63 protein-coding genes (2 of these 63 running past the window's edge) are annotated in these 55922 nt (G+C 69.1%); 32 read left to right on the top strand and 31 right to left on the bottom strand.

Features of this window, described 5'->3' with window-relative positions; genetic code table 11:
- On the top strand, window positions 1–453 hold the 3' portion of the coding sequence (locus T333_RS24125; RefSeq protein WP_496425927.1) for a heme o synthase. It extends 540 nt beyond the left edge of the window; 453 of the gene's 993 nt are visible here — the last part of the coding sequence; the start codon falls outside the window, past its left edge; it ends in the stop codon at window positions 451–453.
- A gap of 57 nt (window positions 454–510) precedes the next feature.
- On the opposite strand, the gene T333_RS24120 is transcribed toward T333_RS24125, so the two are convergent.
- Window positions 511–1935: an FAD-dependent monooxygenase gene (locus T333_RS24120; RefSeq protein ID WP_496425926.1), complete on the bottom strand. Its 1425-nt coding sequence runs from the start codon at window positions 1933–1935 to the stop codon at window positions 511–513.
- Window positions 1936–2019: 84 nt separating this feature from the next.
- Between T333_RS24120 and T333_RS24115 the strand changes: the two genes are divergently transcribed.
- Window positions 2020–2622, top strand: coding sequence for a TetR/AcrR family transcriptional regulator (locus T333_RS24115; RefSeq protein WP_496425925.1), 603 nt, complete (start codon window positions 2020–2022; stop codon window positions 2620–2622).
- 66 nt (window positions 2623–2688) lie between these two features.
- On the opposite strand, the gene T333_RS24110 is transcribed toward T333_RS24115, so the two are convergent.
- Entirely contained in the window at window positions 2689–3654 is a 966-nt protein-coding gene (locus T333_RS24110; protein WP_357248441.1) for a quinone oxidoreductase family protein, read from the bottom strand.
- Between the two features lie 62 nt (window positions 3655–3716).
- On the opposite strand from T333_RS24110, the gene T333_RS24105 reads away from it, so the two are divergent.
- Entirely contained in the window at window positions 3717–4067 is a 351-nt protein-coding gene (locus T333_RS24105; RefSeq protein ID WP_141809968.1) for a hypothetical protein, read from the top strand.
- Window positions 4068–4101: 34 nt separating this feature from the next.
- Here T333_RS24105 and T333_RS24100 read toward each other — a convergent pair whose 3' ends face one another.
- Window positions 4102–4989: a universal stress protein gene (locus T333_RS24100; RefSeq protein WP_355002278.1), complete on the bottom strand. Its 888-nt coding sequence runs from the start codon at window positions 4987–4989 to the stop codon at window positions 4102–4104.
- A gap of 186 nt (window positions 4990–5175) precedes the next feature.
- Here T333_RS24100 and T333_RS24095 point away from each other — a divergent pair, with 186 nt between their 5' ends.
- Window positions 5176–5925 (top strand): hypothetical protein, encoded by a 750-nt coding sequence (locus tag T333_RS24095; RefSeq protein ID WP_496425924.1) that lies wholly within the window; start codon window positions 5176–5178, stop codon window positions 5923–5925.
- A gap of 42 nt (window positions 5926–5967) precedes the next feature.
- Here the strand turns inward: T333_RS24095 and T333_RS24090 are convergent, their stop codons facing one another.
- The 4 genes from T333_RS24090 to mptB all read right to left on the bottom strand — a co-directional run bounded on the left by T333_RS24090 (window position 5968) and on the right by mptB (window position 10407).
- Complete coding sequence (locus T333_RS24090) at window positions 5968–6942, bottom strand: COX15/CtaA family protein (RefSeq protein WP_496425923.1); 975 nt, start codon at window positions 6940–6942, stop codon at window positions 5968–5970.
- Between the two features lie 71 nt (window positions 6943–7013).
- On the bottom strand, window positions 7014–7799 hold the full coding sequence (locus T333_RS24085) for an ABC transporter permease (protein ID WP_496425922.1): 786 nt from the start codon (window positions 7797–7799) through the stop codon (window positions 7014–7016).
- Entirely contained in the window at window positions 7796–8728 is a 933-nt protein-coding gene (locus tag T333_RS24080; protein ID WP_355002282.1) for an ABC transporter ATP-binding protein, read from the bottom strand. Before T333_RS24080 ends, T333_RS24085 begins: the two co-directional genes overlap by 4 nt.
- Window positions 8725–10407, bottom strand: a complete 1683-nt coding sequence (gene mptB / locus T333_RS24075) for a polyprenol phosphomannose-dependent alpha 1,6 mannosyltransferase MptB (protein WP_496425921.1) — start codon at window positions 10405–10407, stop codon at window positions 8725–8727. Before mptB ends, T333_RS24080 begins: the two co-directional genes overlap by 4 nt.
- A gap of 432 nt (window positions 10408–10839) precedes the next feature.
- On the opposite strand from mptB, the gene T333_RS24070 reads away from it, so the two are divergent.
- From T333_RS24070 to T333_RS24020, 11 genes are all read left to right on the top strand, one after another.
- Complete coding sequence (locus T333_RS24070; RefSeq protein ID WP_496425920.1) at window positions 10840–11652, top strand: helix-turn-helix transcriptional regulator; 813 nt, start codon at window positions 10840–10842, stop codon at window positions 11650–11652.
- Window positions 11649–13085 (top strand): Fe-S cluster assembly protein SufB, encoded by a 1437-nt coding sequence (sufB, locus tag T333_RS24065; protein ID WP_357248455.1) that lies wholly within the window; start codon window positions 11649–11651, stop codon window positions 13083–13085. The genes T333_RS24070 and sufB overlap by 4 nt, the downstream gene beginning before the upstream one ends.
- Window positions 13085–14296, top strand: a complete 1212-nt coding sequence (sufD, locus tag T333_RS24060) for a Fe-S cluster assembly protein SufD (protein ID WP_357248458.1) — start codon at window positions 13085–13087, stop codon at window positions 14294–14296. Before sufB ends, sufD begins: the two co-directional genes overlap by 1 nt.
- Window positions 14297–14328: 32 nt before the next feature.
- The gene (sufC, locus tag T333_RS24055) at window positions 14329–15105 is read left to right on the top strand and encodes a Fe-S cluster assembly ATPase SufC (protein ID WP_355002287.1); all 777 of its coding nucleotides are present in this window, start codon (window positions 14329–14331) and stop codon (window positions 15103–15105) included.
- A 1-nt stretch (window position 15106) separates the two neighbouring features.
- Window positions 15107–16360: a cysteine desulfurase gene (locus tag T333_RS24050; protein ID WP_355002288.1), complete on the top strand. Its 1254-nt coding sequence runs from the start codon at window positions 15107–15109 to the stop codon at window positions 16358–16360.
- Between the two features lie 3 nt (window positions 16361–16363).
- Window positions 16364–16861: a Fe-S cluster assembly sulfur transfer protein SufU gene (sufU, locus tag T333_RS24045; RefSeq protein WP_357248463.1), complete on the top strand. Its 498-nt coding sequence runs from the start codon at window positions 16364–16366 to the stop codon at window positions 16859–16861.
- On the top strand, window positions 16854–17225 hold the full coding sequence (locus T333_RS24040) for a metal-sulfur cluster assembly factor (protein ID WP_355002290.1): 372 nt from the start codon (window positions 16854–16856) through the stop codon (window positions 17223–17225). The genes sufU and T333_RS24040 overlap by 8 nt, the downstream gene beginning before the upstream one ends.
- A gap of 147 nt (window positions 17226–17372) precedes the next feature.
- Complete coding sequence (locus T333_RS24035; RefSeq protein WP_357248466.1) at window positions 17373–17798, top strand: DUF4189 domain-containing protein; 426 nt, start codon at window positions 17373–17375, stop codon at window positions 17796–17798.
- A 138-nt stretch (window positions 17799–17936) separates the two neighbouring features.
- Window positions 17937–18356 carry a DUF4189 domain-containing protein gene (locus tag T333_RS24030; RefSeq protein ID WP_496426123.1) on the top strand — a complete coding sequence of 140 codons (420 nt, stop codon included), beginning with the start codon at window positions 17937–17939 and terminating at the stop codon, window positions 18354–18356.
- A gap of 175 nt (window positions 18357–18531) precedes the next feature.
- Window positions 18532–18975 carry a DUF4189 domain-containing protein gene (locus T333_RS24025; protein ID WP_355002292.1) on the top strand — a complete coding sequence of 148 codons (444 nt, stop codon included), beginning with the start codon at window positions 18532–18534 and terminating at the stop codon, window positions 18973–18975.
- Between the two features lie 74 nt (window positions 18976–19049).
- Entirely contained in the window at window positions 19050–19559 is a 510-nt protein-coding gene (locus T333_RS24020; RefSeq protein WP_355002293.1) for a GNAT family N-acetyltransferase, read from the top strand.
- A 4-nt stretch (window positions 19560–19563) separates the two neighbouring features.
- On the opposite strand, the gene T333_RS24015 is transcribed toward T333_RS24020, so the two are convergent.
- The 3 genes from T333_RS24015 to T333_RS24005 are packed head-to-tail and all read right to left on the bottom strand — an operon-like array spanning window position 19564 to window position 22128.
- Window positions 19564–20226 (bottom strand): methionine ABC transporter permease, encoded by a 663-nt coding sequence (locus T333_RS24015; protein WP_496425919.1) that lies wholly within the window; start codon window positions 20224–20226, stop codon window positions 19564–19566.
- 7 nt (window positions 20227–20233) lie between these two features.
- On the bottom strand, window positions 20234–21259 hold the full coding sequence (locus tag T333_RS24010; RefSeq protein WP_496425918.1) for a methionine ABC transporter ATP-binding protein: 1026 nt from the start codon (window positions 21257–21259) through the stop codon (window positions 20234–20236).
- The gene (locus tag T333_RS24005) at window positions 21256–22128 is read right to left on the bottom strand and encodes a MetQ/NlpA family ABC transporter substrate-binding protein (protein ID WP_496425917.1); all 873 of its coding nucleotides are present in this window, start codon (window positions 22126–22128) and stop codon (window positions 21256–21258) included. Before T333_RS24005 ends, T333_RS24010 begins: the two co-directional genes overlap by 4 nt.
- A gap of 340 nt (window positions 22129–22468) precedes the next feature.
- Here T333_RS24005 and T333_RS24000 point away from each other — a divergent pair, with 340 nt between their 5' ends.
- The 3 genes from T333_RS24000 (at window position 22469) to T333_RS23990 (ending at window position 25044) form a co-directional block, all read left to right on the top strand.
- Window positions 22469–22978: a hypothetical protein gene (locus T333_RS24000; RefSeq protein ID WP_496425916.1), complete on the top strand. Its 510-nt coding sequence runs from the start codon at window positions 22469–22471 to the stop codon at window positions 22976–22978.
- Between the two features lie 13 nt (window positions 22979–22991).
- On the top strand, window positions 22992–24161 hold the full coding sequence (locus T333_RS23995; RefSeq protein WP_355002297.1) for a zinc-dependent alcohol dehydrogenase: 1170 nt from the start codon (window positions 22992–22994) through the stop codon (window positions 24159–24161).
- Between the two features lie 193 nt (window positions 24162–24354).
- Window positions 24355–25044, top strand: coding sequence for an FHA domain-containing protein (locus T333_RS23990; RefSeq protein ID WP_496425915.1), 690 nt, complete (start codon window positions 24355–24357; stop codon window positions 25042–25044).
- Window positions 25045–25101: 57 nt separating this feature from the next.
- Here the strand turns inward: T333_RS23990 and T333_RS23985 are convergent, their stop codons facing one another.
- From T333_RS23985 to T333_RS23975, 3 genes are all read right to left on the bottom strand, one after another.
- Complete coding sequence (locus tag T333_RS23985; protein ID WP_496425914.1) at window positions 25102–25764, bottom strand: S1 family peptidase; 663 nt, start codon at window positions 25762–25764, stop codon at window positions 25102–25104.
- Window positions 25765–25906: 142 nt separating this feature from the next.
- Window positions 25907–26152: a hypothetical protein gene (locus T333_RS23980; protein WP_355002300.1), complete on the bottom strand. Its 246-nt coding sequence runs from the start codon at window positions 26150–26152 to the stop codon at window positions 25907–25909.
- Between the two features lie 155 nt (window positions 26153–26307).
- Entirely contained in the window at window positions 26308–27432 is a 1125-nt protein-coding gene (locus T333_RS23975) for an NAD-dependent epimerase/dehydratase family protein (protein WP_496425913.1), read from the bottom strand.
- 172 nt (window positions 27433–27604) lie between these two features.
- On the opposite strand from T333_RS23975, the gene T333_RS23970 reads away from it, so the two are divergent.
- Window positions 27605–27958 carry a hypothetical protein gene (locus T333_RS23970; protein WP_496425912.1) on the top strand — a complete coding sequence of 118 codons (354 nt, stop codon included), beginning with the start codon at window positions 27605–27607 and terminating at the stop codon, window positions 27956–27958.
- A gap of 8 nt (window positions 27959–27966) precedes the next feature.
- On the opposite strand, the gene T333_RS23965 is transcribed toward T333_RS23970, so the two are convergent.
- Window positions 27967–28119 carry a hypothetical protein gene (locus T333_RS23965; RefSeq protein WP_496425911.1) on the bottom strand — a complete coding sequence of 51 codons (153 nt, stop codon included), beginning with the start codon at window positions 28117–28119 and terminating at the stop codon, window positions 27967–27969.
- A 269-nt stretch (window positions 28120–28388) separates the two neighbouring features.
- Between T333_RS23965 and T333_RS23960 the strand changes: the two genes are divergently transcribed.
- From T333_RS23960 to T333_RS23925, 8 genes are all read left to right on the top strand, one after another.
- The gene (locus T333_RS23960; RefSeq protein WP_496425910.1) at window positions 28389–28934 is read left to right on the top strand and encodes a hypothetical protein; all 546 of its coding nucleotides are present in this window, start codon (window positions 28389–28391) and stop codon (window positions 28932–28934) included.
- Window positions 28935–29039: 105 nt separating this feature from the next.
- Window positions 29040–29363: a hypothetical protein gene (locus T333_RS23955; RefSeq protein ID WP_496425909.1), complete on the top strand. Its 324-nt coding sequence runs from the start codon at window positions 29040–29042 to the stop codon at window positions 29361–29363.
- Between the two features lie 229 nt (window positions 29364–29592).
- Entirely contained in the window at window positions 29593–30207 is a 615-nt protein-coding gene (locus T333_RS23950) for a TetR/AcrR family transcriptional regulator (protein WP_355002306.1), read from the top strand.
- Window positions 30208–30599: 392 nt separating this feature from the next.
- Window positions 30600–31022: a hypothetical protein gene (locus T333_RS23945; protein WP_355002307.1), complete on the top strand. Its 423-nt coding sequence runs from the start codon at window positions 30600–30602 to the stop codon at window positions 31020–31022.
- A 223-nt stretch (window positions 31023–31245) separates the two neighbouring features.
- A complete protein-coding gene (locus T333_RS23940; RefSeq protein ID WP_357248493.1) occupies window positions 31246–31716 on the top strand; it encodes a DUF1360 domain-containing protein in 471 nt (156 codons plus the stop codon).
- 160 nt (window positions 31717–31876) lie between these two features.
- The gene (locus T333_RS23935; RefSeq protein ID WP_496425908.1) at window positions 31877–32599 is read left to right on the top strand and encodes an esterase/lipase family protein; all 723 of its coding nucleotides are present in this window, start codon (window positions 31877–31879) and stop codon (window positions 32597–32599) included.
- A gap of 40 nt (window positions 32600–32639) precedes the next feature.
- Window positions 32640–33206, top strand: a complete 567-nt coding sequence (locus T333_RS23930) for a hypothetical protein (RefSeq protein ID WP_496425907.1) — start codon at window positions 32640–32642, stop codon at window positions 33204–33206.
- A gap of 160 nt (window positions 33207–33366) precedes the next feature.
- Complete coding sequence (locus tag T333_RS23925) at window positions 33367–34215, top strand: LLM class flavin-dependent oxidoreductase (RefSeq protein ID WP_496425906.1); 849 nt, start codon at window positions 33367–33369, stop codon at window positions 34213–34215.
- Between the two features lie 83 nt (window positions 34216–34298).
- On the opposite strand, the gene T333_RS23920 is transcribed toward T333_RS23925, so the two are convergent.
- The 8 genes from T333_RS23920 to T333_RS23885 all read right to left on the bottom strand — a co-directional run bounded on the left by T333_RS23920 (window position 34299) and on the right by T333_RS23885 (window position 42210).
- Window positions 34299–35072 (bottom strand): SDR family NAD(P)-dependent oxidoreductase, encoded by a 774-nt coding sequence (locus T333_RS23920; protein ID WP_496425905.1) that lies wholly within the window; start codon window positions 35070–35072, stop codon window positions 34299–34301.
- 99 nt (window positions 35073–35171) lie between these two features.
- Complete coding sequence (locus T333_RS23915; protein WP_496425904.1) at window positions 35172–36113, bottom strand: alpha/beta hydrolase; 942 nt, start codon at window positions 36111–36113, stop codon at window positions 35172–35174.
- 132 nt (window positions 36114–36245) lie between these two features.
- A complete protein-coding gene (locus tag T333_RS23910) occupies window positions 36246–36878 on the bottom strand; it encodes a TetR/AcrR family transcriptional regulator (RefSeq protein WP_496425903.1) in 633 nt (210 codons plus the stop codon).
- Window positions 36879–36888: 10 nt separating this feature from the next.
- Complete coding sequence (locus tag T333_RS23905) at window positions 36889–38382, bottom strand: flavin-containing monooxygenase (RefSeq protein WP_496425902.1); 1494 nt, start codon at window positions 38380–38382, stop codon at window positions 36889–36891.
- Complete coding sequence (locus T333_RS23900) at window positions 38379–39236, bottom strand: SDR family NAD(P)-dependent oxidoreductase (RefSeq protein WP_355002316.1); 858 nt, start codon at window positions 39234–39236, stop codon at window positions 38379–38381. Before T333_RS23900 ends, T333_RS23905 begins: the two co-directional genes overlap by 4 nt.
- On the bottom strand, window positions 39220–40128 hold the full coding sequence (locus tag T333_RS23895; protein WP_496425901.1) for an alpha/beta fold hydrolase: 909 nt from the start codon (window positions 40126–40128) through the stop codon (window positions 39220–39222). The genes T333_RS23900 and T333_RS23895 overlap by 17 nt, the downstream gene beginning before the upstream one ends.
- Window positions 40125–41471: a cytochrome P450 gene (locus T333_RS23890; protein WP_496425900.1), complete on the bottom strand. Its 1347-nt coding sequence runs from the start codon at window positions 41469–41471 to the stop codon at window positions 40125–40127. Before T333_RS23890 ends, T333_RS23895 begins: the two co-directional genes overlap by 4 nt.
- Before the next feature lie 127 nt (window positions 41472–41598).
- Window positions 41599–42210, bottom strand: a complete 612-nt coding sequence (locus T333_RS23885) for a PepSY domain-containing protein (protein ID WP_357248527.1) — start codon at window positions 42208–42210, stop codon at window positions 41599–41601.
- 161 nt (window positions 42211–42371) lie between these two features.
- Here T333_RS23885 and T333_RS23880 point away from each other — a divergent pair, with 161 nt between their 5' ends.
- Window positions 42372–42722: a hypothetical protein gene (locus T333_RS23880; RefSeq protein ID WP_357248530.1), complete on the top strand. Its 351-nt coding sequence runs from the start codon at window positions 42372–42374 to the stop codon at window positions 42720–42722.
- 8 nt (window positions 42723–42730) lie between these two features.
- Here the strand turns inward: T333_RS23880 and T333_RS23875 are convergent, their stop codons facing one another.
- The gene (locus tag T333_RS23875) at window positions 42731–43930 is read right to left on the bottom strand and encodes a serpin family protein (protein WP_496425899.1); all 1200 of its coding nucleotides are present in this window, start codon (window positions 43928–43930) and stop codon (window positions 42731–42733) included.
- A 256-nt stretch (window positions 43931–44186) separates the two neighbouring features.
- Between T333_RS23875 and T333_RS23870 the strand changes: the two genes are divergently transcribed.
- Together T333_RS23870 and T333_RS23865 are read left to right on the top strand one after the other, a co-directional pair.
- The gene (locus T333_RS23870) at window positions 44187–44606 is read left to right on the top strand and encodes a YciI family protein (RefSeq protein WP_355002322.1); all 420 of its coding nucleotides are present in this window, start codon (window positions 44187–44189) and stop codon (window positions 44604–44606) included.
- 15 nt (window positions 44607–44621) lie between these two features.
- Window positions 44622–45899, top strand: coding sequence for an RNA polymerase sigma factor (locus T333_RS23865; protein WP_496425898.1), 1278 nt, complete (start codon window positions 44622–44624; stop codon window positions 45897–45899).
- A gap of 27 nt (window positions 45900–45926) precedes the next feature.
- On the opposite strand, the gene T333_RS23860 is transcribed toward T333_RS23865, so the two are convergent.
- Complete coding sequence (locus tag T333_RS23860; RefSeq protein ID WP_496425897.1) at window positions 45927–47219, bottom strand: NtaA/DmoA family FMN-dependent monooxygenase; 1293 nt, start codon at window positions 47217–47219, stop codon at window positions 45927–45929.
- A gap of 83 nt (window positions 47220–47302) precedes the next feature.
- The gene (locus T333_RS23855; RefSeq protein WP_496425896.1) at window positions 47303–48106 is read right to left on the bottom strand and encodes an LLM class flavin-dependent oxidoreductase; all 804 of its coding nucleotides are present in this window, start codon (window positions 48104–48106) and stop codon (window positions 47303–47305) included.
- A 160-nt stretch (window positions 48107–48266) separates the two neighbouring features.
- Here T333_RS23855 and T333_RS23850 point away from each other — a divergent pair, with 160 nt between their 5' ends.
- Both T333_RS23850 and T333_RS23845 read left to right on the top strand, forming a co-directional pair.
- Window positions 48267–49418: an AI-2E family transporter gene (locus T333_RS23850; protein WP_496425895.1), complete on the top strand. Its 1152-nt coding sequence runs from the start codon at window positions 48267–48269 to the stop codon at window positions 49416–49418.
- 61 nt (window positions 49419–49479) lie between these two features.
- Complete coding sequence (locus T333_RS23845) at window positions 49480–49677, top strand: hypothetical protein (protein ID WP_496425894.1); 198 nt, start codon at window positions 49480–49482, stop codon at window positions 49675–49677.
- A 94-nt stretch (window positions 49678–49771) separates the two neighbouring features.
- Here the strand turns inward: T333_RS23845 and T333_RS23840 are convergent, their stop codons facing one another.
- From T333_RS23840 to T333_RS23815, 6 genes are all read right to left on the bottom strand, one after another.
- Window positions 49772–50710: a formylglycine-generating enzyme family protein gene (locus T333_RS23840; protein WP_496425893.1), complete on the bottom strand. Its 939-nt coding sequence runs from the start codon at window positions 50708–50710 to the stop codon at window positions 49772–49774.
- A gap of 326 nt (window positions 50711–51036) precedes the next feature.
- Entirely contained in the window at window positions 51037–52341 is a 1305-nt protein-coding gene (locus T333_RS23835; protein ID WP_496425892.1) for a bifunctional o-acetylhomoserine/o-acetylserine sulfhydrylase, read from the bottom strand.
- A 41-nt stretch (window positions 52342–52382) separates the two neighbouring features.
- The gene (locus tag T333_RS23830; RefSeq protein WP_496425891.1) at window positions 52383–52661 is read right to left on the bottom strand and encodes a hypothetical protein; all 279 of its coding nucleotides are present in this window, start codon (window positions 52659–52661) and stop codon (window positions 52383–52385) included.
- A gap of 138 nt (window positions 52662–52799) precedes the next feature.
- Window positions 52800–53960 carry a hypothetical protein gene (locus T333_RS23825; protein ID WP_496425890.1) on the bottom strand — a complete coding sequence of 387 codons (1161 nt, stop codon included), beginning with the start codon at window positions 53958–53960 and terminating at the stop codon, window positions 52800–52802.
- 238 nt (window positions 53961–54198) lie between these two features.
- Entirely contained in the window at window positions 54199–55842 is a 1644-nt protein-coding gene (locus T333_RS23820) for an MDR family MFS transporter (protein ID WP_496425889.1), read from the bottom strand.
- Window positions 55835–55922 carry the final stretch of a MarR family winged helix-turn-helix transcriptional regulator gene (locus T333_RS23815; RefSeq protein ID WP_496425888.1) on the bottom strand. Its footprint extends 410 nt past the window's final position, so the window shows 88 of its 498 coding nt (coding positions 411–498); the start codon falls outside the window, past its right edge; it ends in the stop codon at window positions 55835–55837. Before T333_RS23815 ends, T333_RS23820 begins: the two co-directional genes overlap by 8 nt.

The following is a 55922-nucleotide window of genomic DNA, read 5'->3' as shown; positions in this document are numbered from 1 at the left end:
CCAGCGCTGGTCGGCTGGTCGGCGGTCACCGGCGGCATCGGCTGGCCCGCGATCGCGCTGTTCGGCGTCATCTTCTTCTGGACGCCGCCGCACACCTGGGCGCTGGCCATGCGCTACAAGGAGGACTACCGCGCGGCGGGCGTGCCGATGCTGCCGGTGGTCGCCACCGAGCGCACGGTGACCAAGCAGATCGTCATCTACACCTGGCTCACCGTGCTCACCACGCTGGCGCTGGTGCCGGCCACCGGCGTGCTCTACGCCGCGGTGGCGCTGGTGGCGGGCGCGTGGTTCCTGCTCATGGCGCACCAGCTGTACGCGGGCGTGCGGCGCGGGGAGTCGGTCAAGCCGCTGCGGCTGTTCCTCCAGTCGAACAACTACCTGGCCGTGGTGTTCTGCGGTCTGGCGGTGGACTCGGTGCTCGGCTGGGAGACCATCGGAAGCTTTTTCGGGTAGTCGCCCGGATTCGAGAAAGGCCGACGCATCGCGCGTCGGCCTTTTTCGTCGGTGCGATCAGTCGCGGCGGCCGAGGTGTCCGTCGGGACGCACTAGGACTCGTTCGCCATCGACGGCGGCGTACGCCGAGAACGCGTGCCCGTCGACATCGACAACGTACGGTTCGGCGGTCGTCACGCCGGGGCGCAGCACGGCGTAACTCCGCGCGCCCGGCTCGGCGGGCAGCGGACCCGTCGCGCCGAAGCAGAGCAGCGTCGCGTGCGGTCCGCGGAACAGGTCGAACAGCCGCACCTGGCGTCCGTCGGCGTCCTTCACCGGCGCGTCGGGCGCGCGGTCGCCCACCGCCAATGCCCGGTGATCGCCGGGCGCCCGGTAGCTGATGTCCAGCTGGCGGGTCTCCTCGCCGCGTTCGAGCGCGTCCTCGTCGCCCTGGGTCAGCTTGTCCAGCAGCGCGGTGCTGAGGCCGAGCACTCGCGCCGCCACCGCCCGTCGCTCGGATTCATAGCTGTCGAGCGCGGATTCGTCGCCCTGGAGCGCGGCGGCGAGCTTCCAGCCGAGGTTGTAGGCGTCCTGAATGCCGGTGTTCATGCCCTGGCCGCCGGTGGGCGGGTGCGTGTGCGCGGCGTCCCCGGCGAGGAACACCCGGCCGTCCCGAAAGCGCTGGGCCAGCCGGATGTTCGGCCGCCAGACGGTGGCCCAGGCCAGATCGGTGAGCACGATGTCGGAGCGGCCGCTGTGGTGGTCGACGTAGCGCTGCAGCAGCGTGAGCGTCGGCTCGGCGTTCTCGGTCAGCGGCGCGGCGACCTGGAAGTGCGCGCCGCCGGGCAGCGGCGCCAGCACGATGCCGTCCATCGGACGTCCGGCGTCGGCGGCGAACCAGTAGCCGTACTCGTGGTCGAGGGCGTCGGCGCGCACGTCGCCGAGCAGCATGCGGAGGGAGTCGTCCGTGCTGCCTTCGAACGGGATGCCCACGCCCTTGCGCACCGTGCTGCGACCGCCGTCCGCGCCGACCAGGTACGCCGCCCGCACGGTCTCCCGCGCGCCGTCGCGGTCCAGGATCGCGGTGACGCCGTCGTCGTCCTGTTCGAACGACACCAGGGCGGTTCCGGTCTGCACGCGTACGCCGAACTCGGCGAGCCGGTCGCGCAGGATCGCCTCGGTGCGTGACTGCCCGAGCGTCCACCCATTGGGGTAGGGGACCGCGGGCGTCGGCGCGACGGGTTCGGCCATCCGGCGTTCCCCGACGAACTCGCCGCCGAGGTAGGCGCGTAGCACCGGGATGGGCGCGCCCGCCGCGAGCACCGCGTCGAGCACACCGAGATCGTCGAACACCTCGAGCGTGCGCGGCTGGATGCCGTCGCCGCGTGACCCCGCGAAGAATTCGGCGGCCTGGTCGACGATGCGCACCGGCACGCCGCGGCGGGCCAGATCGATGGCGAGGGTGAGGCCGGTCGGTCCGGCTCCCGCGATGAGTACTTGCACGATGACTCCTTGACTGAATTCTAATTCACTGAATCTGAATTCAGTATTGGAGTTGGTACCTTGTCCTGTCAAGGAGGTGGCGCGGTGGCGACGAGCCGCAAGGAGAGATCGGTCGAGACGGAGCAGGCGCTCAAGGCGGCCGCACTGCGGGTCTTCGCCGAACGCGGGTATCTGAACACCAAGATCACCGACATCACCGCGGCCGCCGGACGGGCGGCGGGCTCCTTCTACAACCACTTCGCGAGCAAGGAGGCCCTGCTCACGGCGCTGTTGCGCGATATGGCCGACGCGGGTGACGTACGCGCCGAAGCGGAGGACCACGACCCGGATTTCAGCCGTCCCGAGGCGGTCCGGTACCACATCGAGGGCTACTGGCGTTTCGCGCGCGAGCACGTCGCGGTGCTGCGCGCGGTCGAGCAGGCGGCCTTGGTCGACGCCGAATTCGGCCGCAGCGCAGGACAATTCGCCAAGGATCAGCGCGCCGACATCGCCGATCACCTGGCCGGTTTCGCCGCCGCCGGTTTACGGTTGCCGAGCACGCCGGACGCGAGCCTCGCCATGATGTTCCTGCTCACGCAGGGGCTGCTGGGTGCGGTGGCGGACGGCAACGTCGAGCTGGACGACGACGAAGCCGTGGAAGGGCTGACCCGCTTCGTCTATCGCGGGTTGACCGGCCGGGACTACTGAACCGGAGTCGTTGCGGGCGGACGGGCCGGAAATGCTGAACCGGCCACGCCACCAACGATCGACGACTCAGGGCAGCAGCACGATCGACCCCGTGGTCTTCCGGCCTTCCAGATCACGGTGCGCCCGTTCGGCTTCCGCGAGCGGATAGGTCGCACCGACCCGGACGCGCAGCGTGCCCTTCGCCAGCGCCGCGAGGATATCGCCAGCGCGCCAGAGCAATTCGGCCCGATCGCGGGTGTAGTGCGCCAGCGACGGACGGGTCAGGAACAGCGAGCCACCGGCGTTCAACCGCTGCGGGTCGAACGGCGGGACCGGGCCGCTCGCCGCGCCGAACAGGGCCACCGTGCCGCGCACGCGCACCGAGGCGAGGCTCGCGTCGAAGGTGGACTTGCCGACGCCGTCGTAGACCGCCGCCACACCGACCCCATCGGTCAGCTTGCGGACCTGGTCGGCGAGGTCGTCGCCGTAGCGAAGCACCTCCGCCGCGCCCGCCTCGCGGGAGAGCGTCTCCTTCTCGTCGGAGGACACGGTTGTGATGACCCGCGCGCCCCGCGCCGCGGCCAGCTGCGTCAGGATCAGGCCGACACCGCCCGCGCCCGCGTGCACCAGCACCGTCTCGCCGGGTTCCGGCGTGTAGATCGACTCGATCAGATAGTGCGCCGTCATGCCCTGGAGCAGCGCCGATGCGGCGACCGGGGGATCGACGCCGTCCGGCACCGGGATCGCGACGGCGGCGGGGACCACGACCCGCTCGGCGTAGCTGCCCGGCGCGGCCGCCCACGCGACCCGATCGCCCACCGCGAACTCGGTGACGCCGGAGCCGACCGCGGACACCACGCCGGTGCCCTCGGAGCCGGGCACGTAGGGGACCGGCTGCGGGTAGGTCCCCGTGCGGATGTAGGTATCGATGTAATTGACGCCGATCGCCTCGGTGGTCACCAGCAGCTGGTCCGGCCCGATGCTCGGCTCCTCGACCTCCGTGTACCGCAGGACCTCGGGACCACCGTGTTCGGAAACCTGAATGGCGCGCATGAGATTCAGTTCTACACCCGCCGGGTCTGGACCACCTCCTACCGGTCGGTAAACTCGCCAGCATGAGCGTTGAGACCGCCCCGGCCCCGGTGAAGGTGTCGAGTTCCCTCGTCGACTCGGTGAAGGGATTCCTCGCCGATCACGGTGGTTCGGCCACGGCCGTCCTGCAGCCGATCGGCCGCATCGGCGTGCGTGTCACCCTGGTCGGCGCCGACGGCATCCTCGGCGACCGCGTCGTCGCCGATCTGCCCACCGCCAAGCGGCTGGTCGAGGTCGTCGACGGTCTGACCGAGGCCGATGAGTGGGACCGTGAGCTCACCTCCGTCGTCACCCCGCGCAAGAGCCACTGGGCGCAGATGGCGGGCTGGGTAGCTCGGCAGACCCGCTTCCCCAAGGCGCGCAACGAGAAGTGATGCGGCGGCCCGGCCGGTCTCAGGCCCTGCCCGTCTAGGATTCGGCGCGGGCCACCAGCACCGGGCATGGCGCGTGGTGCAGCAGGTTCTGGCTCGTCGAGCCGAGCAGCAAGCCGGTGAACCGGTTGCGTCCGTGGCTGCCCGTGACGATCATCTGAGCGTCCGCTCCGTGGTCGAGTAGCGCGCGCGTCGCCGGGCTCTGCAGTACCAGCTTCTCGACCTGCAGGTCCGGGTATTGGCTCGACCATCCGGCGAGCCGCTCGCTCAACAACTCTCGCTCCTGCTGCGCCAAGATCTCCCACGCATCGGGTACCGGCGTCCATTGCAGCAGGTCGGGATCGTTCCATGCGTGTAGCGCGATGACGCGCACGCCGAGCCGTGCGGCCATTTCCAATGCGTGGCCGACCGCGGCGTTGCTGGCGGGACTACCGTCGACGCCGACCAGGATCGGGCGCTCGTCGGGCAGCGGATTGTCCACATCGCCGCGCCACACCACCACGGGACAGTGCGCTTTGTTCGCGACCCGCAGCGCGGTCGAACCGAGCAGCAGGGTGGTGATCCGGTCGTCGGTGGTGGCGGCCACCACCAGCAGCAGCGCCGTCTCGCTCGCCTCGACGAGTTCGTCGCCAGGAACGCCCTCCACCACCGTTTGGGTGATCTCCAGGTCGGGCTGGTCGGCGCGCACCGCGTCGACCGCGGCCGCGACGTGTTTCTTGGCCACGAAGCGCAGCGTCGGAAGGATGTCGGCGTCGGCGACGATGGCGGCGGTGATCCGGTAGTCGATGGTCGGCACGATGCTGAGGACGACCAGCCGCACCCCTTCGCGCGCGGCGACGGCGCCCGCCCAGCGCGCGGCAGCCAGCGCGGAGCGGCTGCCGTCGACGCCGACGACGATGGACTGCTGGTTGGCGAACCTGGTCATCTCGCTATCCTCCGGTGGTCTCGACGCTGTGTCATTCCTCGGAGCGGAGTCTTCGCTCGGCGCGGCCGTTGTCTCGGCTCGGTCTCCGTTTCTCTCTTACCCATCGTGGCAGTCGCCACCGGATCGCCGATCGAGGCACGCGGCGCGGTTTTGCCGCGCGTCTCGGTCCGTGGGTAGCGTCGCGGCGTGACTGAAATGGACGAACTGGACATCCATGAGCGGTACGAGGCCCAGATGTGGGCGCTGCACGACGATGTCTGGAACGCGTGGGGGCGACTCGATCAGGAAGTGTCGGCCCCGCGCTACCAATCGAGATTCCTTCCGACCGAACTCTGGGCCAACATGGGCATCGACGAGCCGGAGCCGCCCAGCATCGACCACCCGAGCTACCGGGTGGTGCGTCGCCAGTACGGGCTGGTGGTGACCAGCCTCGGCCTGTCGTTCCCCACCGTCTGGTCGGACGCCGAGCCGACCAACGGCATCGAGGTCGAGGTCTACGCGGCCGCCACCGACATTCCGGCGGACGCGCCGTTCGCGGACGTGATGGGTTCCTGGCTGGGGCAGGTGGTGATGTCGGTCGCGCAGACCGCCTCGCAGCACGGATTCCGTTTCACCAGGAATCTGGAACACTATGGGACGCTGTCGATCTCGCTCCCGGGGTTGGACTTTCCCCCGGAGGCGGCGGGTAGCTATGTCGACGAGGACGGGCTCGTCACCGTGCTGCTGGGCATGAACGGCGAAGGTTTCCCCGAGGCGGTCACCGGTCCGCTGTCGGAGATTCGCATGGTCAACATCAAGCTGCTCACCGTCGCCGAGACCGCGTTCTGTGTCTCGGGTACCAGCGGCGTCACCGACGCGCGCGCCGAGCTCGCGAACAGGCTTGCCGCCCAGGGTGAGCCGCTCTGGTCGAGCCTGACGCGGCCGTCGGTGGTCTGACGCACGCCCATTCCGCGCGGTTCCGCCGCGAACCGCGCGGGATCAGGCCGACTGAATCGCCGGGTCGGGCGCCGCGGCGGGCACCGGTTCGCGGGTGCGCAGCGCGGCCCACAGGGCGGCGGTCGCCGCGGTGCACGCGGCGGCCCCGGCCACGTGGGTGACGACCAGCGCGGCGGGAACATCGGTGAAGTACTGGACGACGCCGACCAGCGCCTGCGCGCAGACCACGCCGAGCAGCACGAACAGGCGGGTGCGCACCGTGCGGGAGATGCCGACGGCGAACAGTCCGAAGCCGAGGCCGACCAGTAGCGCCAGGTAGCCGACCAGCAGCTGTGAGTGCAGGTGCACCAGCGTGACGATCTCGATCTGCAACCGCTCGACCGGCCGTTCGATGCTCTTGTCGCCCGCGTGCGGTCCGGCGGCGGTGACCAGGGTGCCCGCGATCAGGACGCCGGCCAGCGCGACACCGCTCAACGCGGTCAGCCAGCGCAGCGGCGCGGGCGCCTGGACGGTCTGGACGCCGTCGTCCGGCTCGCAGATTCGCGCGTAGAGCACCGTGGCCAGCCACACCATCAGCATCGACGCCAGCAGGTGCACCGCGACTGTCCACCACAGCAGACCGGTGCGGACGGTGATGCCGCCGATGATCGCCTGCACCACGGTGCCGCCCGGCATCAGCCAGGCGTAGAGGAGCACTTCGTTCCTGCGCCGCGCGCGCGTCACCGCGAGCACGATCAGCCCGGCGAACAGGGAGACCACGAAGGTCAGCAGCCGGTTGCCGAATTCGACGGCCTGGTGCACGACCGCCACCTCGGACACGCCGATCGGGGTGAAGCTGCCGGGGAAGCACTGCGGCCAGGTCGGGCAGCCGAGACCGGAGGCGGTGACCCGGACGACCGAGCCGGTCACCGCGATGCCCGCCTGGGTCAGCACGACCGCGAGCGCGATCAGCCGCTGCGTCCGCAGCGAGGGGAGCGGGAGCTTGTCGACGAGTCGCAGGAATGCGCGATACAGCACGCAACGATGGTAGCGACCGGCGATCGGGCCGCCGCACCCGGACTACTACATACCGTCGTTTGTACCGACGCTCACTCGAAACGGAACCAGCGCGCGGCCAGTGCGCCGCAGGCCACGCCCCACACCCCGAGCACCGCAAGGCCGAACCAGTCGACGCTGCTGCGCAGCGCGTGCTCCAGGGTGACCGCCAGCGCGCCGGAGGGCACCAGCCTGGCGAGCACATCGACGGCGGTCGGCAGCTCGTCGGAGGCGAACACCACGCTGGCGATGCCGAGCATGACGAACCAGAGGATGTTCGCCAGCGCCAGCACGATCTCCGCCTTCAGCGTGCCGCCGAGCAGCAGGCCCATCGCGGCGAACGTGGCGGTGCCGAGTGCGATCACCACCGCGCCGAGCAGCAGCCCGGCCGGACCCGGCCGCCAGCCGAGCGCGAAACCGATAACGCCCAACAGGATCGCCTGCAGGACCACGACGATCAGCACCGCGGCGCTCTTGCCCGCGATGATGCCCCAGCGCGGCAGCGCGGTGGCCCCGAGGCGTTTGAGCGCGCCGTAGCGGCGGTCGAAACCGACGGCGATGGCCTGCCCGGTGAAGGCGGTGGACATGACCGCCACCATCATCACCGCGGGCACGATCTTGTCCACCCGGTCCTGGCCGAGACCGCCGAACGGCAGCAGCGTCAAGCCGACCAGCAGCGTGATCGGGATGAACATGGTCAGCAGCAGCTGTTCGCCGTTGCGCAGCAACAGGATCAGCTCGAGCCGGGTCTGCGCGGCGAGCATGGCGGCGCGGGTGGTGGGACGCGGATCGGGAGCGAAGGTGCCCGGCGCGAAGCGGTTGGGTTCTGGCTGAGTCATCCGCGTAGGTCCCGTCCGGTCAGCTCCAGGAAGACGTCCTCGAGGCGGCGCTGGTCGATCCGGATGTCGGTGGCCAGCACGTTCAGCCGCGCGCACCACGCGGTCACGGTGGCCAGCACCTGCGGGTCGATCTCGCCCTCCACCAGGTACGAGCCCGGCGACGTCTCCCGCGGCGAGAAGCCCTCGGGGAGCGCGGTTTTCAACAGTTTCAGGTCCAGCTTGGGCGGTGCGGTGAAGCGCAGCTGCCCGGCGGCGCCGTGCGCGGTCACCTCGGCGGGCGTGCCGGAGGCGACGATGCGTCCGTGATCGATGATGACGAGCTGATCCGCGAGTTGCTCGGCCTCGTCCATCATGTGCGTGGTCAGCACCACCGTGACGCCGTCGCGGCGCAGCGCGTCGATCAGCTCCCACACGATCAGCCGGGCCTGCGCGTCGAGGCCCGCGGTGGGTTCGTCGAGGAACACGATCTCCGGTCGTCCGACCAGCGCGCAGGCCAGCGCCAAGCGCTGCTGCTGGCCGCCGGAGAGCCGCCGGTACGGTGTGCGGCGATTGTCCTGGAGCCCGAGGGTGCGCAGCAGCCACTGCGGGTCGAGCGGATCGGCGGAGTACGCGGCCACCAGGTCGAGCATCTCGCCCGCCCGCGCGCCGGGATAGGAGCCGCCGCCCTGCAACATGACGCCGATGCGGGAACGCAGGCGGTCCGAATCGGCGATCGGATCGAGTCCGAGCACCCGCACCGAACCCGCGTCGGGACGGACGAAGCCCTCGCACATCTCGACGGTCGTCGTCTTCCCCGCGCCGTTGGGCCCGAGCAGCGCGAGCACCTGCGCCCGTTCGACATCGAAGGTCAGGCCGTCGACCGCGGTGGTCTCGCCATAACGCTTGACGACGCCGTCGACGCTAACGGCGGGTCCGGAGGCAGCGGTCACGAAGAGACACCGTAAGACGTCGGCTGCTGTGACGGAGCCGACACCCCCGCCTGAGCGCGCCACGGCAGGGAGTTACGCGTGATCACGATGAACAGCACGCCGACGATGACGGTGGCGATGGCGGCGCCGACGATCTGGAACACCTCGAGATCGGCGCCGCGCGGCATCTGTAGAACACTCACCACCGCGGAGAACGCGACCGCGGGGACACGGAACACGGGCCGGGTCGCCCACGCCGCGAGCGGAACGATCGCCCACAGCAGATACCACGGTTGCACCACCGGGAACAGCAGCACGATGGCGCCCAGGGTGACGCCGAGCGCGCCCACCGGGTGCAGGCGACCGGTGCCGGTGGCGACGAGCATGCGCACCGTCACGAACGCGGCGACCGTCGCGGCGATCGGACGGGTGATGCTGAGCAGAGCGGTGGTGTGATCGCCGAGGCCGAGTAGTACGCCGCCGAAACCGGTGATGATGCCGAGCGCGGTGGGCAACGACATCCAGCTGCGCACGGCGCTCGCGGTATTGAGCGTGTGGATCCACCCGAAGCCGAGACCGCTCGCCGAACTGATCACGAGCGTGGTGCCGAGGGCTATCGCGCCGAGCATCGCGGCCGCCGTCACCACGGGCCGCCAGCCGCCGCCCCAGCGTCGGGCGAGCGCCATCCACACGAAGCCCATCGCGATGATGGAGGTGATCTTGATCGTCGAGGACAACGCGATGATCAGCGCACCGGCGATCAGCAGCGTGTAGGCCCGTCCGTCGAACGGGTGGGTGTCCTCGATCGCCCGCAGCGCGAACTCGAGTCCGGCCAGCATCAGACCGATCATCAGCGCGTCGTTGTGCACGCCGCCCACCAAATGGAACAGCACCAGCGGATTCGCCGCGCCGAGCCACAGCGCGCTCACCCCGGCGACACCGCAGCGGACGGACAACCGCGGCAGCGCCCAGACGATCAAGGCCACACCCGCCAGCGCGAGCACCCGGTGCACCCAGACGCCGAGAATGATGTTGTCCCCGGTCAATTCGGCGATGCCACGGCCCATCCACAGGAACAGCGGCCCGTACGGGGCGGGCGTATCCCGCCAGATGGTCGGGACGTTGTTGGTGAGGACGTTGTCGATCCCGAGACCGGCGACCGGGCCTTCTTTGTAGGGATCGATGCCGCGCGCCGCGATCTCGCTCTGCGCCAGGTACGAGTACACGTCGTTGCTGAACAGCGGCGGGGCCACGCTGAGCGGGATGATCCACAGCAGCAGGGTGCGGTCGAGCTGCGAGCGGGTCAGCCGGTGCCGCGGGGAGCCGCCGAGGCCGCCGACCGCGAAACGGCCGAGCAGCAGCCAGGCGAGCACCACGACGACGGCGCCGATCATGCACATCGCCAGCGAGCCGGTGTGCGCCCTGGCGAAAATGCCGAGCACGCGCAGACCGGACGTCGGGTTCTGCTGCACCGGCTGCGCGCCGATGCCCAGCGCGCTGATCGCCATCAGCACCGTGCCGGTCGCGCCCATGAGCCGGATGCGGTCGAGCTGGACCAGCTCTCTGCGGTCGAGTTCGGGCACCTCGGATTCGTCGCGGTGCAACACCGCGATGGTGTGATCGGCCGCGGGCACGTCGAGACCGAGCGCCCGGCGCCCGAATACCACTGCCTTGCGCCGCGCGCCCTCCAGTACCGCCACGAGACGCAGCCTAGTGGGCGCTGCCGGACAGAGTCCGTCGACAGCCCGCGCCCGGCCGGGCGTCGGTCTCGTACCGCACCGAGTGGCCGACGGGATCGAGCATCGCGACTCGTTCACCCGAGTCTCTCGAGCGAGTGTGGCCAATGTCGCAGCAGGTCCGGATCTCGCATCGCCCGGGTGTGCCAGCGGCACGAAAAGGTGCGGGACTCGGCCCGGGACGGAAGGGGGCGGACGCGGGTCGCAGCGGAAAGCTCCAGGTTGGAGCCGCGCGAACCGTGTGGAGGCGGAGGGGCGGTTGTCCGGTTTGCTGAATCGCGCCCTTGTTGCCCGAAGGAACGGGCGCTGCCACCGCCCCGGTCACGCAGGTCGAGCCCTGTTCTACTCAGGGCACCCTTATTAGATTTCGGGAACGAATTCCGCCACACTGATGTTGTGAAAACCGTGGGTTTGCGGAAGAACGACGAGAGGTCCGGTCGCAAGACCGGTGCCGCGCCGTCCGCTGCCGTCGCCACGGTCGGGGCCGAGGGGCATCACACCCGTGCCGCCATCGTCCAGCTGCTGCTGGAGGAGGGGCCGATCACCGCGACGGCGATCGGCAACCGGCTGGGGCTCGCCCCGGCGGGCGTGCGCCGCCACCTGGACGCCCTCATCGATTCGGGGCAGGCCAGGGCCAGCCGGTCCACGCCGTGGCAGCAGAAGGGGCGCGGCCGTCCGGCCAAGCAGTATCAGCTGACCGCTGCGGGTCGCGGCAAGCTCGGGCACGCCTACGACGACCTCGCGGGCGCGGCGATCCGCCAGCTCGGCGAGATCGGCGGCGACCAGGCCATCACCGAGTTCGCGCGTAAACGGGCACGCACTATCGTGGCCGGGATCGAACCCGTCGGGGAGCACACCCCGGAGACCACCGAGGCCAAGGCCGAGGAGATCGCCGAGGCGTTCACCGACGCCGGGTTCGCCGCGTCCACCCGCAAAGTGGGCGCGGGCGTGCAGATCTGCCAGCATCACTGCCCGGTCGCGCACGTCGCCGAGGAATTCCCGCAACTGTGCGAGGCCGAACTCGAGGCGTTCCGCGATCTGCTCGGCACCCATGTGCAACGGCTCGCGACGATCGCCAACGGCGACTGCGCGTGCACCACGCACGTTCCGCTGCTCGTATTACCGATTACCAATTCCCAAGACGCACAACCAGCCGCCGCACAGCCCGCGACGGTACGAACGAACGACTCCGGAAGGAGTGCCGAATGACGACGACCACCGACCAGGTGCAACCGCTCACTCAGGAAGAGACCATCGCTTCGCTGGGCAAATACGGTTACGGCTGGGCCGATTCGGATGTGGCCGGTGCCAGCGCGCAACGAGGCCTGTCCGAGGCTGTCGTCCGCGACATCTCGGCCAAGAAGAACGAAGAGCCGTGGATGCTCGAGCAGCGGCTCAAGGCGCTGCGTATCTTCGACCGCAAGCCCATGCCGAACTGGGGCTCCAACCTCGACGGCATCGACTTCGACAACATCAAGTACTTCGTGCGCTCGACCGAGAAGCAGGCCGAGAGCTGGGAAGACCTGCCCGAGGACATCAAGAACACCTACGACAAGCTCGGCATCCCGGAGGCGGAGAAGCAGCGGCTGGTCGCCGGTGTCGCCGCGCAGTACGAGTCCGAGGTCGTCTACCACCAGATCCGCGAGGACCTGGAGGCCCAGGGCGTGATCTTCCTGGACACCGACACCGGTCTGCGCGAGCACCCGGAGATCTTCCAGGAGTACTTCGGCTCGGTGATCCCCGCCGGTGACAACAAGTTCTCCGCGCTGAACACCGCCGTGTGGTCGGGTGGCTCGTTCATCTACGTGCCGCCGGGCGTGCACGTCGACATCCCGCTGCAGGCCTACTTCCGCATCAACACCGAGAACATGGGCCAGTTCGAGCGGACCCTGATCATCGTCGACGAGGGCGCCTACGTGCACTACGTCGAGGGCTGCACCGCGCCGATCTACAAGTCCGACTCGCTGCACTCCGCGGTCGTCGAGATCATCGTGAAGAAGGGCGGCCGCTGCCGCTACACCACCATCCAGAACTGGTCGAACAACGTCTACAACCTGGTCACCAAGCGCGCCAAGGCCGAGGCGGGCGCGACCATGGAGTGGATCGACGGCAACATCGGCTCCAAGGTCACCATGAAGTACCCGGCGGTCTGGATGACCGGCGAGTACGCCAAGGGCGAAGTCCTCTCGGTCGCGTTCGCGGGCGAGGGCCAGCACCAGGACACCGGCGCGAAGATGCTGCACCTGGCGCCGCACACCTCCTCGACCATCGTGTCGAAGTCGGTGGCGCGCGGCGGTGGCCGGGCGTCCTACCGCGGCCTCGTCCAGGTCAACAAGGGCGCGCACGGCTCGAAGTCGACCGTGAAGTGCGACGCGCTGCTGGTCGACACGATCAGCCGCTCGGACACCTACCCCTACGTCGACATCCGCGAGGACGACGTGACCATGGGCCACGAGGCGACCGTCTCGAAGGTCTCCGAGGACCAGCTGTTCTACCTGATGAGCCGCGGCCTCACCGAGGACGAGGCGATGGCGATGGTGGTGCGCGGCTTCGTCGAGCCGATCGCCAAGGAACTCCCGATGGAGTACGCGCTGGAACTCAACCGCCTGATCGAACTGCAGATGGAAGGAGCCGTCGGCTGATGGCCGTCGAGAACGTTGCCGAAGCCGCTGAGGCTCGTACCCCGGCGATCAATAAAGGCGAGGTTTTCACGTCGTTCGACGTGAACGCCTTCGAGGTTCCGCACGCCAAGGACGAGGCGTGGCGGTTCACCCCGCTGCGCCGCCTGCGCGGCCTGCACGACGGCACCGCGACCCGGGACGGCAAGGCGCAGGTCGAGGTCGCGCCGGCCGAGGGCGTCACCGTGGAGACGGTGGACCGCACCGACGCGCGCCTCGGCCAGGCCGGTGTGCCCGCGGATCGCGTCGCGGCGCAGGCGTACTCCGGTTTCGAGCAGGCCACCATCGTGTCGGTCGGCTCGGAAGTCGAAGTGGCCGAACCGGTCACCATCACCATCACCGGCCCTGGCGAGGACAAGACCGCCTACGGTCACTTGCAGATCCGGCTCGGGAACTTCGCCGTCGCCACCGTCGTCATCGACCAGCGTGGCAGCGGAACCTACGCGGAGAACGTGGAATTCGTGCTCGGCGACAGCGCCAAGCTGGTCGTCGTCGCGGTCCAGGACTGGGCCGACGACGCCGTGCACACCACCGCCCACCACGCCATGCTGGGCCGCGACGCCACCCTGCGGCACACCGCGGTGACCCTGGGCGGCGACCTGGTTCGCCTCACCGGCACCGTCAAGTACGACGGCCCCGGCGGCGACGCCGAACTGCTCGGCCTCTACTTCGCCGACGCGGGACAGCATTTCGAGCAGCGCCTGCTCGTCGATCACGCGGTGCCCAACTGCAAGTCGAGGGTGCTGTACAAGGGTGCGCTGCAAGGCGACCCGGCTGGGTTCGATGGGCGCTCCGCAAGCTCCGCGCACGTACCCAAGGGCGACGCCCGCACGGTCTGGGTCGGCGACGTGCTGATCCGCGCGGCCGCCGAGGGCACCGACACCTTCGAGGTGAATCGCAACCTGGTGCTCACCGACGGCGCGCGCGCCGACTCGGTGCCGAACCTCGAGATCGAGACCGGCGAGATCCTGGGCGCCGGACACGCCTCGGCCACCGGCCGTTTCGACGACGAGCAGCTGTTCTACCTGCGCGCCCGCGGCATCCCCGAGGACGCCGCCCGCCGCCTGGTGGTGCGCGGCTTCTTCCACGAGATCATCCAGAAGATCGCGGTCCACGAGGTCCGGGAGCGGCTCGAGACGGCCATCGAGGCCGAGCTCGCCGCGATCGGCGTCTGATCACCGAAACTCTTACCCCGCAAAGGAACTCCATGACCACCCTGGAAATCAAGGACCTGCACGTCGAGGTCGCCAACCCCGACGAGACCGGCGAGCCCATCAAGATCCTCAAGGGCGTGAACCTGACCGTGAAGTCGGGCGAGACGCACGCGATCATGGGCCCCAACGGCTCCGGTAAGTCGACCCTGTCCTACGCGATCGCCGGCCATCCGAAGTACACGGTGACCTCCGGCTCGATCACCCTCGACGGCGAGGACGTGCTCGAGATGTCGGTCGACGAGCGCGCGCGTGCGGGCCTGTTCCTGGCCATGCAGTACCCGGTCGAGGTGCCCGGCGTCTCGATGTCGAACTTCCTGCGCACCGCCGCCACCGCGGTCCGCGGCGAGGCTCCTAAGCTGCGCACCTGGGTCAAGGAGGTGAAGGAGTCGATGAACGAGCTCGAGATCGACGCCGCCTTCGCCGACCGCAGCGTGAACGAGGGCTTCTCCGGCGGTGAGAAGAAGCGCCACGAGATCCTGCAGCTCGGCCTGCTCAAGCCGAAGATCGCCATCCTGGACGAGACCGACTCCGGCCTGGACGTCGACGCGCTGCGCATCGTCTCCGAGGGTGTCAACCGCTACAAGGAGCGCGAGGACGGCGGCGTCCTGCTGATCACGCACTACACCCGCATCCTGCGCTACATCCAGCCGCAGTTCGTGCACGTCTTCGTCGGCGGTCGCATCGTCGCCGAGGGCGGCCCCGAGCTGGCCGAGGAACTCGACGCCAACGGCTACGTCCGCTTCACGACCGCTGCTACCGCTGGAGCCTGACATGACCGCTACGGTCCGCACCCTCGACGTCGCCCGCATCCGGGCCGACTTCCCGATCCTGAGCCGCACGGTTCGGGACGGGAAACCGTTGGTGTACCTGGACTCCGGCGCGACCTCGCAGCGGCCCCTCGCGGTGCTCGACGCGGAACGGCGATTCCTGACCGAGAGCAACTCGGCGGTGCACCGCGGCGCGCACCAGCTGGCCGAGGAGGCGACCGACGCCTACGAGGGCGCCAGGGCCGACATCGGCCGGTTCGTCGGCGTCGACGCCGACGAGATCGTGTTCACCAAGAACGCGACCGAATCGCTGAACCTGGTGACCTACTCGTTCGCCGACGACCGGTTCCCGTACCACGTCGGGCCCGGCGACGAGATCGTCATCACCGAGCTGGAGCATCACGCGAATCTCGTTCCGTGGCAGGAACTCGCGCGGCGCACCGGCGCGACACTGAAGTGGTACGGCATCACCGCGGACGGCCGGATCGACCTCGATTCGCTCGAATTGTCGCCCGCCACCAAGGTCGTCGCGTTCACGCACCAGTCGAACGTCACGGGCGCGGTCGCCGACGTGGCCGAGATGGTGCGCCGGGCAAAGGAAGTCGGCGCTCTGGTGGTGCTGGACGCCTGCCAGTCGGTGCCGCACATGCCGGTGAACTTCCGCGAACTCGGCGTCGACTTCGCCGCGTTCTCCGGGCACAAGATGCTCGGCCCGTCCGGTGTCGGCGTCCTCTACGGCCGTCGCGCGTTGCTCGCGGAGACCCCGCCGTTCATCACCGGTGGCTCGATGATCGAGACGGTCACCATGGAGGCAAGCACCTACGCCCCGCCGCCGCAGCGGTTCGAGGCGGGCGTGCCGATGACCTCGCAGGTGGTCGGATTGGGCGCGGCGGTGCGGTATCTCGACGAGATCGGCATGGAAGCCGTTGCGGCCCATGAGCACATGCTGGTCGGCGCCACCCTCGAGGGTCTCGGCGCGATCGACGGCGTGCGCATCGTCGGCCCGACCGAGAATGTGGATCGCGGCGGCGCGGTGTCGTTCGTCGTCGACGGCATCCACGCTCACGACGTCGGACAGATTCTGGACGACGAAGGCGTCGCGATCCGGGTCGGCCACCACTGTGCCTGGCCGCTGATGCGCAGGATGGGCATTCCGGCCACCGCCCGGGCCTCGTTCGCGGTCTACAACACGCTCGACGAGGTCGACGCGTTGGTCGCCGCGGTGCGGAAGGCTCAGAGCTTCTTCGGAGTTGCATAAGACATGCGCATGGAGCAGATGTACCAGGAAGTGATCCTGGACCACTACAAGCACCCGCACCACCGCGGGCTGCGGGAACCGTACGGCGCCGAGGTGCACCACGTGAACCCGACCTGCGGTGACGAGGTGACCCTGCGCGTCCAGCTGGACGACAACGGCGATGTCGCCGACGTCTCCTACGACGGCCAGGGCTGTTCGATCAGCCAAGCCGCCACCTCGATCCTCACCGATCAGGTCATCGGGTTGCCGGTGCAGCAGGCGCTGAAGGTCGTCGACGCCTACAACGAGATGATCTCCAGCCGCGGCACGGTCGAGGGCGACGAGGACATGATCGGCGACGGCATCGCGCTGGCCGGTGTGTCCAAGTACCCGGCGCGGGTCAAATGCGCACTGCTGGGCTGGATGGCGTTCAAGGACGCCGTGGTCCGGATAACCTCCGCGGAAGAGACCAAGCGCACGATGGGCAGCGCCCTGCCGAAGAATGGGGAACGTCATGAGTGAGTCGACGCCGACGACAGAAACGGCCGAGCAGGTCGAACTCTCGGCCGAGGAGATCAAGCACCTCGAGGACATCGAGGAGGCCATGCGCGACGTCGTCGACCCTGAGCTGGGCATCAACGTCGTCGATCTCGGCCTGGTCTACGGCATCAAGGTCGAGAACGAGGTCGCCAAGCTGGACATGACGCTGACCTCGGCGGCGTGCCCGCTCACCGATGTCATCGAGGACCAGTCCCGCAACGCCCTGGTGCGCAGTGGTCTGGTCGAGGATCTCGAGATCAACTGGGTCTGGATGCCGCCGTGGGGGCCGGACAAGATCACCGAGGACGGCCGCGAACAACTGCGCGCCCTCGGTTTCACCGTATAACGCTCTTCGATATCGGGCCCGGATCGCGATGATCCGGGCCCGATTCGTTTCTAGCCCCGAGAAGGGTCGACTTTCGAACTTCCATGCCGTCGGCAATGATTGCGGGGGCTCCGACTCCGGGGCCGATCCGAACAGGAAGATAAATCGATGAGATTGATGGGTAAGGTCGGCTTCGCCGTCGCGGTGAGCAGCCTTGCGGTGGGGTCGGTGCTGGGTGCCGGTTCCGCGAACGCGGCGAGCTTGCACGCGGCGATCGCGGTGAACCCCAACACGTTGGTGTACGGGTTGAGTGTCAACGCGGCGAGCACCGCCGACGCCGACGCCGCGGCGATCGCCGACTGCGGCACGGACGGTTGCGAGGTGGCTGCCTCGTGGGCGAACGGCTGCGGTGTGCTGATGGAGAGCAACGACGCCGCCGTCGTGGCGACCGGCGCGACCAGGGCGGATGCCGAGCGCGCCGGCTACCAGAAGATCGCGGAGGTCACTCCGACGGCGTTTCTGGCCAACGTCGGCTCCGCCAATCTGAGCGGCGTGCGGATCGTCGAGGTCGTCTGCACGGCGAACGCGCGCTGATTCGCCCGTGATCGTCCCCGACGTCCAGATCTGCTGGGGCCGTTGACGTTCGCGGTCCGCTGAATATCTGGACAAACCGGGCACGCTCGGCAAGGATCTCCCCGTTATCGCTTCTGAAACGGGGAGATCCTGTTGTCTGTGCTGCGCAAGTCGGCTCTTGCCGTCGCCGTGTCCTCCACCGCCGCCCTCGGGGTCGTCGCCGCCGGTGCGGCCGAGGCGGCGCCCAAGCTCTACGGAACGCTGGCGTTCTCGCCGAGCACCGGCCGGGTGGTTGCCGCGATGGACCATCCCAGCCGCGTGCAGGCCGACGCCGCGGCCATCCGCGAGTGCAACGTCTACGACTGCGACCTGGTGCTGAACGTCGTCGACGGCTGCGGCGCCATCGCCCGCGGCGCAGACGGCCGGTTCGGCTGGGCCGCCGCGGGTTCCCGCGAGGAGGCCGAGCGGATCGCGGTGACCTCGCTCGGCGAGAGCGCGCCGCCCTTCCCCGATCTCGGCAGCGCGTCCCCGCGGGCCGCGCAGGTTGCGGTGTCGGCCTGCACGAAGAATGTCGGCTGAGAGCGGTTCACATCGCTCGCGCGGCGCGGGACGTTCTCGAAATGAAATACTCACAGCGAGGGAACAATTCGTAGCCGAGCGCGCCACGATCGCGTTCCCGCGGCAAATTTGGACATTTACGAATTCGTGGACAATGATCTGACCCGAATCGTTTCTGAAACGGGGAGGAAATTCAATGTCGTTGTCGCGCAGTATCTTCGTGGGCGCGATCGCCGCGGGCGCGGTGGTCGCCGGTGCGGGGCCCGCCGCTGCCGAGCAGGCCGAGCCGTGGGAGACCCGGATCGGTGATCTCTACGGTGCCATGGCCATTTCGCGCAGCACCGGTGCGGTGTCCTACGCGGTGAACTACAACAGCCTCGCCGCGGCCGACGCCAACGCGATCGATGAGTGCGGCGCCCGCGACTGCCAGGTCGTCGTGCACTTCCGCAACGCCTGCGGCGCGGTGGCGCAGGGCGCCGACGGTCGCGTCGGCTGGGCCTGGGACCACACCAAGAGCGGCGCCGAGCGCGCGGCGATCCAGGTTCTCGGCCTCAGCGCGCCGCCGTTCCCGGACCTCGGCAGTGCCTCGCCGCGCCCGGCGAGCACGGTGCTCTCCGCCTGCACATCCAACGTCGGCTGAGGTCCGCTGCCCGCTTTGTGGCGAAATCTCCGGGATGTCGGTTGCCGAATCGTGATCTTGTTGACGATTATGGAGTGGTGCAGCTATCCGACGGCGTGATCGCGCTGCGACCGATCACGGTGGCCGATGCCGAGGCGCATCTGGCCGCCGCGGAGCCCGAGCGGGTCCGCGGGCTCGACGGCGGTCCCGGCACGCTCGAGAGCGTGACGGCCCACTTCGAGAAGTGCGTGGCGGACTGGGCCGCGGAGGGACCCGAGCGGATGTTCGCGATCACGGCGGAGAACGGGGCGGCCCTCGTCGGCACCCTGGATATCCGGACCGATCGGATCTACTTGGCGGCGGGCCAGGCCGACCTGTGGTTCGACATCTACCCGGCCTGGCGCGGCCGCCGTCTGGCCACCAGGGCGGTCATCCTCGGTTGCCGGTACCTGGCCAGCACAGGTCTGGCCGACGAGGTGGTGCTGCGGATCGATCCCACGCACGCCGCCTCGGTCGGCGTGGCCCGCCGGGCCAGGTTCCACTACCTGCGCAGCAGCGACGAACCCGGCGTCGGCCCGCTCGACTGGTACATCCAGGCCCTCTGACCGGTTACCTGCGCAGCACCTTGCGCGCCAGCCAGTTGCCGAGGAACTGGATGCCCTGCACGCCCGCGATGATGATCAGGGTGGCGACCAGGGTGACCTGCCAGTCGAAGCGCTGGTACCCGTACACCAGGGCGAAATCGCCGAGCCCGCCGCCGCCCACGATGCCCGCCATCGCGGACATGTCGACGATCGCGATCACCACGAAGGTGTAGCCGAGAATCAGCGGACCGAGCGCCTCCGGGACGAGCAGCGTCAGAATGATCCGCAATGGTCCCGCCCCGACCGCCCGCGCCGCCTCGATCACGCCGGGATCGACGGTGACCAGGTTCTGTTCCACGATCCGGGCGATCCCGAACGAGGCCGCCACGATCATCACGAAGGCGGCCGCCTCGGTGCCGATCGTGGTGCCGACCACCTCCAGCGTCACCGGCCCCAGCGCGGCGAGGAGGATGATGAACGGGATCGGCCGCACGATGTTGACCACCACGTTGAGCAACACGTTGACCGGCGCGTTGGCCAGCAGCCCGCCCTTGCGCGTGGTGTACAGGGCGGTGCCGAGAAAGAGCCCGATCAGCCCGCCCACCACGAAAGTGATCAGCACGAGGTAGACGGTGGTGCCGATCGCCTCGGTCAGCACCGGCCGCAGGCGCTCCCAATCCGTGTGCACGGTCCGCTCACCTCCGTTCCAGTTCGTCGATCACCTTCGCCACCGCGTCGTCCGGCCCGTGCAGGGCCAGCGTGACGCTGCCGAAGGTCTTGTCCTGCAGCGTGCTCACCCCGCCGTACACGACCTCGAACCGCACGTCGGCGTGCGCCGCGCCGGTCAGTGCCGCGCCGAGGCCGCGCTCGTCGTCGACGTCGACGGTGACCAGGGTGCCGCCGTGGCGTTCGCGCAGCCGGGCCAGTTCGCCGGAATCGGGCCGGTTGTGCAGCACGGTGCCTACGAACGACTTGGTAGGCGTGGCTCGCGGCGCCGCGAAAACATCGAAGGTCTCGGCCAATTCGACGATCCGGCCCTCGGCGAGCACCGCGACCCGGTCGGCCACCGCGCGGATGACATTCATCTCGTGGGTGATCACCACGATGGTGACGCCGAGTTCGCGATTGACCTTCTTCAGCAGGCGCAGCACCTCGCCGGTGGTCTGCGGGTCCAGCGCCGAGGTGGCCTCGTCGGCCAGCAGCAGCGCGGGCGAAGTCGCCAACGCCCGCGCGATGCCGACCCGCTGCTTCTGCCCGCCCGAGAGCTGGTCCGGATAGCTGCGCGCCTTCTCCGAGAGGCCGACGAACTCGAGCAGTTCGGCGACGCGCGCCTTGCGCTCGGCCCGCCGCCACCCGGCGATCTTCAGCGGGTACTCGACGTTGCCCGCGACCGTGCGCGAGCGGAACAGGTTGAACTGCTGGAACACCATGCCGATATCGCGGCGGATCCACCGGACCTGGGACTCCGGTACATCGGTGATCGGTGTGCCGGAGACCAGGACGGTGCCGCTCGTCGGCTTCTCCAGCGCGTTGATCAGGCGCACCAGCGTGCTCTTGCCCGCGCCGGAATAGCCGATGACGCCGAAGATCTCGCCGCGCTCGATCCGCAGATCTATGCCGTCGAGTGCGACATGGCGGTCGGCGCCCTTACCGAAAACCTTGGTGACGCCGCGGAATTCGACTGCGGCCGCGCGCTCGTCCGGCTCGGTCGCCGAACTCACTTGCCGTCGCGGATGGTCTGCTGCACCCGCTGCAGGATCTGTTCCAGCTCCGGTGCGGGGCGGGTCACCTCGACCGCGGTGTTCTTGGTCGACTCCGCGTGCGCCGCTTGCACTTCCGGGTCCTTCCAGACGTCGACCACCTGCTTGTAGAGCGGGTTGTCTTTGTCCTCGGCCCTGGTGACGACGACATTGATGTACGGCTCGGCCGCCGGATTCCTCGGATCGTCCTTGTACAGCGCCGAATTCGGGTCGATGCCGGAGCGCTCCAGGAAGGTGTTGTTGATGACCGAGCCGTCCGTCGAGGCCAGCGACAGCGCCGTCTGCGCCGCGTCGACCGGCGTCACGGTGACCTTGGACGCGGCCTTGTCGATGTCGGCGGGGGAGGGCTGGCGGCTGTCGCCGGACAGCTTCAGCAGTCCGGCGGCCTGCAGCACGAACAGCGCCCTGGCCTGATTGGTCGGGTCGTTCGGGATGGCGATCTGGCCGCCCTGCGGGATGTCGGCCAGCGATCGGTGCTTCTTCGAGTACAGACCGAGCGGCACGATGTAGGTGGAGCCGATCGGGGTCAGCGTGTCGTTGTTGGACACGTTGTACTGGCCGAGGAACTGCAGGTGCTGAAACAGGTTGACATCGATCTGCCCCTGCGCGAGCGCGAGATTCGGCTGCTGGTAGTCGGAGAAGTTGGTGATCCGCAGGGTGATGCCCTGGTCTTTCGCCTTGCGCTCGAAGACGTCCCAGACCTGATCCCGGTCGGTGGTGCCGATGCGCACCACTGTCCCGGAGGACGCGTCGTCGGTGCCGCACGCCGTCAGGGTGAGGGCCGCGGTGGCTACCAGGACCGGGATCGCCAGTACCCGATGGAATTTCACTCGTGCTCCCGAATGCTCGTCGCAAGGTGGCGGGGCAGCGCGTCGTCGCCGTCCCGCCTTTTCTGAACCCGGCAATCCAAGCGGCGCGGCACGGTGACCGACAAGGATTTCGCTAGTGGTGAGCGGAACCCTCGCGCAAAGTTGGACAGTCGTCTAGTTTGACTGTCAACCGAACCTCGCGCGTCGGGTGCGGGCGGCGGACCGCCGTGAGGGGGCGGTCCGCATCGGCCGCGGGACCGGTGACGTGCTGTGTTTGCCCGGGGACTCGTCGGGTAGGCGGTCGGGGAAGCGCACCGGGGATTCCGGCTCTCGACCCGCAGACCGCTCGAAGGGACGTCCCATGCACTACGTCGACACGGCCAAAGGGCAACTGACCGAACTCGTCGAGAAATTCCTCGAATCCGCCAGCCGGACCGGACCCAGCCGGACGGTGACGATCTCCCGGTCGCGGGTTGAGGTCGAACGGTTCTGGCGCGACGCGGACAACCTGTCCCGGGTGCTCGGCGATCTCGGCGACGTCCGCGCGACCGGCCCCGCCGCCTACGAATGGACGCTGCTGCGCGGTGACGACGAGGCGCTGACCTGGCAGACCACACTGGTGACCGAGGCGGATGGCCTGCGTTTCGTCGGCGCCGCCCCCGACGGCTCCGCTCGCGAGCGTGGACCCGAGATCGGCTTGTTCTTCGCCGACGCGCCGCACGGCCTGGGCACCGAGGTGACGATGCGCGCGTCGGCGCCGGTCCCCGGTTTCCTGATCGGACCCGCGGCGTTCAAGGCGCTCTACCGTGCGCGCGCACTGCTGCAAACCGGTGAGCTGCCCACCCTCGAACACAACCCCAGCGCTCGCTGACCGAGGAGACGACATGCGCGCACTCTGCTGGAACGGCGTCGACGACCTGGCGGTGGAGACCGTCGACGAGCCGAGGCTGGTCAATCCGCACGACGCCATCGTGCGAGTCCGGTTGACCACCACCTGCGGTTCGGACCTGCACTTCATCGACGGCTACCTGCCGGGCATGCGCGAAGGCGATGTGTTCGGTCACGAGTTCATGGGCGAGATCGTGGAGGTCGGCAAGGAGGTCGTCGCGCGTTCGGTCGGCGAGCGGGTCGTCGTACCGTCCTTCATCGGCTGCGGCTCGTGCTGGTACTGCGACAACGACCTCTACTCGCTGTGCGACACGACGAACCCGAACGCCGAGCTGCAACAGCCGATCTTCGGCTATCCGACCGGCGGCATCTACGGGTACACCCACCCGTTCGGCGGCTATCAGGGCTCGCACGCGCAGTACATCCGGGTGCCGTTCGCCGACGTCAACTGTTTCACCGTCCCCTTCGGGGTGACCGACGAGCAGGCGCTGTTCCTGTCCGACGCGGTGCCGACCGGGTTCATGGGCGCCGACTTCTGCGACATCTCGCCCGGCGACACGGTCGCGGTCTGGGGGAGCGGCGGCGTCGGGCTGATGGCCGCGCACAGCGCCCGGCTGCTCGGTGCGGAGCGCGTCATCGTCATCGATCGGCTCCCCGAACGGCTCACCCTGGCGCGCGAGAACATCGGCGCGGAGACCATCGACTACACGGCGGTGGGCAGCGTGCTCGACGCGCTGCGCGAAGGCACCGGCGGGCGAGGACCGGACGCCTGCATCGACGCCGTCGGGATGGAAGGCCACGGCACGGGTCTGCAACAGATCTACGACCGCGCCAAACAACTGCTGCGCATGGAGACCGATCGCGCGACGCCGCTGCGCGAGGCGATCCTCGCCTGCCGCAAGGGCGGGACCGTCGCCGTGCTCGGCGTCTACGGCCTCACCGACAAGTTCCCGATGGGCGCCGTGACCAACAAGAACCTGACCATCCGCACCGCGCAGCAGCACGGGCAGCGGTACGTGCCGCGATTGCTCGACTACGTTCAGCGCGGAGAACTCGACCCGACATATCTCATCACCCACGACATGCCGCTCGAGGATGCGGTGACCGGATACGACCTGTTCAAGAACAAGCGGGACGGCTGTGTCCGAGCGGTCTTCCGTCCGTGAGTTCGGCACGCCGGCACGTTGTCACACCGGTGGTCCGGCGGACGAGTAGAAATCGAGCCTCGGGCAGGAAATAGCCCCCGGGTTGCCGCACGCGAGTAGCTCGCCGCGTGCATTCAGCCGTGAAAGAGCGCATTCTGTGTTATGGGTCGGGTGCTCGTAGTCATGACGTACTTCGGAACGGGAACTACGCATCATGTCCACGCCACAGGGACAAAAAGCGCTGGGTAACGGATCGTACTCGGCAGCATACGAGCGTGCGCGGCGACAGCCGGCCGGTTGTGCCACGCTGTCCCACCGGGACCGGCACGGGGGCTGGCGTGAGATTCCACTCGATCACGGCGCGACCCGGATGACGATCGGGCGGTCGGACGCCGCGGACATCATCGTGGCGGCCGACGCGACGGTTTCGCGCCTGCACGCCATCATCGAGCGAGTGGGCGGCTGCTGGGTCGTGATCGACAACGGCCTGTCGATGAACGGGACTTTCGTCAACGGCGAGCGCGTCGGCGGATTTCGGAAGCTCGAGTCCGGCGATTCGGTGCGCCTCGGGAAATCGGTGTTCGTCTTCACTGACGGCCAACCGTCCGACGACGGGAAAACGGTCGTCCAGATGCGGCTGCCGACCCGGAATGCACTGACCGAGGCCCAGTATTCGATCCTGGCGGCGCTGTGTCGCCCATATGATTCCGAGACCGCGTTCACCTACCCCGCGTCGAACTGTCAGATCGCCCAGGATTTGTGTCTCAGTGTCGCCACGGTGAAAACCCATATGCGAGCGCTGTTCAAGATATTCGACGTCGAAGCCCTGCCGCCGAATCAGAAACGGGTGTTCCTGGTCGAACGTGCCATCGAGAGTGGCGTGATCGACTATCACGATCGGTAGGGCTGCGGAGTACCGGCGCCGCGTGCGCAGCGGCGACTCCTTTCGGCGCGGTGGACCTCAGATCGGGTCGAAACCCGCGCCGACGCCACCGCGTGCGTCGATATCGGCGATGATGGCGGCCATGTTGCCGCCCAGCTGCGGTCCGAGGCACGGCACGTACAGGTAGCCGTTGACCATGCCGACCAGCGTTGTCCCGACCACGATCGGCCCGCCGGAGTCGCCGGGCAGGACGCAGATCTGGGTCCAAGCCCAGTTGTTGGTCTCGAACACGTCGCCGTAGGCCAGACCGCAGGTCTGGCCCGTGGTGTAGCCCTGCTTACAGGCGATTTCCGGGAACCGCACCGGCCCGCCCACCGCGGTGATCGTCGTATTTCCCACGCGATTCACGGGGACGACGCGGTCCGGATCGAACTCGATGACGGCGTAGTCCATATCCGCGTTCGTGAAGGCGAAGGTGCCGACTACGCCGGCGTCACGGTTGGCCTCGGCGGTGATCGAGGTACCCGCCGCATCGCAGTGACCCGCGGTGAGACCGACCAGCCGACCCGCGGCGTCGTGCCCGATCGTGGTGAGCGTGCAGACGCCCTGGTCGCCGACGACGATGCCGGAGCCGCCGCCGAGCACCGCCGGCGCCGCGGCATGCGCGATGCCTGCTTGCGCCCCGGCCGGCAGCACGCCTGCCGCGAGTGCGAAGACGGCCACTGCGAGTTTCCTGAACATAGTCCATCCCATCGCTGGGGCCGCGATGCTCCCGTGCGGCGCTATTGACGTTGGCACCTCCTCGAGCACTACTGCTACAAGTCACCACACCACAGGAGTGTGTGACGCGCGGCGTTTTCGGCATTGTCGCGTTGCGATTACGTCATGCGAGGCAGATGCCCGTACCGAACGGGAAGATCGGCGGTACGAAGCAGACCCACCACAGGAATGGGTTCCACCACAGCAGAGCCGGCTCGACCTCAGCGGGAACTTGGTCGGAGGCGGGCGCCACCTGAACGGGCACAGGGGGTTCGACGGCCGGGGCCGAGGTCGCAACGCCTGAGCCGAGGGCGATCATAGGTGCGATCGCTACCGCTGCGACGGCTGCGCGCATTTTGGTTGATTTCATGATCTTTCCTTCAACTGAGCGCTTTTCGGGACACCCGGAAGGCGTCCCGGAATGACACCACCAACTCTTCTCGCAGACCGCGCGGAAGATCTTCCACCTGCGGGTTGGAAATGCTCAGACCTCGGGTTGGAGTGCGCGTCGCTGTTCGGAAACGGCTACGCCCTGTTCGTCACCGAACGGGGTGGTCGCGTCCGAGCGGTCTTCCGGCTGTGTGCGGGAGCGGGGGAGGGGAACGCCTGGGTCTGATGGGTGGGGTGCCCGAGTCGGGATCGCGCGCGAGCGGGCGCGAGCGGCGGGCTGTCTCCGGTTCGGCGCGTGCGAAGTCCCTCGGCGAGTTCGGCCGCGACCGCATCGGCCGGGTGACGCGGTGCCCAGCCGAGTTCCCGGCGCGCCTTGGCCGTGTCGATCAGGCACGCCCTGTCGGCGAGCTCGAGCCAGCCCGGATGCAGCGGCTGTACGCCGAGTCGCCAGCTCGCCCACGCCGCGGCGGTCAGCGCGGGCAGCGGCACCGGAAGGCGAAATCCGCCGAAGGTGGCGGCCAGTTCGGCGGTTGTCAGCACCGGCTCGGCGGCCAGGTTGTACGGGCCGCTCGCCTGCCGGGTCAGGATCAGCCGGAGTGCCGCGGCGACGTCTTCGCTGTGTACGAGCTGCAACCGCAGGTCCTTCCACAGCGGGATCGGTAGCCAGCGGTGACCGATCAGGGTGCGCGGCAGCCAGGGACTCAACGCCCAGTCGGCGAGTTCGGCGGCCGCGTCGGCCTGCGTCACGCCGCACGGCCGGATCCGCGCGACCCGCACGCCGGGGTGCTCCACCGCGAAACCGTCGAGCAGCGCTTCGAGCACCGCTTTGCCCCGGCTGTAGGCGCTGCCGGGAACCCCGCTCGACGGCCACGCCTCGTCGACCCGCTGCCAGCGCGGCGCGGGCGCGTACGCCGCGACCGAGGACGCGCACGTCAGATGCCGCACGCCGCAGTCCGCAACGGCCCGTAGCACATTCGCGCTACCGGCCAGATTCGTCCGCTCCATCAGCGGCTCCCCGCTACGTGGATGGATCGCCCACGCCAGATGCACCACCGCGTCCGCGTCCTCGAACGCCTCGCGCAGCACCCCGACGGCCTCCGGCGCACCGATATCGCACCGCACCCAGCGGGCCCGCGCGTACGGTCCGCGCTCCGCGGGCGGTCGGCGAACGACACCGACGATCTCCCAGTCCTCGGCGCACAGCGCCCGCAGCAACGCGGTCCCCACATTGCCGCTGGCCCCGGTGACGACAACCTTCACCGGCCGCGTCCTTCGAAGCTTCGTCCGGACATGCCCCCGCCATACCCGCAACCGCACGAGTCACACGATCGGCTCCGCGTCGACAGTGTCGCGGACCTCGGTCCGAGTACTACGGTCACTTCGACACCGCCGAGGACGCCGTGCAGGAGGCCATGCTCGCGGCGGCGACCAAGTGGCCCGTCGACGGCAGGCCTCGACCTACGCCGAGACCGACTGGCCGCAGATCACGCTGCTCTACGAGCGGCTGCTGCGGCTGGTCGACAATCCGATCATCGCGCTGAACCATGCCGTCGCGGTCGCCATGGCGGTCGGACCGCGAGCCGGTCTGCGGCTGCTGGACGAGCTCGCCGCCGACAAGCGCCTGCGCGCCGACCATCGGGTGCCCGCCGTGCGCGCCCACCTGCTGGAACTGCTCGGCGACGACGCGGCCGCGCGCGAGTCCTATCTGCGCGCGGCCCGGCAGACCACCAGCCTCCCCACCCAGCGCTACCTGTACGCCCGCGCCGCCGCCCTGACCGCCGACTGAGCGGACCGCTACTCCGGAATACGCTCGGCGTACTCCGCCTCGAGCCGGGCGAGGTGGACCTGTTCACCCACCTGCTCCAGCGTGAACGTCACCTCGGATCTGTCACCCCAGGTGAACGACAGCAGCGGCGGCGGCTCCCAGGCCAGGACCTCGCCCCGCATCCCTAACAGCTCCAAGATGTTGGGTGAGCTTGCCGACCATGTCGGCGCCGTCTAGAGCGGTGCCGAGCGGGATCTTCTCCGCCTTCGGCCGGCCCGAATGCCGATCGAATTCCGCTGTTTCGCGGACCTTGGCCGCGAGGTGAGCCAGGTCGGCGATGTCGAGGAACTGGTCGACGTGGGTGAGGATTAGGATCCTGCGGCATGGCCCGCGGACGATCCACCGGCATCGAAACCCGGCGAGCCACAACGAGATTGCCCGACGTGCCCGCTTGGAGAACGCATTGAACAGCCCGTACTCACCTGTCGAGGAGCTCAACCTGCTGATGGAATTGCAGGACAGGCTCGGTTACGAGAATTACGCCGACGGGTTCGGTCTCACGGACTTCGGTGACATCTCGGGCCTGGTGGCGGGCTGGTCGAAAGATCCGGAGTTCACCGACCGGCTGATTCCGTTCGCGCAGGCCAACGGTTCCGGTTCGTTCTACGCGCTGTGGCGCCTCGACGACCGGGCCGATCTGGCGACGCTGCCGGTAGTCGTCTTCGGAGACGAGGGCGGTCAGCACGTCGTCGCTCGCCACGTGCGGGAGTTGTTCCAGCTCCTCGGCTTCGACTCGGAGATCCGAGTCGACTGGAAAGAGGTGTACTTCTATCGCGAGGAGGACGAGGCGCACCGCGACTGCCACGACGAGTTCGTGGCGTGGCTCGACGAGAACTTCGGCCTGCCCCCGGCGGAGGACCCGGCAGCCGTACTCGCAGCGGCGCAAGCGGAGCTGGGGGAGCGGTTCACCGACTGGGCCAAGCCGTTCCTCTCCTGAATCCTTCCTGGCCCCTGAGTGCTTGCGGCCGAAGGGCATTCGCGACGCTCCTGGACACCGTACGATTCGTCGAGGACTCCCGCTGAGCAGATCGGTAGCACCACAATGATTCTCGCGACCGCCATCGACGTTCTGGCGCAAGTCGGCAACCCCACTCCGGAGCCGCCGCCCGATTCGGACAGATACCTGCAACTCGTCCGGTATCTGATCTGGTTCGCCATCCTCGGCGCGGTCGCGCTGGTGGTGATCGGTATTCCGCTGATCGTCGTGTTGGTGACCCGCCGGTCCAACCGTCGTCGCGCACCGGGTGGGCCGGGGGCGGGCCCGGGCTACGGCGGCCCGCACCCGCCGGGGCCGGGCGGTCCCGGCGGCGGTGGTCCGGCGGGTGGTGGATGGGAGGGCTACGGTGGCGGTGGTCCGAGGGTCTGAGCGCCAGCCGTCGTCGACCCTTCGAGAACGGTGCGACCAGCCCACCGCGATGTCCGACAGCGGTAGCCGGTCGCGTCATCGCCGAACCGGTCGGCGGCCCGGCCGTGATGGCGACGGCGGATTCATGTCTCGAGCACCTGTTCTGTAGTTTTACGGGGCAGCGGTTGGGCGTGACGGCCGAGGCGCACATATTCGGCCGCTTGGTCGCAATAGGGAGGAATTTCGAAACATGGCGCGCACCAAGGAATTCGACCCAGACGTCGTCTTGGACCTCGCCATGGATCTGTTCTGGCAGCGCGGGTTCGAAGCGACCTCGATGTCCGATCTGGTCGAGCATCTCGGCATAGGCAAGGCCAGTATCTACGCTGCCTTCGGCTGCAAGCGCTCACTGTTCATCAAGGCGCTGCAACGCTACTTGCAACTCGCCGACGAGCGGCTCACCGGCGCGCTCTCGCGTCCGGGCCCGGCCGTACCCGCCCTTCGAGCGCTCATCGCTCACTTCGTCGCCGAAGCCCGCGACGAACACCGCTACCTGGGCTGCCTGGTGTCCAATACCGCCGTCGAACTCGCCGACCGAGACCCCGAAATCGCCGCGCTGATCGAATCGGGTTGGGCAAGCTGGGAAGATACGTTCACTTCGGCGTTCACGCGCGCCCATGCGCAGGGCGAACTGGCCGCCGACCGCGATCCACGTGCGCTGGGCCGTTTCCTGCTGGTCTTCCTCCAAGGCGTCTGGGTCTTCGAACGCACCCCCAACGCCGCCACCCGCCTGCAAGAGGCCAGCGAAATGGCCGCGGCGTACCTGTTCGATCACCCCGCACCAGCTCCACTGGCCCCGCACTAGCTCCATCGGCTCGGAGCGGAGCCGTCGCACCTTTCGAGTCCCGCGACGTGGAGCCAAACATCCCATCAATCAGCTGACCGCGGGAAATCCCGGTCGAACCCGGGTCGATGGCTCGGCGCCGTCGCGTCCGCATATTCGCGGCGATCGTGGGTAGGCGGCAACTGATCAGCGATTCGCGAGACCCGAGGAGGTGATCGCGATGCCCGGTATGTGCGAGCGGATGATGGACATGTTCATGGGTCTGCTCAACATGCTTCCCGGCATGCCGATGATGATGTGATCACTGGAAAAGTCGGCCTCCAGGGCGGATCAGCACCCTGGAGGTCGTTGCCCGACCGAATGCCCGATTCCCAAGTCGACATCCCTTCCCGACTCACCTCGAGGAGCACATCATGGGTATCGCAGCACTGATCACCTGGCTGTTGACCGCAGGCGGCGGCGCGGTCCTGCTCGGCACCTGGATCGCCAAGGGCGGCGCGCGACAGCCAACCGCCAGCCATCTGCCGCCGCCGGTCGTTTTCGGTCACTTCCTGCTAGCCGCGGCTGGCCTCGTCGTCTGGATCATCTACCTGGTAGTGGACTCGACGGCGCTGGCCTGGATCGCGTTCGCCCTGTTGGTGCCCGTCGCCGCCCTCGGATTCGCCATGCTGTTGCGCTGGCTGCCGGTCTATCGCTCCCGCACCGCCGCCGCGGCCGAGGTCATCGACTCCGCTCCGCCGGAACGGCACTTCCCGGTCCCGATCGTGGCCGCGCACGGGGTACTGGCCGTCACCACGGTCGTCTTGGTCCTGCTCACCGCCCTGGGTGTCGGCTAGACATGAGTCGCGCCGCCCTCCGCTACCCGGCCAGCGCATCGTCGGGCTGTCCGAACTCGCCCGCGTCGTCGAGCACTTCTCCCGCGGCCCGCAGGTTCCTTCCGCTGGCGCCACGATCGCTCCCGACTCGCGCCGACCACGGCCGAGGTGCCGCGCGGGTGCGTCCCAGCGGCGCCGTCCATCGACGGAGGCGGGGCGAATCCGCCGACCTGCGGGTGCGTTCATGACGGAGGGCAACCGATCGAGGAGTGGTTACCTCGCGAGCCTGGTGATGTACGCGCTCACCGTGATCGCGGTGGCGATCCTCGGCAGGCTCACCCACCGGAGACTTCCGGAGGCCATGAGTGTGCAGGACCTGGTGACGACCGCGTTCGCGGCCCACAAGCTCTCCCGAACCGTCACCAAAGACGCTGTCGTCGCACCGCTTCGGGCCCCGTTCACGCGCCCGGCCGGCAACGGCGGCCCCGGCGAGGTGATGGAGCGCCCCAAAGCCGAGGACGGCGTCGCGCGCGGCATCGGTCAGCTGCTGACGTGCCCGTTCTGCTTGGACGTCTGGGTGGTGACGGGCTTCACCGTCGGCCACGTCTTCGCGCCGCGCGCGACCCGAATGATCGGTGAATCCCTGGCCGTACTCGCCGGTGCCGACTTCCTGCACCTCGCGTACGCGACCGCCCAGCAGATCGCCGAGCAGTAGACGCTCGATGGGGTCCAGCGGCTCGGCCGCGGCCCGGCGCCGCGGTCGGACCGCGACAGCGGACAAGCCTGCAAGCGGCAGACACGCGGTGACTCGCGGTGACGGCGGCGTGCGTCCATTACTGTCCCCAGGGCACCCCGCCCCTCGAGGAAGCAGGTCGATGGACACCGCGCGAAGGCTGCTCGTCTGTCTGGTTTCGGTCGCGCTCGGTCTCGGCGTTGTGGGCGGACCCGCCGCCGCCGAGCCGGTGCCCGGTGCCGCGCGGAACCCGGTCCTGGTGATCGGCGGGTTCGACGCGAACGTCGGCAAGCTCGAGACCCTGCGGGCCTGGTTGGGCTCGCGCGGCTACACCGCGTACGCGATGGTGCTGCCGGGCACGCCCGCCGCGACCGCGCCGCTGGTCGACTCGGCGCGCGCCGTCGCGGACAAGGTCGCTGAGATTCGTCGCGAAACGGGTTCGGCGCGAGTGGATCTCGTCGGCCACTCGATGGGTGGTCTGGCCCAGCGTCACTACGTGAAGTTTCTCGATGGGCGCGCGGCGGTGGGCATCTACCTCGACTTCGGCACGCCGGAAAACGGCGTGGCTCTCGCGGTGCTGTGCGCACCGTTCTACCCGGGCTGCCGCGACCTGACCCCTGGTTCACCGTTCCTCACCGCGCTCAACGCCGCACCGGCGATTCCCCCCGACCTCCCCGCCTACCACCTGTTCTCCGAGGACGCGGGCGAGGAACGCGAACCGCTGCCCGGCGCGACGAACGCGAGCGTGCAATCGTTCTGCCCGGGCCGCCGGGTGACGCACGCCGACGAACCGATCGACGGCGCCTTTCAAGAGTTGATCGACAGCGCGCTGCGCGGCGAACCCCTGGCCACCGGCTGTCCCTGAGCTGTCGAAAGATGTCCGAAGCCGCTTCTACAATCCCCGCGTGACGCTTACCCTCGCCGACCTCGTCGGCTACACCGATCGTGACCTCGACGCCGACCTGGCGCGGTGGTTTCCCGATGCGACTCCCGTCCAGGTGCCGGAGGAAACCCCGCCGGTGGCAAGGTTTCTCGCGCGCCTCGCGCCCACGGACGCCGCGGCGCTGGCTGCGCTCGACCGCCGGGTGCGCTCGGGCCGCTTGCCGCAGTTCTTGGACATCTTCTCTTGGTCCTACGGTTTCGACTTCAGCGGAAACGATTGTGGGCTCCTCGATTCGGACTACAGCACCGAGCTCACCGACGACGACGTCTACTCGATCGGCGCGGACGGCGGCGGCAATCTGTACGTCGTGCTCACCAATGGTCAAGTGGCCGTGTGGTTTCACGAAGAGGAGGTGCTCGAGGGCGGCACCCGCTTCGACAACCTCGATGTCTTCCTCTGGTCGTTCGTGCGCTACCGCGCCGTGCGCGCGGGGAAACTCGCGCTCTCGGCCGTGGAGGCGGACTTCGTGGCGCTCGGCCAGGACGGCGCGCTCGAGCCGAACCTCGGCCTGCTGAAATACATGAAGTAGGTACGCCCGTTTGTGCGCAAAGATCCGGTGAATCTATAGTGGTCGCAATCCGATTGGTGCTCCCAAGAAGTACAGCCGCAGAACGGGAGACCACGCCTCGATGATCCAGGCGATGGAGTGGGCGGTGCTATTTGCCCACCCATTTTTCTGGAGGAATCCCATGCATATCGGACTCGGATTGCCGATCTCCGACCCCGTTCTTCTGCTCGATTGGGCGCGGCGTGCCGACGCGGGGCCGTTCTCGACGCTCGGCTTGCTCGACCGCCTCGTCTACGACAATCCCGAACCGTTGGTCGCGCTGTCGGTCATCGCCGGAGCGACCAGCCGCGTCAAGGTACAGACCGAGGTGCTGCTGGCCCCGCTGCGGGATACCGCGCTGCTCGCCAAACAGGTTGCGACACTGGACCGTATGTCCGGCGGCAGGCTGGTGCTCGGGCTCGGCGTCGGCGGACGCGCCGACGACCATCTCGCCACCGGCGTCGAACTGCGCACCCGCGGCCGTCGGATGAACGAACAACTCGCGCACCTGCGCGGCCTGTGGTCGGGAGAGCCGTTCGGCGCGGAGTGCGGTCCGATCGGCCCGGCTCCGGTGCGGCCGGGAGGTCCGCCGATCCTGTTCGGCGGCTTCAAGCCCGCCGCCCTGGAACGCGTCGCGCGCTGGGGCGACGGTTTCCTTTCCGCGGTCCCGCCGAACTGGGCGGGCGGGTTGTTCGACTCCGTCCGCAAGTCCTGGCACGACCACGGACGCGACGGCGACCCGCGGCTCGTCGCGCAGGTCAACGTCGCCCTCGGCCCGCAGTCAGTCGTCGACGAAGCCCGCACGGCGATCGGCGCCTACTACGAGTTCAGCGGCTGGGCCGACAACATGGTCGCGGGTCTACGCGCCACTCCCGACGAGATCCGCGCGGCCATAAGGCAATTCGCCGACCTGGGCGCCGACGAGGTGATGCTCTACTGCTACGGCTCCGATCCCGGACAGGTCGACCGCATCGCCGATGTGATCGGCTGATCGAGCACCCGGGCCCGTCGGCGGTATTGCCGACGGGCCCGGAACGCCGCCGCCGGTCCCGGCTCCGGGCGCGGCGCCGTCTGTCAGAACATGCTGTAGCCGCCGTCGATCAGCAGGGTGTCGCCGGTGTGGTAGGCGCTGGCCGGGCTCGCGAGATAGACCGCGACCGCCTCGAAGTCCTCGGGCGAGCCCCAGCGCCGCACGGGAATTCGCGGCTGAACGCGTTCCCTGAAGCGGTCCCAGGCGAAGATGTGCTCGGTCATCGGGGTATCGATCCAACCGGGAAGCACGGCGTTGGCGCGGATGCCGTGCTTGCCGAGTTCGACGGCGATCGAGTTGATCACCGCGATGATGCCTGCCTTGCTCGCGGCGTAGGACTGGCCGCGAGGCACGCCTTGCCTGGCCGCCAGGCTGGCGGTGGCGACGAGGCTGCCGCCCGTGCCCTGGGCAACCATCACCTTCGCGGCCTCGCGCAGGGTGACGAAGGCACCGTCCAGATTGACCGAGGTGACGCGGCGGAACTCCGCCAAACCGGTGTCCAGGAAAGGCGTCATACCTTGTGCCACACCGGCATTGACGAAACAGGAGTCGACGCGCCCGAGTTCGGCGGCGGCGCGCGCGACGGTGTCCACGATCTGCTGCTCCTCGGCGACGTCGCAGACGAGGGGAAGCACGCGGCCGCCGAACTCGCGCAACTCGGCGGCGGCCGTGGCGTTGCGTTCGCCATTGCGACCGACGATGCAAACGTCGGCTCCCGCGCGGGCCAGGCCGCGGGCGAAACCGAGCCCGATCCCGGAGTTGCCGCCGGTGACGACGGCGACTTGGCCGCTGAGATCGAAGGGGGAGGCGTCGGTCATGCGTGGGTCCTTCCGTCGGCGACACTGCCTGTGCTCGAAGGTACCGGTGGCCGACGGGACGGTGACGGCCCCGACGCGGTGCCGGGGCCGTGCGGTCGGTCAGGCGCCTACCGACGTCAGCAGCATGTTCAATGCGTTCTGCATCTGGGCGCGCCAGGCGGGCCAGTCGTGGCCGTGGCCCTCGACGTAGCGCTCGTCGACATTCGCGCCGAGTTGCTGGAGGCGGTCCACGAAGCGGTAGTTTTGCTGGTAGACCGCCGCTTCGACGCCGCCGTTGCGGCCGTAGGAGACGAACAGGGGCTTGCCGGTGAGTTTCGCGGCTTGGCTGTAGGGGTTGTTCTGCTCCCAGATCGCACGCTGGGCGGGGATGTTGTAGTCACCCCAGACGCGTTTCCAGTCGGCGGCGCAGCCCTGGCCGGGCTTGTCCGGGTCGCCGGGAGCGCCGGAAGCGTGCAGCGGGTCGACGTTGCCGCTGAAGGAGGCCGCGGAGCGGAACATGCCCTGGTACTCGGCCGCGAACTTCATCGCGCCGAGGCCGCCCATGGAGTTGCCCGCGATGGCGCGGGTGGTGTTGGCCTTGTAGGCGGATTCCAGGATGGTGCGCACGTCTTCCAAAAGGTACTTCTCCCACGCGGGAGCGCCCCAAGCGCCGTTGTTGTACCAGTCGGAATAGGCGCTGCACCAACTGGTTTCGGGCAGCACGAAGATCGCGTTCTTGTCCTGGGTGAGCGCTTCGAGATCACCCTTGTCGGTCCAGGACTTGTGGTCGTCGAAGCCGCCGTGCAGCACCCAGGCCGTCGGCCAGGTGCGATTGGCGTCCTTGGACCAGCCGGGCGGTAGCAGTAAGCGGACGACCTTGACCGACCAGTCGGGGCCTTCCAGGTTCGGGGAGGAGATGCCGATGTCGAGGATGCGGTCGCTCACGCGCGCCTCCCAGCGCACGATGCCCGCCGCGGCGGCGGGCGTTCGAGGGACGAAAGTCGATGCGACACCAGCCAATACGGCGACGACCGCGAGCGCGATCCGGATCGGTCGAGACACAGGGGATCCTTTCGGTACGAGCTGTCGCAGAGGAAGGTAGTCGAGTACCCGATTCTGCGAATAGCAGTGTTCGTGAAACTGTGAACACTCACCAGACGCGAATTCCTCTGGCGGCTCAGCGCACTCGCTGTGTCAGTCGCGGTCCTCGGGTTCGTAGCGCGGGCCGAGCAGGGCGATGGCGGTCTCTACGGCGACCTCGACGAGATCGGAGACGTCCTCGCCGTCCTCCACGGCGGAGGCGATGAGTTCACGGTAGCCGCCGTAGAGGATGGTGGCGGTTCTGCGAGTCGCTCGATGCACGCCCGGTGCGCCGAATTCCGGTGTGGCGGTGAGGTTCTGGATCAGGCCGACGAACGCGTCGGCGGCCTCGCGGTGCAGTCGCCGCGCGTCCTCACCGAGCGCCGGGGTGTCACGGATCCAGGCGAGGGTGATCGTCCGGTCGGTCTTCGACGCGTCGATCCACGCCTCGATGGCCTGGCGGACCTGCGTTCGCCAGGGCGCGCGAGGATCGACGGCGTCGTAGATCCGCTGAATGGTCTCGTTGTTCCGTTCGGTCAGCAGCGCGATGAAACAGTCCTGCTTGCTGTTGAAGTGCTCGTAGAAGGTGCGCCGCGAGGTGCGCGCGGCCCGGACCACGTCGGCCACCGTGGCGTCGCGGTATCCGCGCTCGCGAATCGCCTCCGCCATCGCGTCGAGCAGCCTGCGCCGGAAGCCGGATTCCGGCGCGGTTTCGGCGGCGGTGGTGGCGGGCTCGGCGCGGGTCACATCGACCAGATTAGTGACCGCCCGGCTCCGCGAGCACGTCGGACCCGGCGCGGTGCGGCGTCGCTCGGGCGAAGCGGAGGGTGCCGTCGTCGATCCGGCCGTGCCGCAGGGTGAGCACGTCTTGGGCGTAGTTCATGCCGAGCCGCCACGGCGCCCGCGTTCCCGCTTTCGGGAACCGGTCCAGCGAGCGCAGGACGTAACCGGCCTGGAAGTCCAGCAGCGGTCTGGCGTCCATCGCCGGGTCGGGCACCGGCACGCAGTGGACGTAGCCGTGCGCGTCCATATGGCGCAACAGCCGACAGACGTATTCGGCGACCAGATCGGCCTTCAACGTCCACGAGGCGTTCGTGTAGCCGATGGTGAACGCGAAATTCGGCACCCCGCCGAGCATCATGCCTTTGTAGGCCATGGTCTGCGGCAACGGGACCTCCCGCCCGTCGACGGAGAGCCGGATGCCCCCGAGCGCGAGCAATCGCAGACCCGTCGCGGTCACCACGATGTCGGCCTCGATCTCCGCGCCGGAGGTCAGCCGCAGCCCGCGTTCGGTGAACCGGTCGATCCGGTCGGTGACCACCGACGCGCTCCCGTCGCCGATCACCCGGAACAGATCGGCGTCCGGCACCAGGCACAGCCGTTGGTCCCAGGGGCCGTAGCTGGGGTTGAAGTGGACGTCCACGTCGTAGCCCGCGGGCAGATGCTTGATCGTCTGCTCGCGGATGAACTTGCGCATCATCGCGGGCCGCCGCTGGCTGAGCTGGTAGATGAGCGTGCTGATGAGCACGTTCTTCCACCGGGTGACGGCGTAGGCGCGGCGCGGACCGAGCAGCGCGCGCAAGCGGGTGGCCACGGCGTCCACGGTCGGGGCGGGCAGGATATAGCTGGGCGAACGCTGCAGCATGGTGACGTGGGCGGCCTCCCGTGCCAGGGCCGGGACCAGCGTCACCGCCGTGGCGCCGCTGCCGATCACGACGACGCGCCGACCCGCGTGGTCGAGGTCGTCGGGCCAGTGCTGCGGGTGCACCACCCGGCCGCCGAAATCCTCGACACCGTCGAACTCGGGGGTGTAGCCGCGGTCGTAGTGGTAGTAGCCGCCGCAGACGTACAGGTACGAGCACGTCATGGTGACCGTCGCGCCCGCGTGCTCTACGGTGAGCGTCCAGCGCGCCGTCCCGCTGTCCCAGGACGCGTCGACAACCTTGTGCCCGAAGCGGATTCGCCGATCGATGCCCGCCTCGGTCGCGGTCGCGCGCACATAGTCGAGTATCGCAGGTCCGTCGGCGATCGCCTTGGCGTCGGTCCACGGCCGGAACCGGTAGCCGAGGGTGTGCATGTCCGAATCCGAACGCACGCCCGGATAGCGGAACAGGTCCCAGGTGCCGCCGATCGCCTCGCGCGCCTCCAGCACGAGGTAGGTCCGGTCGGGGAGAGCCGTCTGCAGGTGGTGGGCGGCGCCGATGCCGGACAGGCCCGCGCCGACGATCACCACGTCGAGATGTTCGGTCATGCCAGCGCCTCGCTCCGGCCCCTGGCCCGCAGCCGACGCTCCAGCATCGCGATCACGGCGTAGTAGTGGGTAGGCGTGATCCGTGCCAGCGCGTCGATGAGGTAGGCGTCCGGCCCGACCAAGATCCGCGCCTTGCCCTGTTCGACGCCTCGGGCGATGATGTCGGCGGCCTTCTCGGGCGACGTGAGGGTGGCCGCTTCGAACTCGGTCGCCAGCTGCTCCTTGCTGCGCCCGAGGCCTTCGGGATCCTTGCGCACCCTGGCATTTCGCGCGATGTTGGTGGTGATGCCGCCGGGGTGCACGTTCACCGCCGAGACACCGGTGCCCCGAAGTTCTTGGCGCAGCGCGTCGGTGAAGCCGCGAACGGCGAATTTCGCGGCGCAGTAGGCGCTTTGGTTCGGCATGCCGACCAACCCGAACACGCTCGACGTATTGACGATCACGCCGCTGTCCTGCTCGACGAGCAGCGGCAGGAAGGCGCGCGTGCCGTTGACCACGCCGTCGAAGTTGATCTGGCGCAACCACTCGTCGTCCTCGGCGTTCGCGTCGAGCACCGACGCGGACACCGCGACCCCCGCGTTGTTGAACACCGCCGCCAACGGCGCGGTCAGCCAGGCCCGCACCTCGTCGGCGAACGCGCGCTGATCGGCCGCGTCGCGAACGTCGAGCACGCGGGTGAGCACGGGACCGGAGAGCGATGCGGCGGTCTCCTTCAGTCCCGCCGCGTCGATGTCGGCGATGGCGACCGGCGACCCCCGGCGGGAAAGATGCTGGGCGAGTGCGCGTCCGATGCCGGAGGCGGCGCCGGTGATCATCGCCGGGTGACCGGACAGGGGTCTAGCGGTTCGAGGCATCGGTGCTCCTGGTTACTGCGGTGCGAATGTGTTCGTCGATGAGGTCGGCGAGTGTCGGCCAGATGCCTTCGGGCAGGTCGTGACCCAAGCCGGTGAGCGTGCGCAGGCGCGCGCCCGCGATGGCGCCGGCGGTGACGGCGCCGCCGGTGGGCGCCACCATCAGATCGCGATCGCCGTGCAGCACCAGCGTCGGCGCGGTCACCGCGCGGAGTTCTCGAGTTCGGTCGCCGGACTTCAAGATTCCCGCGAGCTGGCGGCCGACGCCCGCCGCGGGCCGCGGGTCGCGATCCCACACGAGCGCCGCCGCCGCGCGCACGGCGGCCTCGTCGAACGGATAGCCCGCGGACCCGATGTGCCGGTACATGCGGACGGCGGCGTCCACGTGCTCGGCGCGGGTGCGCGGTGGTCTGCCGAACATGCGCCGCCACGTCGAGAGCGCGGGGCGGCCGACGCGCGGCGCACCGGTCGTGGACATGAGGGAGATCAGCGAGGCGACCCGCTCGGGATAACGCGCGGCGACGGTCTGGGCGACCATGCCGCCCATCGACATGCCGACCAGGTGTACGGAGCCGAGATCGAGCGCGTCGAGCAAGCCGACGGTGTCGGCGGCCAGATCGCCCAGCTCGTATTGCTCGGGATGCCACCGCTTGCGCAGGAAGTCGAGCGGACCCGGCGGTGGGAAGGTCAGATGCGTCGACTCGCCGACATCGCGATTGTCGAAGCGCAGCACCGGATGACCGCGTTCGGTGAGCAGGCGGCACAGGCCGTCGGGCCAGATGTGCAGCTGCTGGCCGAGTCCGGCGATCAGGACGATCGGCGTCCCTTCCGAGTCGCCGAGCCGCTGGTAGGCGAGGTGGACGCCGCGACCGACGTCGACGCGACCCTCGATCATGCCGTCACCTCGGCGGCCTGCGTGTCGGCCGGGACCGCGGGGCGCGGCGGTCGCCTGCGCACGACCGCCCGGCCCTTCTTGGCGGGCACCAGCGCCACACCGCGGAAGTGCGCGCGCTCGTCCGGCGCGGTGGTCGTCTCCAGCGTGAAATCCCTGAGCAGCGTGCGCAGCACGACGTTCATCTCCATCGTGGCGAAGGCCGCGCCGATGCAGCGGCGCGAACCGCCGCCGAACGGGATCCAGGTGAAGGTGCCCGGTCGCACCCCGAGGAACCGGTCGGGGTCGAAGGTGCGAGCTCTTGGGAAGAGCTCCTCGTTGTCGTGCATTAGCCGAATGCTCACCAGCACGTTCTGCCCTTTGGGCAGCGTCCAGCGTCCCAGTGTCATCGACTCGGCACGCACCTTGCGCGCGGTCGCGTCGATCACCGGCCGCACGCGCTGCACCTCGAGCAGTGTCGCTTCGCGCAGCTCCGAGCCGCCCGCGTCGACCTCGGCGACCAAGCGCCGCAAGATCTCCGGATGCCTGCGCAACCGCTCGACGGTCCAGGCCAGCGTCGTCGCGGTGGTCTCGTGCCCGGCGGTGAGCAGGGTGAGCAGTTCGTCGGCGATCTCGCCGTGCGTCATCGCGGAGCCGTCGTCGTAGCGGGCCTGCAACATCATCGACAGCACGTCGTCGCGATCACCCAGATCGGGGTCGGCGGCGGCGCGGGCGATGAGTCGCGCGACGATCTCGTCGTAGTGCTCGCGGTGCGCGGCGAATCTGGCCCACGGCCCGTAGCGGCCGAGGAACTTTCGCGGCACGGGCAAGGCCGCCAGCGCCGATCCGACGAGAACCAGCCGGGGGAGCAGGACGCGCAGCTCCTCGAACTCCCGGCCTTCCGCGCCGAACACCGCGCGCAGGATCACGTTCAGGGTGATCCGCATCATCGAGTCCATCGTCGCGAACTCGACGCCCGAGGGCCAGGTCGCCAGCTCCCGCTCGGTTTCCTCTTCGATGAGCGCTTCGTACACCGCGAGCCGTTTGCCGTGGAAGGGCGGGGTGAGCAGCTTGCGCTGCTTGCGGTGTTCGGCCCCGCTCAGCGCGAAAAGCGAACCGGGACCGAGGAATTGGCCGAGGTTGACATCCAGGTTGTCCGCGACGTCGCTGCCCGCGGTGAACAGCGCCTTGACCTCGGCGGGTTCGGAGATCACCACGGTGCGACCGAATCTGGGCATATAGACCGTGAACGCGGAGCCGTACTTGCGGCGCCAGTGCCGCCAAGCGCCGGTCCGGCCTGCCACGATCGCGAGGCTCTGGACGAGCGGTGGCGTGGAGGGTCCTTCGGGCAGTGTCACGGTGCTCATGCGCCATCTCCCAGCGTGGTACTTCGGCGTACCATTTGCACGGTACGCGCATGTACCAGCCTGTGGCAAGGGTCACATCAGTGCTCAGCGTGCCCGACACGGCGTCGGCGGCACCTCGAATCGAAAATCAGCCCTGGCCGATGCTGACGACAGCTCCGGTGCGGGCGTCCACGTCGACCTCGACCTCCGAACCGTTGGCGCGGACCAGTTCGATCTGCCAGATCAGCAACCCGTCCCGGTTGGTGTCCAGCTCCATCTCGACCAGCTTCGCGCCGGGCTCGCGCTCCGCCGCGGCTTCCAGTGCGCGACCGGCGTCGAATGTCGCGGACTCGACCTTGGCCACGTCGTCGCTGGGCTCGTCGGACCGGCTCTGGGCGACGACTTGTTCGCCGAGTTGGTCGACGAGCACCTTCACCTCGTTGCCGTCGGAGGCCACTTTGACGTCGAAGACCTGTTTGCCGTTGCTGGTCTCGATCTCCACGTCGAAGGCGCGGCCGTTCGGCACGGCGTCGGCCGCGGTCCGCAGCGCGCGCTGCGCCGCCGAGATCGAGGCGGTCTCGGCCGAGCCCTGGCTCGCGGAATCCTGCGTGGTCGGGGTGGCCGGGGTCGCGATCGGAGTCGTCGGAGTGGTCGGGCTCGCGGTCGCGCCGGTATCGCTGTCGTTGTCACCGCATCCGGTGAGTCCGAGCGCGCACACCGCGACTCCCGCTCCCGCGATGATCTGTCGCCACTGACGCATCCCGCACCTCCCGGTCCACACGACCCGCTCGTTTTCGCCCGCGTACCCGGCGAAGGCGGCATCAAACGGGCGTCCGCGCTCCGGAGACGATGACCGGAGGCCGGTTCCGGACGGCGCGTCGCTGACGAATAGGACGGACTCCGGTGGGCACCATTGCTGGTATGGGAGATCCGAGGTCGGAGCTGACTTATGTGGTCGAGATCTCGCTACCGGGCCGATTGGAGGAACGGTGGTGGCGGGTCAGCAATTCCGGCACGCCCGCGCAGACAGCGGCGGCGCTGTCGGAGTTGGCGACGCGGATCTACCGTGATCTGCTCGGGCCGGGCGCGGGCGGTCTGCACCGAGGTCGGTGCTGGTATCACTGCCTGGTGTGCGGGCCGGACGGCACGGTGCTCGACGAGGTCGAGGGTTTGGTGCAGGCGTTCCTGCTGTCCGGGGAGTTGCGGACGGTGTCGGCGACGATCACCGCGCGGGCGCGCCGCCTGCGCGCCCAGCGGCGCGACGTCGGCTGACGCGCCGATCACCGCACGAGTCGAGGAACCGGCACGGGCTCCGCATTCGGTTCCGGAGCATCGGCCGCAGTGGCCACCCATCCCGCGACCACGGCCATCCCGCTCGGGCGGTGGACGGCGAGGAAGCCGAACGGCCGGTCGAAGTCCACCTCCAACACGGTGGTGTGGCGCTGCTCGGGCAGGGCGGGCGGCCCGCCTGGCGCCACCATGAACGCGGTGACGGCCGCGGCCTCGAACCCCTCGCGATCGAACTTGGCGAGCACGTCCTGGGCGCCCTCCGCGATCGCCAGTGGCGCGGGCGACATTCGCGGGAAATGTCCGCTGCCCTTGTCGCTCGCCGCGCGCAAGCCGAACAGGGCGGCCTGCTTCATGAGGTCGTGCTCGGAGCGAATCGCGAAGGGCGGCAGGCGAACCTCGAGGCGGTCGCGCTGTTCGTAGCCGAACACCTGACGCGCGGTCAACCCCGGCGCGACGGGCCCGGTCTCGAGCCCGGTGCGGTAGGGCACCGACCCGCCGAGCGCGGCCAACCCGGTGGCGAGGACCTCGGCGGGACTGTCGGAGCCGATGAGCAGATGCACGTCGAGGTCGGCCTTCCCGGCCACGACCAGCCGTGTCACCGGCCGTTCGTCGTCCAGCACGGCCACCTTGCGCAGGTCGTGGTCGGTGCGGGTGAGCGCGACAAGTCGGCGGCCCCGCCACGGACCGGCTTCCGGTGACATGACGGTGTCACGGAACGGCAAGCGCCAGCTCGTTTTGGCGGCCAGCGCGGTGGCCAGGACCAGCAGCGTGTCGGAGGTGACGTTCAGCGGAAAGCGTTCGATCAAGCCGTTGGTGTGCCGCCGCGCCCACTCGTCCAGCTCGGGCTGACCGGTCAGCAGGTCGACCGTGCCGACCGGCAGCGCGGCCAGCCACTCGTCGCGCAGCGGAAGGTCTCGACGGACCCAGATGCCCAGCGCCGCGGACAGGTCGACGGCGTCGGCGAGGATGTCGAGCGTCCGCAGTGCCGCCTGCAGCGCCGTGTCGGCGGGCAGACCGATGGCGGCTTCCAGTTCCGATCGCGCGGGTTCGTCGGCGGCGTCGGCCAGCAGTGCGAGCAGTGGCCAGAGCCCGGCTCCGGAGACGACGAAATCGCCCTCGCCCGCGGCGGCGCACCACCGTGCGGTCAAATCGTTGACGGCGCCGACGTGTGGCGTCGAAAAGGTCTGCACCGCACCACGATACCGATTTCTCGCGGAGTCCCGTACGCGTCGCCTCGCGCCCGACCCAAGCGGCTCGTCGGGCGTCGCCGCAACTGCGCGCGACGGTCCGATGATCGCCGACCGCACCCGTTCGTCGACAGCGCGTCATATGCTGCCCGCGATCGCCGGAAAAAAGTTCGGCGCCGATGTCGATCCGTGGCGATCCCCGTTCGACCTATGGGCGAGAGGGTCCACGAGGGACCCGCACAGCACAGGGAGACAGACCATGAAGTACATGCTGATCATGCGCGCCACCGACGAGGCCTACAAGGCGATGGGCGAGATCGACTTCGACAAGATGCTCGAGACCATGGGGCGGTTCAACGACGAGCTGATCCGCGCGGGCGTGCTGCTGGCCGCGGAGGGCCTCGAGGACGCCGCCGAAGGCGTTGTCGTCGACCACTCCTCGGAGACGCCCGTGGTCACCGACGGCCCCTACGGCGAGACGAAGGAACTGTTCGGCGGCTTCTACATCCTCAACGTGGCGTCGAAGGAAGAGGCCATCGAGTGGGCCAAGCGGTTGCCGATCACCGGCCCCGGCTTCAAGACCGAGATTCGCCGTGTCCCGACGATCGACGAGTTCCCGCAGGACAACGTGTGGATCCAGAAGGAGCGGGCGTGGCGCGAAGCCACCGGCCAGCTCTGAGCGGGCCGACCGGCGATGGCCGACCACACCGGCCGTGAGGCCGTCGCCGCCGTCTGGCGGATCGAGTCCGCGCGGATCGTCGGCGCGCTCGCGCGCTACACCGGCGATTTCGCGCTGGCCGAGGACCTCGCCCAGGAGGCGCTGGCCGAAGCGCTGGTGACCTGGCCGCGCGAGGGAGTGCCGCGCAACCCCGCCGGATGGCTGCTGACTGTCGGCAGACGTCGCGCCATCGACGCGTTTCGCAGGCGTTCCGCCCTCGACCAGAGGTACGCCGCCCTGGCCGGTGAGCTGGGCGAGGGCGGCGCCGCCTCGGGCGGTGCGCCCACCGAGCAGGCCGGGGACGTGCTCTGGGACCCGGACCAGATCGATGACGACGTACTCGCGCTGATGTTCATCTCCTGCCACGAGGTGCTGCCGCGGGAGGCGCGAATAGCGCTCACGCTGCGGGTGGTCGGCGGTCTCACCAGCGACGAGATCGCCAAGGCGTTCCTCGTACCGACCGCGACCGTGCAGGCGAGGATCACCAGGGCGAAGAAGACCCTGGCTGCCGCGCGAGTGCCGTTCGCGTTGCCCTCGGCCGAGGAGCGGCGCGCGCGGCTCGGATCGGTGCTCAGCGTGATCTACGTGATCTTCACCGAAGGGTCGACGGCCAGTTCCGGCGACGATCTGATCCGGCTCGATCTGGCGAGCGAGGCGCAGCGCCTCGCTCGGGTGCTCACCAGGCTGGTGCCGAACGAACCCGAGACGCACGGCCTGCTCGCGCTGCTCGAACTGACCGCGGCGCGGTTCCCCGCCCGCACCGGCCCCGACGGCCAGCCGGTGCTGCTCGAGCACCAGGACCGCCGTCGCTGGGACCACGGCGCGATCCGGCGCGGCCGCGCCGCCCTAGCCCGTGCGGAGCGGCTCGGCCGCGGCCTCGGCGCCTACGGGTTGCAGGCGGCGATCGCGGAATGCCATGCCGTCGCGCCGTCGGTGAACGAAACGGATTGGGAACGTATCGTTCTCGTCTACGAGGCGCTCGGCAGACTCGCGCCGTCCCCGGTGGTCGACCTCAACCGGGCGGTCGCGGTCGCCATGGCGCAGGGGCCCGCCGCGGCGCTGCCGATCGTGGACGAACTGGTAGCCGCTGGGGCACTGGCGAATTCGCACCTGCTGCCGAGCGTGCGCGGCGAACTGCTCACGCGGCTCGGTCGGGCGGACGAGGCCCGCGACGAACTGAAGCGCGCGGTGCGGCTGTGCGCCAACGAACGGGAACGGTCGATGCTGGAAGACAAACTCGCCGCCCTGGGGTGAACGAATTCCCGACGGGCGCGGCGGGATTCACTCCGGCAGCGGCGGCAGTTCCAGATTCGCGCGGAACGTGTCGCCGACGTAGTCGGTGCCGACGATGCCGCGGCGGCGCAGCTCGGGCAGCAGTCCGTTGCGGAGGAAGTCGCCGGTGCGCGGGTCGTCCAGGCCGCCGAGGGCGACGACGTCGAGGACACCCGCGTCGTAGCGTTCCGCGATGGCGTCGGCGAGCTGCTCCGGGGTGCCCGCCGCAGCCCAGTGGCCGGTGTCTTTGGCGGCGATGATCAACTCCCGCAAAGTTTTTCCCGACCTGGCGAAGCCGGTGAAGATCTCGACGCGTCCGCGTCGGCGGTGCACCGCGCCGATGTCGGGCAGCAGCCGCTCGGGGATCGGTTTGTCGAGCGGAAGCTCGGACAGGTCGATATCACCGCCGAGCATGTCGGCCAAGGCGATTCGCCCCGCCTCGAAGTCGGTGGCCTCTTCCCGCTCCCGGACCGCGGCGCGCGCCTCGGCCTCGGTGGCGCCGTAGGTGGCGTGGAAGGAGCTCATGACGAGCGGAAGCCCCTCCGCGCGACCGAGTTCGGCGGCGCGGGCCCGGATCCGCTTGGTGTAGGTGACGGCGTCTTCCAAGGTGGGCAGCGAAGTGAAGACCACCTCCGCGAAGCGCGCGCCGAGCTCGACGCCGCCCTCGGATTGACCGGCCTGGAACTGCACCGGCCGTCGCTGCGGCAGCGGCGGAATGTTCAGCGGACCGCGCACGGTGAAGTACCGGCCCGCGTGGTCGATCGGTCGCACGAGTTCGGGACGCAGCACCGCGCCGCCGCGGCCGTCGGGAGTCAGCGCCCCCGGTGCCCAGCTGTCGAACAGGGCGTTGACCACCGCGAGCGATTCGGCCGCCCGCGCGTACCGTTCCTCCGGGCTCGGCAGCTCCTGGTCGCCGTAGTTCTCCTCGCCCACCGAGGAGGTCACCGCGTTCCATGCGGCGCGCCCGTTGCTGACGTGGTCGAGGGTGCCGAACAGGCGGGCCAGGTTGTACGGGTGGTGGAAGGTGGTCGTCACCGTCGCGATCAACCCGACGTGCGAGGTCACCGCCGCCAGCGCGGACACGAAGATCAGCGGTTCCTGCGCGCCGATCGCGCCCTGCGCGCCGAAGCTGAGCAGGTCCGCGGCGAACAGCGCGTCGAACTTCTCGGCCTCCGCGAGCTTCGCGATCTCGACCGCCTGCGCCAGCGTGGACCGTCGCGGATCCACCGCCGCGGCGTACACCTCGGGCGAGCCACTGACCCCGGTGACGAGTTTCAAAGGCCGTCGTCCGCGCACGCTCATGGGTCCGACGCTATTGTCGCGCACGCGCACGGGCACGGGTTCCGCTCATCGAGAGTCCAACCACCGCAACATAATCGGGTGTGTCAGTGCGGTCCCCGGTCGATGAGAGCGAACGCCTCGGCGCGCGTGCAGATCTCGGGCAGCTGGCGCAGCCACCAGGTGGCTCCGGCCCGCTCGTAGGCGTCGCGTTCCTTGTCGCGCTCCGGCGGGACGGCGATGGCCACTTCGTAGCCGGTGAGGTCGGTGCGGTAGTCCGCGATCACCGCGAGCATCTCGGTGAGTTCGCCGGGCGACGCTTCCGGGCACAGACCGTCGTAGCGCGCGGCCCGGCGCAGAGGCGCGCCGCGCACGGACTGCGCCGCCACCCAGATCGGAATGCGGGGGCGCCGCACCGGACGGGGCAGGAAACGCAGATCGTCGACGCGGTAGCGGGGACCGTCGTGCCGGATCTCGTCGCCGCTCCACAGCGCGGTGATCACGTGCAAACTTTCGTCGAGCAGCCGGGCCCGCTCGCGCGGCTCGGTGGCCTCACCGAGCTTGCTCAATTCGCCACCGGTATCCGCACCCGAGCCGACGCCGAGCACGAACCGGGCGTCGCTGAGCTGATCGAGCGCCACGGCCTGCCGGGCGACGTCGTGCGGCCGCCGCCGCGACAACGGCGTGACCCGCGGCCCGATCGTCACGCGACGGGTCGCCAGAGCCATGGCGGCCAGCGCGATCCAGGCGTCGCACACCGCGAGTCCCGGCCGGTGCGGACGCACCACGTGATCCCAGACGAAGACGCCGTCGAACCCGGCCTGCTCCGCCTCCGCCGCGAGATCGGCCAGCACCCGCGGGTCGGCGAGCTCACCGAACGGCGGCAGATACACCCCGCACCGAAGGCTCATGGCGCCAGCATAGGCACCGGCGACCGCGCCGATCTCACCCGAAACGTGTGAAGCGCCGTGGCGTCGGCGGACTTAGCGTCGACCACGGCGGCGCATCGAAGAGCGGAGGAGCGCGCATGGCTGGACACCCGACCGCGATCGCGGGGGAGGTCGTCGCGAGTTGACCGAAGGCGGGCCAGGGGAGAAGCGATCGCCTCGAACCGGACAGCCGCGGAACGCCGAACCACCGGCAGGGACCGCGGGAGCCTGGGCGATCCCGCGCGGCCTCATCGTGCTGCTGGCCGCGGCGAGCGCCGTAGGCGCGATCGCGGGCATCAAGATCTTCGCGAGCATTCTCGCCCCGGTCTTCCTCGCGCTGATGCTGACCATCGCCGTCCAGCCCCTCCAGTCCTGGGCGCGGCGGCGTGGCTGGCGGCCCTGGGCCGGAATGATCGTGGCACTCATCGCTGTCTGGTCGATCCTGATCGTGCTGATCGGCGCGTTGGTGGTGTCGGCAGCGCAGCTGGCCACCGAACTGCCCAACTACACCGACCGGGTCGACGAGCTGCTGGACGGTGTACGCCGCGCGCTGGCCGACGCCGGGGTGAGCCCCGAGGAGATTCAGAACCTGCTGAGCTCGGTCGACATCGGCAAACTCGTCGAAGTGCTGGAGTCGGCACTGCGCGGTCTGCTCGCCGTCTTCTCCAACCTGTTCTTCGTACTCGCGCTACTTGTGTTCATGACGCTGGACGGCATGGCCATCGGCGCGAAGATGGCGGTCGTCGAGCGCGTCCGGCCCGAGATCGCCTACGCCATCGAGGCCTTCGCGCAGGGGACGAGGAAATATCTGATCGTCTCGACGGTGTTCGGTCTCATCGTCGCGGTGTTCGACGGCATCGGATTGTGGTTGCTCGGCGTGCCGCTACCGATCCTGTGGGCGCTGCTGTCGTTCATCACGAACTACATCCCGAACATCGGATTCATCGTCGGGTTGGTGCCGCCCGCGCTGCTCGCCCTGCTCGACGGCGGTGTCGGGCTGATGATCTGGGTGATCGTGCTGTACAGCGTGATCAATTTCGTCATCCAGTCGGTGATCCAGCCGAAGTTCGTCGGCGACGCCGTGGGGTTGAGCGTGACGGTGACGTTCCTGTCGCTGGTGTTCTGGTCCTGGGTGCTCGGCCCGCTCGGCGCGCTGCTGGCCATCCCGCTCACCCTGCTGACCAAGGCCGCCCTGCTCGACATCGACCCCACCACGCGCTGGGCGAACGTGCTGATCGCCGAGAAGGCCCCCGACGTCGAGGATTCGAAAAGCGCCGAGGACCGGTCCACCTGACATGCGAACTCACCCGCGACGGGTGACGAACAACCGGTGAAACGCCCTCAGCGTGGACAGGATGGCCGAAGTCCTTGGCGATTTGCTTCCGCTGGCGATCGGAGTCGCGATCTCGCCCATTCCGATCATGGCCGCGATCCTCATGATCCTGTCGACGAACGCGGCGGGCGCGGGCAATGGATTCGCGATCGGATGGGTCGCGGGCATCGTGGTCGCGACATCGGTCGTCGCGCTCGCCGCGGGTTCGCTCGGCGGCTAGGTCGTGGGTCAGGGTCGCCGTCGGCGTCCTGCTGCTGGTGCTCGCGGGGCAGCAGCTGGCCGGTTTTCGAGGACCGATGAGATCGGGCGGCGGCTCAATCCTTCGCGACGCGGAAGCCGAGGTTGCCCGTCGAGGAGACCGGTTCGCTGCCCTGGCGCGCGGAGACGCGGTACCGGCGGCAGTAGGAGAGGTGGCAGAGGTAGGAACCGCCGCGCATGACGCGTCCAGCTCCCCTGGTGGGCCCGGTCGGGTTCTCGCTCGGGCTGTGCCGGTAGTAGCCGGGGGCGAACCAGTCGGCGCACCACTCCCACACGTTGCCGGTGACGTTGTGCAGGCCGAAGTCGTTGGGCGCGAACGCGTCGACCGGCATGGTGCCCAGATGCGCTCCGGGGTCTGTGCGCGGGAAGCGGCCGTGGAAGACGTTCATCCTGTGCTCCCCGCCGGGCTCGAGGTCCGGTCCCCAGGGAAACGGATCGGCGGACCCGGCGCGCGCGGCGTACTCCCACTCGGCCTCCGTCGGCAGGCGCGTGCCCGACCACACGCAGAAGGCCTGGGCGTCGTCCCAGGAGACGTGGACCACCGGGTGGTCCCCAATGTCATCGATGCCCGAATCCGGCCCGAAGGGGTGCCGCCAGTCCGCGCCCTCCACCTGCCGCCACCACGGCGCGCCGACGACGCTCCTCGTCGGCGGCGTGTCCTCCGGCAGCTGACCCGCGAAGACGAACGACCAGCCGTAGCGTTCGGCGTCGGTGCGGTAGCCGGTGGCGTCGGCGAACGCCGCGAAACCGGCATTGGTGACGGTGTATTTGTCGATGGCGAACGCGTCGACGGTCACTTCGTGGCGTGGCCCTTCGCCGTCGCCCGGATAGGCCCACGCGCTGTCGTCGCCCATGAGGAACGTCCCGCCGGGAAGGGGCGCGAGCGAGGCGGGAGGACGGCCACCTTCGTGCGCGGTGGGCGTGGCGGTCGCGGTCGACCGTCGAGCGGTCGGTGCGCAGCAGCCCGCGGTCTGGTTGTATAAGCGGTGTTCCATGGCCGTCCTCTCCCGCTTTTCTGCGGACCAGACCGTCCCGTCACACTGTCGCGGGTCGGCGGCCGAGCCATGGAAGGCCGGTCCACACCGGGCGGAATCAGGTGAATTCCGTCGAAACAGCAACGTCGCCAGGATAGTAGCTCGGAGTGCGCTGCATAGGCGTATGCCGACGCTGTGCAGCAGGTTCTGGCGCGGTACCGCGAGAGCTGACCTTCGACACGACAGCGCCCCGGGATGGTTGCCCCGAGGCGCTGCCGTTTCCTACCCGGCCCGAGTGTCCCTTCCGATGACCAAGTGGTAGCTGTGTTCGCACACCGGCGAATCGGTCAGACGGCGGCGAAACCGGTGCGCAAGTCGGCGAGGATGTCGTCGATGTGCTCGATGCCGACGGCGAGCCGGACCAGGCCCGGGGTGACGCCAGCGGAGAGCTGCTCCTCGGGAGTCAGCTGGGAGTGGGTGGTCGAGGCCGGGTGGATCACCAGCGATCGCACGTCGCCGATGTTGGCGACGTGGCTGTGCAACGTCAGTGCCTCCACGAAGCGCTTGCCCGCGTCCACTCCGCCCGCCAGTTCGAACCCGACCACCGCGCCGACGCCCTTCGGCGCGAGCGCGCGGCCCCGCTCGTACCACGGTGAGGAGGGTAGACCCGCGTACGACACCGAGGTGACTTCGGGGCGCGCCACCACGAATTCGGCTACGGCTCGGGCGTTCTGGACATGCCGTTCCACGCGCAAGCTCAGCGTCTCCAGCCCCTGGCTGATGAGGAACGCGTTGAACGGCGAGATGGCCGCGCCGAGATCGCGCAGCAGCTGCACGCGGGCCTTCAGCGCGTAGGCGGGCGCGCCGAGGTCGGCGTAGCGGACGCCGTGGTAGCTGGGGTCGGGTTCGGTGAAGCCGGGGAATCGGCCGCCGGTCCAGTCGAACCTGCCGCCGTCCACGATCACGCCGCCGATGGCCGTGCCGTGACCGCCGAGGTACTTGGTGGCCGAGTGCACCACGATGTCGGCGCCGTGCGCGAGCGGCTGGATCAGGTACGGCGTCGCGACCGTGTTGTCGACGATCAAAGGGACGCCAGCGCCGTGCGCGACCACCGCGACGCCGGGGATGTCGAGGATGTGGTTCTGCGGGTTGGAGATCGTCTCGCCGTAGAGCGCCTTGGTGTTCGGCCGGATCGCCGCACGCCACTGGTCGAGATCGTCCGGATCCTCCACGAAGGACACCTCGATGCCGAGCTTGGGCAACGAGTACCGGAAGAGGTTGTACGTGCCGCCGTACAGGCGCGGGCTGGACACGATGTGGTCGCCCGCCGAGGCCAGGTTCAGGATCGCGAAGGTCTCCGCGGCCTGCCCGGAGGCCAGCAGCAGTGCGGCGACACCGCCTTCCAACGCCGCGATGCGCTGCTCCACCGCGTCCTGGGTCGGGTTCATGATGCGGGTGTAGATGTTGCCCGCTTCGGACAATCCGAACAGCGCGGCCGCGTGCTCGGTGTCGCGGAACGTGTACGAGGTGGTCTGGTAGATCGGCAGCGCCCGCGCGTTGGTCGTGCCGTCGGGCACCTGGCCGACGTGGATCTGCTTGGTTTCGAAGCTCCACGCCTGGGTGGGGTCGGCGGGCTGCGGGGATGCGGTCATCGAGTGCTCCAATGCGAGAAGGTCCGAATGCGGGCGGAAGGTCAGGCGGTGATGAGCGTGGTCTCGACCGGGGTCGGCGCGGTCGAGAGATCCAGGACCGGGCAGTGCGCGTCCACGGCTCGCTGGAGTTCGGCACCGCGTTCGGCGGTCTGCGGCCCGGTGCTGCGGACCGTGACGCGCACGGCCTGGAAGCCGCCGACCGTGCCTTCCGGCACACCCGACGCACGAAAGATCACCCGCGCGTTGGCGGGGTCCTGCGCGACCGCCCGCGCGGTGGCTTCCGTGATGCCGTTCGACGACGTGCTCACATTCGCTGTCACGGCTACCGACGGTAGGAACCGGCCCGCGTCGTGGCGAGAGTTACATTCCCCGTGAGCTGAAAGGTAGCTGCCGGCGCTTCGCCGCGCCTTGCGCACGTCGTCGAGTTGCCTTGCGAGCCAGGCGCTTTGCCGCAGCGCTCAGCGGTGCCCGCCGTGATCGTGGGAGCAGGTGTCGGTGCGACGACCGTCCGCGCCGGTGGCCGCCTGCCCCGCGCCGTGACCTTCCAGAGCCGCGAACGGCCCACACTGGTGGGCGGTGATCCAGACATGGACCATCGGACTGCCCGCGCCGGGGTTGACCGAGTTGGGCGGGCAGTTGCCCTGGGCGTCGGTGACCCCGGCGACCTGCGGACCGTTGTCGCCCGCCCGCCAGCAGAGGTTGTCGTGGACGTGCCACTGCATCAGCGGCCCGCCGTAATCCACCAGCTCGGGGTCGTCGATCTTCTTCCCCTTGGCGATGTACATCGCCGAGACCAGGGTTCGATCGGCGCCGTCGACCCGGTAGACCAGCGACTCCGGGTAGGCGGCGTCGAGGAACCGGTCGTCGCGGATGTAGCCGGTGTTGATGTAGTGCTCGTAACCGGTGGCCGAGTCGCCGATGGAGCGGAAGCCCAGTGCGCCGATGGAATCGACGTCGGCGAACGCGGGCAGCTGGTCGAGGGTGCTGCGAATCAGGGCGGTCGCGCGCTGCTCCTGCGCGGCGGTCGCGCCCGGCACGCCGGACACGTCGATCGGGGTAGCCGGATCCCACGGCCGCGGCCATGCGGCGCCTGTTCCGTGGTCGTGGTCGCTGTGCTCGCCGCCCGCGGCATGGGTGTGGTCGCCCTCGCCGTGGCTGTGCACGTGTCCGGCGCCGCCGAGCATCGCCGCGACGGCTAGGACACCGGCCAGACCGGCGGCGGTCGCGGTGGTTACCGCGGGCAATGTCGCCCCGGGGCGAACCAGAGCGACGGCCGCACCGGCGATCGCGAGCACCCCCAGCGCCGCGCACGTGCTGTCGAGGAACTGCGGCGCCTCCGCCGTGCCGAGACCGTCGGGCCACGGCAGCCCCGCGAACCGGGTGTACCCCCAGATCCCCACCGCGACGAGATTCACCCCGATCACCGTGAGCGGCACGGCCTTTCGCGCGCTCACCGACGCCAGCAGCCCGGCCGCGCACTGTGCCGCCGCCAGCACGACCATCAGCCGGGCGAGGGTGGCGTGCTCGGTGTGCAGTCCCGCGGCGAACAGGTGCAACGCACCCGCCCCGACCGACGCCACACCACCGAGCAGCAGGAATCCGTTCCGCCCACCAGCCATGCGCCTCTCCTCTCGTATTCCGCGGATGCTACTGCGCCGGATCGCGTTCTGGCTCCGAGAACTCGTGAGAGAACTCTGTGGTTTCCGAGCCTAGGCCGGGGAGGTTGCAGAACGTGGACTGCAGGCAGGGGCTTCCGGAGTGGGTGGTGACTGTCGATCGAATCGGTGCCGTCCTGTCGCGAAGGGGCGGCACCCGGGAGATGCCCGGATGCCGCCCCTGTCGGGAACAGGTTGGTGCTCAGTGCTGCAATGCTCGCACCTTGTCCTCGTTCCGATCGACCGTCGCTTCGGTGACCGGGGGAGTGTCCTCCGCGTTCGCACGCATCGGATCCAACACCGGATCGATGTCGATCGTGTTGCGCAGCGGGCGATTCGGCAGCAGCGCGGTGGCGATCAGCGCGACGACCGTCGCCAGCGCGGCGATCAGGAAGATGCGGCCGGTCGCGTCGCCGTAGGAGGTGCGCACGATCGTCGCGACGGGTCCGGGCAGCGCGTCGAGATTCAGGTTGCTGCCGCCGGAGGCGCCGGTGTGGATGCCCAGCTTGGCGAATCCCTCCGTGGACAGCTCGCTCACCCTGGTGGCCAGCACCGAACCCAGAACCGAGACGCCGATCGCACCGCCGAAGGTGCGGAAGAACGCGACACTGCTGGACGCCGCGCCGATGTTCTGCACGCTCACCGTGTTCTGCACGGCGAGAAGGAGATTCTGCATCATCATGCCGACGCCGAGACCGACGATGACGGTGTACGCGCCCACCAGCCACAGGTTCGTCGCGTGGTCGATGGTCGACAGCAGCGCGAACCCGACCACGAGCAGCGCGCCGCCCGCGACCACGAACCGCTTCCACTTGCCGAAGCGGGTGATCAGCTGTCCGGAGCCGACCGAGGCGATGAGCATGCCGATGACGAGCGGGATGCTCAGCACGCCCGCCGCGGTCGGTGAATAGCCGCGCGCCGTCTGGAAGTACTGGCCGAGGAAGGTAGTCGCGCCGAACATGCCGACCCCGACCGCGATCGACGCGAGGATCGCCAGGCCGGTCGTGCGTTCGGTGACGATCGGCAGCGGGATGATCGGCGACTTCGCGCGGGCCTCCACCCACACGGTCGCCACGAGCAGCAGCACGCCCGCGCCGACATACAGCGCCGACTCCCGCGAGACCCACTCGTAGTAGCCCGCCTTGCCCGCGAACGACACCCAGATCAGCAGCACCGAGACGCCAGCTGTGAGCAGCGCGGCACCGAGCCAGTCGATCGAGACGTCCGTTTTGCGTTCGGTGGGCAGCCGCAGGGTCCGGTGCAGCAGCATCAGGGCGATCACGGCCAGCGGCACGCAGACGAAGAAGCACCAGCGCCAGCCGAGCGGGCTGTCGACGATGACGCCGCCGAGGATCGGGCCGCCGGACATCGACACCGCCATCACCGCGCCCATGTAGCCGGAGTACCTGCCGCGTTCGCGCGGCGCGACGATGGTGCCGATGATCGCGACGGCCAGCGCCGTCAGTCCGCCCATGCCGACGCCCTGGATCACCCTGGCGACCAGTAGCAGCGCCACATTGTGGGCGAATCCGGCGATGATCGAGCCGATCACGAAGATGACGATCGCCGACTGCACGAGCAGCTTCTTGTTGAACAGGTCGGAGAACTTGCCCCAGATCGGGGTGGATGCCGCGTTGGCCAGCAGGGCCGTGGTGATGACCCACGCGTACGCCGTCTGCGATCCCTCGAGATCGCCGATGATCGTGGGCAGCGCGGTGGCGACGATCGTGGTGCTCAGCAGAGCGGTGAACAGCGCGGCCAGCAGGCCGGTCATCGCCTCGAGGACCTCGCGATGGGTCATGGCGGCCGGATCGCGCCGCACGGGCGTCTCGACTGAACTAGACATCTGCTCCCTGACTCTCCTTCGAAACCGGCTGGGGGTGCGCCGTTCCCGCGTGCTGCGCGTGCGCGGCGAGCGAATTCCTG

The organism is Nocardia sp. CNS-044 (assembly GCF_059570515.1).
This window is presented reverse-complemented; position numbering and strand designations above follow the sequence as displayed.

Coding starts and splice junctions, on each gene's coding strand:
- T333_RS24110 (WP_357248441.1), bottom strand. CDS start 3,654: ATGCGCGCCATTCAGGTTTCCGAACACGGTGGTCCCGAGGTCCTGCGG.
- T333_RS24105 (WP_141809968.1), top strand. CDS start 3,717: ATGAGCGTTGAGACCGCCCCGGCCCCGGTGAAGGTGTCGAGTTCCCTC.
- T333_RS24100 (WP_355002278.1), bottom strand. CDS start 4,989: ATGACCAGGTTCGCCAACCAGCAGTCCATCGTCGTCGGCGTCGACGGC.
- T333_RS24085 (WP_496425922.1), bottom strand. CDS start 7,799: ATGACTCAGCCAGAACCCAACCGCTTCGCGCCGGGCACCTTCGCTCCC.
- sufB (WP_357248455.1), top strand. CDS start 11,649: ATGACGACGACCACCGACCAGGTGCAACCGCTCACTCAGGAAGAGACC.
- sufD (WP_357248458.1), top strand. CDS start 13,085: ATGGCCGTCGAGAACGTTGCCGAAGCCGCTGAGGCTCGTACCCCGGCG.
- sufC (WP_355002287.1), top strand. CDS start 14,329: ATGACCACCCTGGAAATCAAGGACCTGCACGTCGAGGTCGCCAACCCC.
- T333_RS24050 (WP_355002288.1), top strand. CDS start 15,107: ATGACCGCTACGGTCCGCACCCTCGACGTCGCCCGCATCCGGGCCGAC.
- sufU (WP_357248463.1), top strand. CDS start 16,364: ATGCGCATGGAGCAGATGTACCAGGAAGTGATCCTGGACCACTACAAG.
- T333_RS24040 (WP_355002290.1), top strand. CDS start 16,854: ATGAGTGAGTCGACGCCGACGACAGAAACGGCCGAGCAGGTCGAACTC.
- T333_RS24035 (WP_357248466.1), top strand. CDS start 17,373: ATGAGATTGATGGGTAAGGTCGGCTTCGCCGTCGCGGTGAGCAGCCTT.
- T333_RS24025 (WP_355002292.1), top strand. CDS start 18,532: ATGTCGTTGTCGCGCAGTATCTTCGTGGGCGCGATCGCCGCGGGCGCG.
- T333_RS24000 (WP_496425916.1), top strand. CDS start 22,469: ATGCACTACGTCGACACGGCCAAAGGGCAACTGACCGAACTCGTCGAG.
- T333_RS23995 (WP_355002297.1), top strand. CDS start 22,992: ATGCGCGCACTCTGCTGGAACGGCGTCGACGACCTGGCGGTGGAGACC.
- T333_RS23990 (WP_496425915.1), top strand. CDS start 24,355: ATGTCCACGCCACAGGGACAAAAAGCGCTGGGTAACGGATCGTACTCG.
- T333_RS23985 (WP_496425914.1), bottom strand. CDS start 25,764: ATGTTCAGGAAACTCGCAGTGGCCGTCTTCGCACTCGCGGCAGGCGTG.
- T333_RS23980 (WP_355002300.1), bottom strand. CDS start 26,152: ATGAAATCAACCAAAATGCGCGCAGCCGTCGCAGCGGTAGCGATCGCA.
- T333_RS23965 (WP_496425911.1), bottom strand. CDS start 28,119: ATGCGGGGCGAGGTCCTGGCCTGGGAGCCGCCGCCGCTGCTGTCGTTC.
- T333_RS23955 (WP_496425909.1), top strand. CDS start 29,040: ATGATTCTCGCGACCGCCATCGACGTTCTGGCGCAAGTCGGCAACCCC.
- T333_RS23950 (WP_355002306.1), top strand. CDS start 29,593: ATGGCGCGCACCAAGGAATTCGACCCAGACGTCGTCTTGGACCTCGCC.
- T333_RS23945 (WP_355002307.1), top strand. CDS start 30,600: ATGGGTATCGCAGCACTGATCACCTGGCTGTTGACCGCAGGCGGCGGC.
- T333_RS23940 (WP_357248493.1), top strand. CDS start 31,246: ATGACGGAGGGCAACCGATCGAGGAGTGGTTACCTCGCGAGCCTGGTG.
- T333_RS23935 (WP_496425908.1), top strand. CDS start 31,877: ATGGACACCGCGCGAAGGCTGCTCGTCTGTCTGGTTTCGGTCGCGCTC.
- T333_RS23925 (WP_496425906.1), top strand. CDS start 33,367: ATGCATATCGGACTCGGATTGCCGATCTCCGACCCCGTTCTTCTGCTC.
- T333_RS23920 (WP_496425905.1), bottom strand. CDS start 35,072: ATGACCGACGCCTCCCCCTTCGATCTCAGCGGCCAAGTCGCCGTCGTC.
- T333_RS23905 (WP_496425902.1), bottom strand. CDS start 38,382: ATGACCGAACATCTCGACGTGGTGATCGTCGGCGCGGGCCTGTCCGGC.
- T333_RS23900 (WP_355002316.1), bottom strand. CDS start 39,236: ATGCCTCGAACCGCTAGACCCCTGTCCGGTCACCCGGCGATGATCACC.
- T333_RS23895 (WP_496425901.1), bottom strand. CDS start 40,128: ATGATCGAGGGTCGCGTCGACGTCGGTCGCGGCGTCCACCTCGCCTAC.
- T333_RS23890 (WP_496425900.1), bottom strand. CDS start 41,471: ATGAGCACCGTGACACTGCCCGAAGGACCCTCCACGCCACCGCTCGTC.
- T333_RS23885 (WP_357248527.1), bottom strand. CDS start 42,210: ATGCGTCAGTGGCGACAGATCATCGCGGGAGCGGGAGTCGCGGTGTGC.
- T333_RS23880 (WP_357248530.1), top strand. CDS start 42,372: ATGGGAGATCCGAGGTCGGAGCTGACTTATGTGGTCGAGATCTCGCTA.
- T333_RS23870 (WP_355002322.1), top strand. CDS start 44,187: ATGAAGTACATGCTGATCATGCGCGCCACCGACGAGGCCTACAAGGCG.
- T333_RS23865 (WP_496425898.1), top strand. CDS start 44,622: ATGGCCGACCACACCGGCCGTGAGGCCGTCGCCGCCGTCTGGCGGATC.
- T333_RS23860 (WP_496425897.1), bottom strand. CDS start 47,219: ATGAGCGTGCGCGGACGACGGCCTTTGAAACTCGTCACCGGGGTCAGT.
- T333_RS23855 (WP_496425896.1), bottom strand. CDS start 48,106: ATGAGCCTTCGGTGCGGGGTGTATCTGCCGCCGTTCGGTGAGCTCGCC.
- T333_RS23845 (WP_496425894.1), top strand. CDS start 49,480: ATGGCCGAAGTCCTTGGCGATTTGCTTCCGCTGGCGATCGGAGTCGCG.
- T333_RS23840 (WP_496425893.1), bottom strand. CDS start 50,710: ATGGAACACCGCTTATACAACCAGACCGCGGGCTGCTGCGCACCGACC.
- T333_RS23835 (WP_496425892.1), bottom strand. CDS start 52,341: ATGACCGCATCCCCGCAGCCCGCCGACCCCACCCAGGCGTGGAGCTTC.
- T333_RS23825 (WP_496425890.1), bottom strand. CDS start 53,960: ATGGCTGGTGGGCGGAACGGATTCCTGCTGCTCGGTGGTGTGGCGTCG.
- T333_RS23820 (WP_496425889.1), bottom strand. CDS start 55,842: ATGTCTAGTTCAGTCGAGACGCCCGTGCGGCGCGATCCGGCCGCCATG.